This window comes from Hydrogenophaga sp. 2FB (assembly GCF_005503365.1).
Taxonomy (GTDB): domain Bacteria; phylum Pseudomonadota; class Gammaproteobacteria; order Burkholderiales; family Burkholderiaceae_C; genus Hydrogenophaga.
This window is the reverse complement of record NZ_SCML01000051.1, coordinates 1-46,687: the sequence shown is the minus strand read 5'-3', so window position 1 is coordinate 46,687 and position 46,687 is coordinate 1. Positions and strand designations below refer to the sequence as shown.

The following is a 46,687-nucleotide window of genomic DNA, read 5'->3' as shown; positions in this document are numbered from 1 at the left end:
GAGCGGGGTGGAGAACCTGCAGCCTGCCGGCCGCGGGATTCAGCCGGATGCGGTCACCGCTGCGCAGCGCCATCACCGGGTCTTGATCAAGGCGGTCCATGAACGGGATGCCCGCGAGCACCGCGCCCTGCACCACCACCGGGTTGGCGCGGCGGCACACCAGGCCGAGCGGGGCGAGCCCGCGCTCGAACAGGTCCAGCAAGGCCCAGGAGGTGGCGATGCCACCCTTGGGTGTGGTGAACACATAGATTTTTCCGGCGAGGGATTCGCCGTGGTGGTCGTGGTCCGGCCGCGAGAACGTGCCGTTCACGCGGTCCAGGTCGTAGCGCGCGTTGAAGCCGTGCGTGGAGACGATGGCAATGCCTTCCACCACAGGGCCGAAGCCCATGGGGCCTTGCAGCAGCAAGCTCATGGCAGCCTCCCGCGAACCGCGGCCTCGACACACGCCTCGACGCTGGCCAGGCCCACGTCGTAGCCGGCGCCACCGAGGATGTTCATGAGCTTGGCCGAGGGTGTCAGCAGCGTCTTCGCGCCCAGCGTCTGGCGCACCAGCACCGGCGCCATGACATAGAAGCAGGTGCCCGTGATCAGCTCGCCGCCGGCGTCCTGCAGTTGTTTCAGAAAGCCCAGGCGCGTCAGCTCGGACTCCACCTGCGCGTTCACCGTCATGATCAGGCGCGTGCCTTGCGCCACGCGTTGGCCATCGAGCAGCCGCACGACTTGCACGGCCTCTTGCAACGAGAGTTGCGGGGCGCTGAAGACGACCAGATCCACTTGGGAGAAGTCGGCGCGCGAGCCCACCCGCAGATCCGACCGCGTGACGCGGCGGACCTCGGCGGGCACTTGGCCGCCGCAGGCTTCGTCGAGCGTGGAGGCCTCGGGGGTCGCGCCAACCACATGGAACATGGCCACCGAACCAAAACTCGCGACGGCCGCGGCGAAATGCTTCAGGTCGTCGATGCTGGCCGTGCTGCCTTCGGCGACGATGGCCGGCACGGTCCAGTAGTCGGCGATCTCCGACCCCACCAGGGCGCCGAGCGCGGACCAGTCCGCCGTGCCCACCAGTGGGGTGTCGACCTCGAACACACGCGTCGCGATGCGGTGCTCGGGCAGATGAAAACCGTATTCGGGCACCACGCCTGTCAGCGCGGCCGCGATGGAGGCCGGACCCGCCTCGTAGTTGGAGCGCGCGCCGACGACACCATTGGCGAAGGTCACGGCACCCGTGTCGCCCCAGGCCACATGCTGGCGAAAGCGCGGCGGTGAGACGGTCTGGTAGTTGATGCAGGTCGACGTGTCCATGCAGCCCATGGCGCGCAGGGCGGTGTGCAGGCGCGACTCGGCGTCGACCTGGCTGCGGGGCACGCCGTAGGCACACGAACGCTGAAAGTCGACGCTGCATGCGGCCGTCACCGTGGGCACCCGCACGAACGCACCGCCGTGGACCAGCGACTCGACGACGCGCAAGCCGGCCTCGCCCATGGTGCCGATCTCGGCGCCCACCTGTGCCGATGCCACCGGCACAAAACGGGCCGCGCCGAACAGCTCGCCCACCTGGATCTGCTGCTCGATCGCCCAGCGCAGCGGCTCGCCGAGCGCGCCTTGGCGCATGGCCTGCTGTTCGTCGTTGAGTAGCATGGCCATGGTGCTCAGTCCATGCCTTCTGCTGTTTTTTGCAAGCGGTCCAGCAGCGATTCCAGCATGCGCATTTCCGAAGCAGAGAAAGCCGATTCCAGTTTCTGCTGCCGTTGGCGCGAGACACCCGAACCCTTCAGGTGCAATGCCCTCCCGCTGTCGCTCAACGCCAACTGGAACTGCCGCTTGTCTTGTGGGTCCGGGGTCTTGATGACGAGGCCGTCCTTCTCCAGCTGGGCGAGCGTGCGGCTGATCCAGCCCTTGTCGATGTCGAGCGTGCGCACCAACGCATTGAAGGAAATGTGCGGGCGGCTGCCGATGATGGAAACAACGCGCCACTCCGCCACCGAGATGCCGGCTTCGCGGGGCAGCGACCGGTTGGCCGATCGGCTGAGCGTGCTCGCGAGCAGGATCACGCGGTACGTCAGGTTTTTGGTGACGTCAACGCCCTTGGTGTTGTCCTGCAGGGGTGGCATTACGCGTTTCCTTTCCGGCTCAGAGGGCCGTCCAGCCAGACCAGGTCCGCGCGCGCGGAATGCCCGGCGAGGTCGAATGCTTGTCGGGCGCGTGTGACGGCGGCGGGCGAGATTTCCGCGAACAGGATGCCCTCGGCGTCCGGCGGCAACGGTTGGCACAGGGGATCGCCCGTGGGACTGAAGATCTGCGCATGGCCGCCGCCGACCTGCAAGCGGGCGGCTTGTGCCGGTGTCTCGCACACAAGATCGCGCATCTGCTGCGTGACCGGCGCGCAAGGCGCGAGCACATAACAACCGCCTTCGACCGCGTAGGTGCGGCTGATCGCGAGGAAGGTCTCTGGACTGGACATGTTGGGTATCCCCGCGAGCGAGAAGCTCGGCCATGCGGCCACGTGGATCGTCTCGCCTTGCAGGTGCATGGCGTGCTTGAGCAAGGGGTGCCGGTGTTCGGCACACGCCAGCGCACCCACGCGGCCGAGGTCCGTGTCCACCACCGGCAGGTCGTGCTCGCCGCCTTCGGCGAACACCCGTTGTTCGAGCGGGCCCGGCTTGACCTTGCGCCGTTTCAGCAGTGTGACGCCGCGCGGGTCCACCAGCCATTGCGCGATGTAGAGCTGGTCCCCCTCGTGCTCGGCCATGCCCACCACGACGTGGATGCGGTGCGCGGCTGCGGCCTGCGCGATGGTGCGCGCGGCGGGGCTGTCGTGGGTGAACGCCTGCGCCAGGTAGCGCTGTACCAGTGCCGGCCGTGGCTGGTCGTCCAGCCAGATCCACCACGGATAACCCGGCAACCACACCTCGGGAAAAGCGAGCAGGCGCGCCCCGTCTTGGGCGGCTTGCGCAATCAGGGCCACGGCCTTGTCCACGGACGCGGCGAGGTCCAGGTATTGCGGCGCTGCCTGCACGACGCCGACGGTGTAGCGTTGCTCGTTCATAGGGGTTATTTGTTGTCTTGGCAACGATAGTAGAGACAAGTCAACTTCGATGCCATCGATTCCTTTTCTGTTGCATATCGATGTCATGCATGAAATCGGCGCGCAGGCCGTGCACAGCCGCCTGTCGCGCTGTCACCTGATTTTTCATACAGCCCTGACTGCAGCAGGGTTTTCAAGCATCACTTTCAGAGCCTGTTGTAAGTGCTTGCTTTTACTGCACTTTTATTGGGCATTTGGCTTCTAAATGTTTCCTAAGTGGTTGATTTCATTACATAAATCTGCACTCAGGCAAGTTGCGAGCAGTGGTTTTCCTGATACAGTGGAAAAAAGTGCAATTAAGTGGTGAAAAGTGTCTTTTAAGGATTGACCGCAGTGTTCCAGGGCGCGTCTTCTCTCAGTCTCGATGCAAAGGGTCGGCTCTCCATGCCGACCCGGCACCGTGACGCCCTGGGCGCGGCACTCACGATCACCAAACACCCGCACGGTTGCCTGATGGTATTTCCCCGCAGTGCGTGGGAGCAATTCCGTGAACGCATCGTCAACCTGCCGATGTCCGCCCAGTGGTGGAAGCGCATTTTTCTGGGCAACGCGATGGACGTGGACATGGACGGCTCGGGCCGCGTGCTGGTCTCGCCCGAGTTGCGCGCGGGCGCCGGCATCAGCAAGGACGTCGTGCTGCTCGGCATGGGCGCCCACTTCGAACTGTGGGACGCGCAGGTGTATGCCGCGCAGGAAGCCGAGGCCATGAAGGCCGACATGCCCGATGTCTTCAAGGACTTTTCTTTCTAAGGCCGATGGTGCAAGGCGCATGGACCCATCAAACCGTCCTGTTGAACGAGGCTGTGCAGGCCTTGGACATCAACCCGGACGGGCACTACGTCGACGCCACCTTCGGGCGCGGCGGGCATTCGCGCCGGATCCTCGAGCAGCTGTCCCTCAAGGGGCGGCTGACCGTCTTCGACAAAGACCCGCTGGCGGTGCAGTCTGCGCAGGAACTGGCGGCCCTCGACGGCCGCTTGTCCATTCGGCACGAGGGCTTCAGCCACCTGGGAGAACTGGGGGCCGCGAGCGCGGATGGGCTGCTGATGGATCTGGGCGTGAGCTCCCCGCAGATCGACGACCCCGAACGGGGTTTTTCTTTTCGCAACGACGGTCCCCTGGACATGCGCATGGACACCACGCGCGGCCAGAGCGTGGCGCAATGGCTGGAGACGGCCGAAGTCTCAACCCTGGCGGAGGTCATTCGTGACTATGGCGAAGAACGGTTTGCTCAATCGATTGCAAAGGCGATTGATCGTCGCCGACAGGAACGGGGCCATTTTCGAACCACCGCCGAGCTGGCCGAAGTCGTGGCTGGCGCGGTCAAAACCCGCGAGCCGGGCAAGGACCCTGCAACGCGCACATTTCAGGCTTTTCGGATTTTCATCAACGCCGAGCTTGAAGAGCTGCAACAAGCGCTAGAGGCCAGTCTGAACGTGTTGCGCCCGGGAGGAAAACTGGTGGTGATCAGCTTCCATTCGCTCGAAGACCGCATGGTCAAACAGTTCATGGCGCGCCACTCGCGCGCCGTGGTGGACCGCCGCGTGCCGTTTGCCGAGCCGACACCCATGGCCCTGGTGGGCATGAAGCGTGTGATGCCCTCGGACGAAGAAGTGAGGGGCAACCCGCGCTCGCGCAGCGCCGTCATGCGCGTGGCCGAGCGCACGGAGGCGCCGGCATGATCCGTCTCAACCTCGTGCTGTTGCTGGCCGTGATCGCGAGCGCGTTCTACCTCGTGCACACGCAATACGAGTCGCGCCGCCTCTACACCGCGCTGGACCGCTCGCAGGCGCAGTCGCGCAAGCTCGAGTCCGAACACGAACAACTGCAGGTGCAAAAGCGCGCGCAGGCCACGCCGGCGCGCGTGCAGCAACTCGCCGCGCGCCAATTGCAGATGCGACCGGTCACGCCGGGCATCACGCAGTACGTCACCGTGTTCGAGCCGAAGCCGGCCACCCCCACCGAGACGGAGCGCTGAACATGGCACGCAGCAGCCGCAGCATCAACTACTCCGCCAGCCCCTTGCTCGCCAGCCGCACCCCGGTGTGGCGCAGCAAGTTCATCGTGGCCGCGCTCGCCGTGGCGTTCGCCGGCCTGGCGGGCCGCGCTGCCTACGTGCAGGTGTTCGGCAACGACTTCTTCCAGCGCCAGGGCGAGGTGCGGTTCGCGCGCACGCTGGAGCTGCCGGCCAACCGCGGCCGCGTGCTCGACCGCAACGGCCTCATCCTCGCCTCCAGCGTGGTGGCGCAAAGCATCTGGGCCATTCCCGAGGACGTGGACCGCTCGGACCCCAAGCTGCGCCAGCTCGCCAAGCTGCTCGAGATGCCGCTGGCCGACCTGCGCAAGCGCCTGGGCGACGACGACAAGACCTTCGTGTGGGTCAAGCGCCAGGTGGACGAGCCGGTGGCCAAGGAGATCGCCGCGCTTGGCATCAAGGGCATTTACCAGCGCCGCGAATACAAGCGCCAATACCCCGAAGGCGAGGCCGCCGCGCACGTGGTGGGCTTCACCAACGTGGAAGACATCGGCCAGGAGGGTGTGGAGCTCGCGTTCAACCAGAAGCTCGCCGGCAAGTCCGGTTCGCGCCGCGTGATAAAGGACCGCCTGGGCCGCGTGGTCGAAGACGTGCGCGACGTCGTGCCGCCGGTGGATGGTCCCGACATTCAGTTGTCGATCGACAGCAAGGTGCAGTACTTCGCGTACCAGAAGCTCAAGGACGCGGTGATGCAGCACAAGGCGCGTGCGGGCAGCGTGATCGTGGTCGACACCGTCACGGGCGAAGTGCTCGCGCTGGCCAACTACCCGAGCTACAACCCGAACCGGCGCGTGAACCTCACCGGCGAGCAGCTGCGCAACCGCGTGCTCACCGACAGCTTCGAACCCGGCTCGACCATGAAGCCCTTCATCGTCACCCTGGCGCTGGACAAGGGGCTGGTCACGCCCAGCACGCCGATCCACACCGCGCCGGGTCGCATCACGATCAGTGGCTCGACCATCAGCGATTCGCACGCCTACGACGTGCTCACCGTGTCGCAGGTGATCCAGAAGTCGAGCAACGTGGGCACGGTCAAGATGGCCATGCAGATGAGCCCGCGCGAGATGTGGGAAATCTACGCACAGGCTGGCTTCGGCCAGAAGCCGCAGGTGCCGTTCCCGGGCGCCGTCACGGGCCGCTTGCGCCCGTACAAGACCTGGCGCCCGATCGAGCAGGCCACCATGAGCTACGGCTACGGCCTGTCGGCCTCGCTGTTCCAGATCTCGCAGGCCTACACCATCTTCGCCCACGATGGCGAGCTGATCCCGCTGACGCTGCAGAAGACCGACGAGCCCGCGCAGGGCGTGCGTGTGTTCAGCGCGAAGAACACCATTGCCGTGCGCCAGATGCTCGGCCTGGCCGCTGGCCCGGGCGGCACCGGCTCGCGCGCGCAGACCATGGGCTATTCCGTGGGCGGCAAGAGCGGCACCGCGCACAAGCAGGAAGGCAAGGGCTACGCCAGCAACAAGTACCGCAGCTGGTTCGTGGGCCTGGCGCCGCTGGAGTCCCCGCGCATCGTGGTCGCGGTGATGATCGACGAGCCCAGCAACGGCCAGTACTTCGGTGGCCTGGTCGCCGCGCCCGTGTTCAGCGAAACCGTGCAGCAGACGCTGCGCATTCTGGGCGTGCAGCCCGACATCAATGTGAAGCCTCAGATCGTCACCGAAGTGGTGGAGGAATCCTTCTGATGCGAGTCATGGACACGCCCCAAGCCGTGGCCGACTGGCTGCGCGAGCGCGCGGTCGGCGAGCTGCACTGCGACAGCCGCCGCGTGCGAGCGGGCGACGGTTTCGTGGCCTGGCCAGGGGCGGCCACCGACGGGCGCCGCTTCGTGGCCAGCGCACTGGACGCCGGCGCCGTCGCGGCGCTGGTGGAGCGCGAAGGCGTGGAGCCCTATGCGTTCGACGACGAGCGCGTGGTCGCGGTGCCAGGCCTGAAGAACGCGGCCGGCGCGATCGCCAGTGCCTTCCACGGCGCGCCGAGCGCCGAACTCGACATGGTGGCCATCACCGGCACCAACGGCAAGACCTCCACCGCGTGGTGGATCGCGCAACTGCTCTCCGTGTGCCAGAAGCCCTGCGCGGTGGTCGGCACGCTGGGCATGGGCCGCCCGCCCGTGCCTGGCAGCGAAAGCCTGGCGCTGGTGCCCACGGGCCTCACCACGCCCGACCCGGTGATGCTGCAGACCGAACTGCGCCGCTTCGTGGACGCCGGCTTGAAGGCCTGCGCCATCGAAGCCTCGTCGATCGGCCTGGTCGAAGGCCGGCTCAACGCCACGCAGTTGCGCGTGGCGGTGTTCACCAATTTCACGCAGGACCACCTCGACTTCCACGGCAGCATGGAAGCCTATTGGGCCGCGAAGGCCGCGCTGTTCGACTGGCCGGGCCTGGCGAGCGCGGTGGTCAACATCGACGACGTGCGCGGCGTCGGCCTGGCCGCCACGCTGGCCGCGCGCGGGCTCGGCCTGTGGACCGTGGGCATCGATTCGGCCAAGGCGCGCCTGTTCGCGCAGGACCTCGTCTTCACCGACAGCGGCATGGCTTTCCAGGTGGGCGAGCGCGACGCGCAGGGTCGCGTGGTCGGCAGCCATGCGCTGAGCCTGCCGATGGTGGGCCGCTACAACGTGTCCAACCTGCTCTGCGTGCTGGCCTCGGCGCGCGCGCTTGGCGTGCCGCTGGCCGACGCGGTCACGGCCTGCGCCGCGCTCACACCGGTGCCCGGTCGCATGGAACATGCCGCTGCGGGCACGCCCGGCCAGCCGCTGGTGCTGGTGGATTACGCGCACACCTCCGACGCACTCGAAAAAGCCCTGCAGGCCCTGCAACCGCTGGCGCACAAGCGCGGCGGTGCGCTCTGGGTCGTGGTGGGGTGCGGCGGCGACCGCGATGCCCGCAAGCGCCCGATGATGGCCGCCGCCGCCGAGCGCGAAGCGAATCGCACGGTGTTCACCAGCGACAACCCGCGCAGCGAAGACCCGATGCTGATCCTGCGCCAGATGCTGGCCGGCCTGACCTCACCCGACGCGGCCGTGGTCGAACCCGACCGCGCGCGCGCCATTGCCCTGGCCGTGTCCCGCGCCAATGCGCGCGACGTGGTGCTGATCGCCGGCAAAGGCCACGAGGACTACCAGGATGCGCTGGGGGTGAAGAAACCGTTCTCCGATCTGCAGCAGGCGCGTCAGGCGCTCGCACGGCGCAACGGCAATGGAGTGGGCGCATGAAGACCCTCGGCCAACTCCTGTCGCAACTGCCCGGCGCCCGCTTGGTGGGCCAGCCCGACCTGCCTTTCACCCGCGTGCACACCGACACCCGCAGCCTGCAGCCGGGCGACCTGTTCGTCGCGCTCAAGGGCGAGCGCTTCGATGCGCACGACTTCCTGCCGCAGGCGCAAGGGCAGGGCGCGCTCGCCGCCATCGCCCACCACGGCCTGGCCGGCGCCGGCCTGCCGGGCGTGGAAGTGCCCGACACGCGCCGCGCGCTGGGCGAGCTCTCGCGGTTGTGGCGCAGCCAGTTCGACCTGCCGCTGATTGCTGTCACCGGCAGCAACGGCAAGACCACGGTCACGCAGATGGTCGCGTCCATCCTGCGCGCTGCCGCCGGCGAGGCTGCGCACGCCACGCAAGGCAACTTCAACAACGACATCGGCGTGCCGCTCACGCTGCTGCGCCTGAACGCCACGCACCGGCTCTCGGTGGTCGAGCTGGGCATGAACCACCCGGGCGAAATCGCCGAGCTCGCCGCGCTGGCCCTGCCCACCGTGGCGCTGGTGAACAACGCCCAGCGCGAGCACCTCGAATTCATGGCCACTGTCGAAGCCGTGGCGCGCGAGAACGGTGCGGTCATCCGGGCCCTGGGCGCGAACGGCACGGCCGTGTTCCCGTCCGACGACACCTACACGCCGCTGTGGCGCGAATTCGCCGGCGCACGCCGCGTGCTGACCTTCAGCGACAGCGACGCAGGCGCCGACGTGAAGGCCGTCAAGACCGACTGGGTCGACGGCGCCTGGGTGCTCGGCTTCACCTCGCCCGCGGGCGACGCCACCGTGCACCTGCACATCGCCGGGCGCCACAACGTGCGCAACGCGTTGGCCGCCACCGCATGCGTGCTCGCCGCCGGTGTGCCGCTGGAAGCGGTCGTGCGCGGCCTCAATGCGTTCGAGCCGGTCGGCGGCCGCTCGCGCGCCCTGGCCCTGCGCGTCGAGGAGCGCAAGCTCACGCTGATCGACGACACCTACAACGCCAATCCCGATTCCGTGCGCGCGGCCATCGACGTGCTCGCCGAACTGCCCGCGCCGCGCCTGCTGGTGCTGGGCGACATGGGCGAAGTCGGCGAGCAGGGCCTGGCCTTCCACGAAGAAGTGCTGCGCCACGCGCTGGCGCGCGGCATCGAAGCGGTGCACGTGAGCGGCGACTGGATGCGCCAGGCCAGCGCACCGCTCCCGAAGGTCGTGCACTGGGCCGAGGTGCCCGCGCTCGCCGGTGCCGTCTGCGCCCTGGTGCGCGACGACCGACCCATCTTCAAAAGCGTGCTCGTCAAGGGCTCGCGTTTCATGCGCATGGAGCGCGTGGTGCAGGCCTTGCAGGCGCTGGACCCCGCGCACGCCGCCCCCCACAAGAAGGACAACGCCCATGCTGCTTAGCCTGGCCCTCTGGCTGCAAGGCCTCTCACCCGATTTTGGCTTCCTGCGGGTGTTCCAGTACCTCACCTTCCGTGCGGTGATGGCGGCCATGACCGCGCTGCTCGTGGGTCTGGTCGCGGGGCCGTATTTCATCCGCCGCCTGGGCGCGCTCAAGATCGGCCAGCCGATCCGCGAGTACGCCATGCAGACCCACCTGAGCAAGGGCGGCACGCCCACCATGGGCGGCGTGTTGATCCTGTTCGCGATCGCGCTGTCCACGCTGCTGTGGTTCGACCTGTCCAACCGCTTCGTCTGGATCGTGCTGCTGGTCACGCTGGGTTGTGGCGCGATCGGTTGGGTGGACGACTGGCGCAAGGTCGTCAAGAAGGACCCCGAGGGCATGCGCTCGCGCGAGAAGTACTTCTGGCAATCGGTGATCGGCCTTGTCGCCGCGTTCTACCTGGTGTTTGCCGTGTCCGGCACGAGCAACGAGCGCGTGTTCGAGTTGTTCGTGGCCTGGGTCCGCTCGGGCTTCACGCTCGACATGCCGCCGCAGGCCGGCCTGCTCGTGCCCTTCTTCAAGGAAATCAGCTACCCGCTGGGCGTGGCCGGCTTCGTGGTCATGACCTACCTCGTCATCGTGGGCGCCAGCAACGCGGTCAACCTCACCGACGGCCTGGACGGTCTGGCGATCATGCCGGTGGTCATGGTGGGCTCGGCGTTGGGCGTGTTCGCCTATGTCACCGGCAACGTGGTGTTCGCGAAGTACCTGCTGCTGCCGCACATCCCTGGCGCGGGCGAGCTGATGATCTTCTGCGCCGCCATGGCCGGCGCGGGCCTGGCCTTCTTGTGGTTCAACACCCACCCGGCGCAGGTCTTCATGGGCGACGTGGGCGCGCTCGCGCTCGGCGGCGCGCTGGGCACCATCGCCGTCATCGTGCGCCAGGAAATCGTGCTCGCCATCATGGGCGGCATCTTCGTGGTCGAGGCGCTCTCGGTCATGTTGCAGGTGGGCTGGTTCAAGTACACCAAGCGCCGCTACGGCACGGGCCGACGCCTGTTCCAGATGGCGCCGCTGCACCACCACTTCGAGAAAAAAGGCTGGAAGGAGACGCAGGTCGTCGTGCGCTTCTGGATCATCACCATGCTGTTGTGCCTCGTGGGGCTGTCCACGCTCAAGCTCAGATGAACGACCAGTCCGTCCTCATCCTCGGCCTGGGCGCCTCCGGCCTGGCCATGGCGCGCTGGTGCGTGCGCCAGGGTGCGCGCGTGACCGTGGCCGACACGCGCGAGGCGCCGCCGCAGTGGGCGGTGCTGCGCGCCGAATGCCCCGACGCCTTGTTCGTGGCCGGGCCGTTCGACGGTGCATTGATGGCGCGTGCCGAGTGGAACCTGATCGCGCGCAGCCCGGGCCTCGCGCCCGAGCTGCTGCAAGGCGTGTTCGCCTGGGCGCAGGAACACGGCGTGGCCGTGGTCGGTGAACTGGACCTGTTCGCCCGTGCCTTGCGCGAACTCGCGCAGCGCGAGCGCCTGCTGTACCGCCCGAAGGTGCTGGCCATCACGGGCACCAACGGCAAGACCACCGTGACCTCGCTCACCGGCCTGTTGTTGCAGCGCGCCGGTGTGAACGTGGCCGTCGCCGGCAACATCGGCCCGAACCTGCTCGACGTGTTGTCCGCGGCCCTGGACCACGAAGCCGTGGCGCAAAAGGCCGACGACGAACGCGCCGCCGCCGAAGCGCAGGAGAAGGCCGAGGCCGAGCAGGCGGAGGCTGCGGCCCAAGCCGCGGTTGTCGCGGTCGCAGAGGCCCAGGCGGAGGCCGAAGCCGAAGCCGAAGCCGAAGCCGAAGCGGCACCCGAGCCTGATGCACAAGCCAGCTTGCTCGACGAGGACGCCGAAGACAGCGCAGCCGCCGTGGACGCGGCCGACGAAGCCGCACCCGCCCCGAGCGAAGACGACGAAGGCGCGACCCAGCTCGTGCCTCCACCCGTGGCGCCACCGCAACCGGCACACCTGCCAACAGCGTGGGTGCTCGAACTCTCCAGCTTCCAGCTCGACCGCACCCTGGGTGGCGACTGGAACGCCGTGCCCACGGCCGCGACCGTGCTCAACCTCTCCGAAGACCACCTCGACTGGCACGGCGGCATGGCCGCCTACGCGCAGGCCAAGGCCGCGGTGTTCGGCGCGCAGGCGCTCATGCTGCTCAACCGCGACGATCCGCAGGTCATGGCGATGAAGCCCGGCCTGGTCACGGTGAAGGTGGGCAACCGCAACCGCCAGCAAAGCGCACGTCCCTGGGCCACGTTCGGCCTGGACGCGCCCACGCGGGCGGGCGACTGGGGCATCGAATCCGTCAACGGCATGACCTGGCTGGTGCGCGCCGTCGCGCTGGACGAAACGCGCAAACGCGGCCGTGGCGTGGAGGAAGACGAAGAGGTCTACTTCCAGCGCCTCATGCCGGTGGAAGCGTTGCGCATCCGGGGCCGGCACAACGCGGCCAACGCCCTGGCCGCCCTGGCACTCGCCAGTTCCACCGGCGCCGCGCTGGGCCCCATGCTGCATGGCCTGCGCGAGTACCGCGGTGAGCCGCACCGCGTCGAACTGGTGGGCATCGTCGACGAGGTCGAGTACTTCGACGACAGCAAAGGCACCAACGTCGGCGCAACGCTCGCGGCGGTGAATGGCCTCGGCGTCGATCGCCGCTTGGTCGTGATCCTGGGTGGTGATGGCAAGGGCCAGGACTTTTCGCCGCTGGCCGATCCCCTGGCGCGTTTCGCGCGTGCCGTGGTCACCATCGGCCGCGATGCGGGCCGCATCCGTGAAGCTGTGTCCAGCGCACTGGGGCAGGCGTCCGTGCCACTGCTGGACGCGGCCACCTTGCCCGACGCCGTCGCGCTGGCCTCGCAGCAGGCGCACGCGGGCGACGCGGTGTTGATGTCGCCCGCCTGCGCGAGCCTGGACATGTTCGACAACTACGAACACCGCGCCCGCGTCTTCGTGGCGGCCGTGAACGAACTGGCGGCCGAACAGGGCAACGGCCTGGAGGGAAGTCTGTGAAAAAGACCGCCGCCGCCCAGCGCAACAGTGCACCCTGGGGCCAGCGCCTGCGCGCGGCCCTGGTCGGCATGTTGCCGCGCTGGCCGGGCCGCGATCTGGCGGGCGCGCTCGCCAGCGGCTCCTCGCGCGACGACCTGCCGGTGCGCCTGTCCAACCGCACCTACGCCGGCACGCGCAACGTCGCCGTGCGCGAACTGGGCTTCGACCAGCCGCTGCTGTGGGTCGTGGTGGCCTTGCTCGCCTGGGGCCTGGTGATGGTGTATTCGGCCTCGATCGCCTTGCCCGACAACCCGCGCTTTGGCAACTACGCGCAGATCCACTTCGTGCTGCGCCACGGCATCTCGATGGTGATCGGCGTGATCGCCGCGATGGTGGCGTTCCAGTTCCCGATGAAGTCCTGGGAAAAGCTCGCGCCCTGGATGTTTGCGGTGGCGCTGGTGCTGCTCGCGCTGGTGCTGCTGCCCTTCATTGGCAAGGGCGTGAATGGTGCGCGGCGCTGGATCTCGCTGGGCATCATGAACTTCCAGCCCTCCGAACTCGCCAAGCTGGCGGTGCTGCTGTACGCGGCCAGCTACATGGTGCGCAAGATGGAGGTGAAGGAGCGCTTCTTCCAGGCCGTGGCCCCGATGGCGGTGGCGGTGGGCGTGGTGGGCATGTTGCTGCTGGCCGAGCCCGACATGGGCGCGTTCATGGTGATCGTGGTGATCGCCATGGGCATCCTGTTCCTGGGCGGCGTGAACGCGCGCATGTTCTTCCTGATGGCGCTGGTCGTGGTGGGCGCGTTCGCGCTGATGGTCATGACCAGCGAGTTCCGCCGCCAGCGCGTGTTCGCCTACCTCGACCCCTGGAGCGTCGAGCATGCGCTGGGCAAGGGCTACCAGCTCTCGCACTCGCTGATCGCCTTCGGGCGTGGCGAGATCTTCGGTGTGGGCCTGGGTGGCAGTGTGGAGAAGCTGCACTGGCTGCCCGAAGCGCACACCGACTTCCTGCTCGCTGTCATCGGTGAGGAGTTCGGCCTGCTTGGCGTGGTGGTGCTGATCGCCCTGTTCCTGTGGCTCACGCGCCGCATCATGCACATCGGTCGCCAGGCGATCGCGCTCGACCAGGTGTTCTCGGGCCTGGTCGCGCAAGGTGTCGGTTTGTGGATGGGTTTCCAGGCCTTCATCAACATCGGCGTGAACCTGGGGGCGTTGCCCACCAAGGGCTTGACGCTGCCGCTGATGAGCTACGGCGGCTCGGCGATTCTGCTGAACCTCGTGGCGCTGGCCATCGTGCTCAGGGTGGATTACGAGAACCGCCAGATGATGAAGGGCGGCCGGTCATGACCGCTCCCTGCGCCCTCATCATGGCCGGCGGCACCGGTGGCCACATCTTCCCCGGCCTGGCCGTGGCCGAAGCCCTGCGCGAGCGCGGCTGGCGCGTGCACTGGCTGGGCGCGCCCGGCAGCATGGAAAGCCGGCTCGTGCCACCGCGTGGCTTCGCGCTGGAGACCATCGACTTCGGCGGCGTGCGCGGCAAGGGCCTCATCACGCTCGCGCTGCTGCCGCTGCGCCTGCTGCGCGCCTTCTGGCAGGCGCTGCAGGTGGTGCGCCGCGTCAAGCCCGACGTGGTCGTGGGCCTGGGCGGCTACATCAGCTTCCCGGGCGGGATGATGGGCGTGCTCGCCGGCAAACCCCTGGTGCTGCACGAGCAGAACTCGGTCGCCGGCATGGCCAACCGCGTGCTGGCGGGCGTGGCCGACCGCGTGTTCACCGCCTTCCCCAACGTGTTCAAGAAAGCCGAGTGGGTGGGCAACCCGTTGCGCACGCCGTTCCTGAACCAGCCCGCGCCGGCCGAGCGTTTCGCCGGCCGCGGCGGCCCGTTGCGCCTGCTGGTGGTGGGCGGCAGCCTGGGCGCCAAGGCCCTCAACGACGTGGTGCCCCAAGCGATCTCCCTGCTGCCCAAGCTGCAGCAACCCCACGTCACGCACCAGAGCGGCGAGAAACAGATCGACGCGCTGCGCGCCAACTACATCGCGGCGGGCGTGCAGGCCGAACTCACGCCCTTCATCGACGACACCGCGCAGGCCTTTGCCGACGCCGACCTCATCGTTTGCCGCAGCGGCGCGAGCACCGTCACCGAAATCGCCGCCGTCGGCGCGGCCGCGCTGTTCGTGCCGTTCCCATCGGCGGTGGACGACCACCAGACCACCAACGCGCGCTTCCTCGTTGATGCGGGCGCCGCGTGGCTGACACCCCAGACCGAACTCACCCCCCAGCGACTGGCGCAAACCCTGCAGACCGTGCAGCGCGAGCAGTTGCTGGACATGGCCCGGAAGGCCAAGACCATGCAGAAAACAGAAGCGGTGGCGGCCGTCGTGGCCGCCTGCGAGCAACTCGCGAAAGTCCCGACGCCATGAAGCACGCCATTCGACACATCCATTTCGTGGGCATTGGCGGCGCCGGCATGAGCGGTATCGCCGAGGTGTTGCTCAACCAGGGCTACCGCATCACCGGCAGCGACCTGGGCGAGAGCACGGCCACGCGCCGGCTCGTCGCCATGGGCGCCGAGGTGTTCGTGGGCCACGACGCCGCGAACATCGAGGGGGCCGACGCCATCGTCACCTCCACCGCCGTGAAGGACGACAACCCCGAGGTGGTGGCCGCCCACGCCAAACTGATCCCGGTGGTGCCGCGCGCGGTGATGCTGGCCGAGTTGATGCGCATGAAGAAGGGCGTGGCCATCGCCGGCACGCACGGCAAGACCACCACCACCAGCCTGGTGGCGAGCGTGCTGGCCGCCGCCGAACTCGACCCGACCTTCGTCATCGGTGGCCGCCTCAACAGCGCGGGCGCCAACGCGCAGCTGGGCACGGGCGAGTACATCGTGGTCGAGGCCGACGAGTCCGACGCCTCGTTCCTCAACCTGCTGCCGGTGCTCTCCGTCGTGACCAACATCGACGCCGACCACATGGACACCTACGGCCACGACTTCGGCAAGCTCAAGTCGGCCTTCGTGGACTTCCTGCACAAGATGCCCTTCTACGGCGCGGCCGTGGTGTGCGTGGACGACGCCGCCATCCGCGAAATCCTGCCGCAGATCGCACGCCCCATCACCAGCTACGGTTTCGCCGAAGACGCGCAGGTGCGGGCCATCAACGTGCGCTCGGTCGGCACGCAGATGCACTTCACCGTGCAGCGCCGCAACGGCGTGGAACTGCCCGACCTGGACGTGGTGCTCAACCTGCCCGGCAACCACAACGTGCTCAACGCGCTGGCCGCCATCGGCATCGCGGTAGAGCTGGGCGTGCCCGACGCCGCCGTGCAGCAAGCCCTGGCGGAGTTCAAGGGCGTGGGCCGGCGTTTCCAGTCGTATGGCGAAGCCCGCACGTCGGATGGCAGCGGCAGCTTCACCGTGGTCGACGATTACGGCCACCACCCGGTGGAAATGGCCGCCACGCTGTCTGCCGCGCGCGGCGCGTTCCCGGGCCGCCGCCTGGTGCTGGCGTTCCAGCCGCACCGCTACACCCGCACGCGCGACTGCTTCGAGGATTTCGTGAAAGTGATCGGCCAGGCCGACGCGGTGCTGCTGGCGGAGGTGTACGCCGCCGGCGAAGCGCCCATCGTCGCGGCCGACGGCCGTTCGCTGGCGCGCGCGCTGCGCGTGGCCGGCAAGCTCGAGCCGGTGTTCGTCGACGACATCGCCGCCATGCCGCAGGCCGTGCTCGACAACGCGCGCGACGGCGACGTGGTGCTCTGCATGGGCGCGGGCACGGTGGGTGCGGTGGCTGGCCGGGTTATTGAGCTGGCGCAAGGAGCGGCAGCATGAACGCAATGGAGAGAAAGACGGTGGATCCAAAGTCGCTCGGCAAGGTGGCCGTGCTCATGGGTGGGCGTTCGGCCGAACGCGAGGTCTCGCTCATGTCGGGCAATGGCGTGCTGGCCGCGCTGAAATCCAAGGGCGTGGACGCCCATGCGTTCGATCCGGCCGAGCGCAGCATGGACGAGCTCCAGCGCGAAGGTTTCCAGCGCTGCTTCATCGCGCTGCACGGCCGCTTCGGTGAAGACGGCACGGTGCAAGGCGCGCTGGAGCTGATGGGCATTCCCTACACCGGCCCCGGCGTGATGGCCTCCAGCGTGGCCATGGACAAGCTCATGACCAAGCGCATCTGGATCGCCGAAGGCCTGGACACGCCGGCCTGGCGCCAGGTGCGCAGCGTCGAAGAGACCGTGGCCGCGTTCAAGGCACTGGGCTCGCCCATGATCATCAAGCCCGTGCGCGAAGGCTCCACCATCGGCCTCACCAAGGTGATCAGCGAAGACCAGTGCGCCGCGGCCTACGAACTCGCCGCGGGGCAGGACCCGCTGGTGATGTGCGAGCAGTTCATCGCGGGCGATGAAGTCACCTGCCCGGTGCTCGGCACCGGTGCGGATGCGAAGGCGCTGCCGGTGATCCGCATCGTCGCCCCCGAAGGCAACTACGACTACCAGAACAAGTACTTCACCGACGACACGAAGTACATCGTGCCCTGCGGCCTGCCCGAAGGCGAAGAGGAAGCAATCCAGGCGCTGGTGCTCAAGGCCTACCTCACGCTGGACTGCCGTGGCTGGTCGCGCGCCGACGTGATGATCGACGCGAAGACGCGCAAGCCCTGGCTGCTGGAAATCAACACTTCGCCCGGCATGACCGGCCACTCGCTGGTGCCGATGTCGGCCAAGGCGGCGGGCCTGTCGTACGAAGACCTGTGCGTCGCGCTGCTGGCCAGCGCGGCGCTGGACAACGCCGCCTGAGCACCCGGAACACCCCCATGCCCAGCACCGAACTGCCCCTGGACGTCAAGCTCATGACCGTGGTCACCCACGTGCTCGTGGCCGTGTTCGCGGTGCTGAGTCTGGGCCTGTTCACCACCTGGCTGGTGCGCCACCCGATCTGGTCGGTGAAGGCGATCGCGGTGCATGGCGACGTGGCGCACCAGAGCGCCGTGACCTTCCGCGCGCAGTTGTCGTCGCAGATGAAGACGCGCCTGACCGGCAGCTTCCTCACGGTCGACCTGCAGCAGGTGCGCCAGCTGTTCGAGTCCGTGCCCTGGGTGCGCAAGGCCGTGGTGCAGCGCGAATTCCCCAACCGCCTGCGCGTGACGCTGGAAGAACACGAGGCCGTGGCCTGGTGGGGCCAGTCGGGTTCGGGCCAGCTGGTCAACAAGCTGGGCGAGGTGTTCGACGCCAGCCCGGACGATGGCGACGGTCTGCCGGAGCTGGCGGGTCCGGCGGAAAAGTCGGTCGAGGTGTGGTCGCTCTACCAGTTGCTCGGCGGCGAATTCGCTCGGCTCGACCTGGGCCTGGAGCGGCTCGAACTCACCGAGCGCGGCACCTGGCGCGCCCAGCTCGACAGCGGTGCCCGCGTGGAGCTGGGCCGCGGCACACCCGACGAATTGCTGGAACGCACGCGCCGCTTCACCGGCACGTTGTCCCAACTCACCGAACGTTATGCAGGCGCGGTGCAGTCCGTGGACCTGCGCTACCCCAATGGTTACGCGCTGCGCTTGCGCGGCGTGACCACCGTCATCGACACGCCACCCGGCGCACCACAACCCCGTAGGTAAGCAAGAAACACATCATGGCCAAGGAATACAAGGATTTGGTGGTGGGACTCGACATCGGCACCGCCAAGATCATGGTGGTGGTCGCCGAGGTCCAGCCCAACGGCGAACTCAAGCTCGCGGGCCTGGGCGTGTCGGCCAGCCATGGCTTGAAACGTGGCGTGGTGGTCAACATCGACGCGACGGTGCAGAGCATCCAGCAGGCCTTGAAAGAAGCCGAGCTGATGGCCGACTGCCGCATCGCGCGCGTGTACACCGGCATCACCGGCAGCCACATCCGCGGCATCAACTCCAGCGGCATGGTGGCCATCAAGGACCGCGAGGTCACCGCCGCGGACGTGGCGCGCGTGATCGAAACGGCCAAGGCGATCAACATCTCGACCGACCAGCGCCTGCTGCTGGTGGAGCCGCAGGAATTCGTGATCGACGGTCAGGAAGTGAAGGAGCCGATCGGCATGAGCGGCATCCGCCTGGAGGCCAAGGTGCACATCGTCACCGGGGCGCAGAGCGCGGCGGAAAACATCATCAAGTGCGTGCGCCGCTGCGGCCTGGAAGTGGACCAGCTGATGTTGAACCCGCTGGCGTCGAGCCAGGCGATCCTGACCGACGACGAGAAGGAACTGGGCGTGGCGCTGGTCGACATTGGCGCGGGCACGACCGATGTGGCGATCTTCTCGGGTGGCGCGATCCGCCACACGGCGGTGATCCCGATCGCGGGCGACCTCATCACCAGCGACATCGCCATGGCTCTGCGCACGCCGACGAAGGACGCCGAAGACATCAAGGTGGAGAGCGGCTGCGCCAAGCAACTGCTGGCCGACCCGGACACGCAGGTGGAAGTGCCCGGCCTGGGTGATCGCGGCCCGCGCATGTTGAGCCGACAGGCGTTGGCCGGCGTGATCGAGCCGCGTGTGGAAGAAATCTTTTCGCTGGTGCAGCAGGTGCTGCGCGATTCGGGCCACGAGGAAATGTTGTCCTCGGGCATCGTGCTCACCGGCGGCAGCGCGGTGATGCCCGGCATGGTTGAACTCGGCGAGGACATTTTCCTGAAGCCGGTGCGCCGTGGCGTGCCGAACTACGACAGCGCCCTGTCCGACATGGTCGCGCAGACGCGCGCGGCCACGGTGATGGGTTTGTTGGAAGAAGCGCGCCTCGCGCGTGTCCGAGGGCACAAGGTGGCGCAGAAAGCGGGCTCGATGCAAGGCGCGGTCGAGCGTGTGAAGAACTGGTTTTTGGGGACATTCTGATATGGACACCACCACGCTTGCCCCGAACGTTCAGCGCATGTTCCCGTCGCCGCGAACGCGCCCCAGAGCCGGTTGTGCCGAGTGCACCGGACCGCCTGGCTGAAAGCCCGATCCCACAAGAATTCCAAGCGTTTTATTGAATTACCCGGGCCTTTCAGAGGCCACACAAGGAGCACCAAATGAGCATCGAAATGATTGAAGTCGAAGAATTCAACCTCGGCACCCAGATCAAGGTCATCGGCGTGGGCGGCGGCGGCGGCAACGCGGTCGAGCACATGATTTCGCGCAGCGTGCAAGGCGTCGAGTTCATCTGTGCCAACACCGACGCGCAGTCGCTGCAGCGCAGCGCCGCGCACAAGACCATCCAGCTCGGCACCAGCGGCCTGGGCGCGGGCAGCAAGCCCGAGAAGGGCCGTGACGCGGCCGAAGTCGCCGTGGACGACATCCGCGAAGCCATTGCGGGCGCGCACATGCTGTTCATCACCGCCGGCATGGGCGGTGGCACCGGCACCGGCGCGGCCCCCGTGATCGCCCGCGTGGCGAAGGAAATGGGCATCCTCACCGTCGGCGTGGTCACCAAGCCGTTCGACTGGGAAGGCGGCCGCCGCATGACCAACGCCGACAACGGCCTGGCCGAGCTCGAAGCCAACGTGGACTCGCTGATCGTGGTGCTTAACGAGAAGTTGCTCGAAGTGCTGGGCGACGAAGTCACGCAGGACGAGGCTTTTGCCCACGCCAACGACGTGCTCAAGAACGCCGTGGGCGGCATCGCCGAAATCATCAACGAGTACGGCAACGTGAACGTCGACTTCGAAGACGTGCGCACCGTGATGGGTGAGCCCGGCAAGGCCATGATGGGCACGGCGGTCGCTGCCGGCCCGGACCGCGCGCGCATCGCCGCCGAGCAGGCCGTGGCCTGCCCGCTGCTCGAAGGCATCGACCTCTCGGGCGCCAAGGGCGTGCTGGTGCTCGTCACCGCGGCGAAGGGTTCGCTCAAGCTGTCCGAGTCGAAGTTGGCGATGAACACCATCCGCGCCTACGCTTCACCCGAAGCGCACGTGATCTACGGCGCTGCGTACGACGACGCTCTGGGCGACGAAATGCGCGTGACCGTGGTGGCCACCGGCCTGTCGCGCCAGGGCGTGCGCCGCACCGCGCCTCCGCTGCAGGTGCTGCGCACCGGCACCGACAACGTGCCGTTCAACGTGCCCACTGTGAACGCCGCTGTCGGTGGCCCGGGCGCAAGCCAGCCGGACTACAACTCCATGGCCGTGCCCAGCGTGTGGCGCACCAACCGCACCCAGGCGGCGGCCAAGGTGGATGCGTTGGCTTCGGGTGGCATGGACGATTTCGAGATTCCTGCTTTCTTGCGCAAACAAGCTGACTGACGTTTTGTCGGGTTTTGTGCCTGGCGTGTTTCGTGCCTGCACCTCGCGGGCTCGCGGACGCCGGGCGCTCTGCTCCGCGGGTGTCCCCCGACGGCTGGTGCCGTCTCCTCCTTTACCCCGCTGCGCAGAACGCCCGACGCCCGCGAGCCGAGACACGTTGGTAAACCCACGGTTCTTGTACCTCGCAGGTCAGCGGTGATCGGGGTGTCCGGCGCAGCGGGGTAAAGGAGGAGGGGCGGCGAAGCCGACCCGGGGGACACCCGCGGAGCCGGGCACCCCGGTCGCCGCTGACCGTTGCAGCCGGAGGAAAAAACCTCTCTATCAAGGTCATCGCCTTTCCTAACCATGTTCTGGCACCGCGAAAACTACAATTCAGGGATGCTTGCTCAACGCACCCTCAAATCCCTGACCAAGGCGGTCGGCGTCGGCCTGCACAGCGGTCAGCGGGTGGAGTTGACGCTGCGCCCCGCCGCGCCGGACACGGGCATCGTGTTCCGTCGCGTGGATTTGCCTGCGCCGGTGGAGATCCCCGTGAATGCGATGGCCGTGTCCGACACGCGCCTGGCCTCCACCATCTCCAACGGTGGCGTGAAGGTGCACACCATCGAGCACCTGATGAGCGCCTGCGCGGGCCTGGGGCTGGACAACCTGTATGTGGACATCACGGCCGAAGAAGTGCCGATCCTCGATGGCTCGTCGGCGTCTTTCGTTTACCTGTTGCAGAGCGCCGGCATCGTGATGCAGAACGCACCCAAGCGCTTCATCCGCGTCACCAAGCCGGTGGAGGTGCGCGAAGGCGAGGGGCGAGGCCTCAAGTGGGCGCGGCTCGATCCGTTCCATGGCTACAAGCTCGCGTTCGAAATCGAGTTCGACCACCCGGCCGTGAACTCCAGCGGCCAGCGCGTGGAGTTTGACTTTGGCAGCGGCCAGTACGCGCGCGAAATCGCGCGTGCCCGCACCTTCGGCTTCACGCGCGACGTGGAAATGATGCGCTCCAATGGCCTGGCCATGGGCGGCGGGCTGGACAACGCCATCGTGATGGACGACGTCAAGGTGCTCAACGCCGACGGCCTGCGCTACCAGGACGAATTCGTCAAACACAAGATCCTCGACGCCATGGGCGACCTGTACATCGTGGGCAAGCCCCTGCTGGCCGCCTACAGCGCCTTCCGCAGTGGCCACGCGATGAACAACCTGCTGCTGCGCGCCCTGCTGGAGCGGCCCGACGCCTACGAGGTGGTGAGTTTCGAACACGAGCGCGAAGCCCCCAGCGGTTTCGCGCAACTCGCGCCGGCCTGGTAAGCGATCCCTCGTCGCCCATGCTGTTGTTCCGCTGGACCGTCATGCTGCTGCTGCTCGCAGCCGGCGTTTGCTTCGCGTTCTACATCGGCACCAGCCAGCCGCGCTACCGCGTCTGGGGCATCGTGATCCTGAAATGGACGGTGATCGCCGCCCTCGGCTTCTTTGGTGTGCTGGTGCTGGAACGCCTGGTCTAGGACCTGTCCTAGGACCACCAACGCTCGTCGGACACCGGGCGCACAAAGGCGCTGAACAGCTGCACCTCAGGGGTGTTGATCAGACCGATCTTCATCTCCACAGCCATCTCCCTGCCGTTCCTGTCCATCACCGTGCGCTGCATCTGCTGGTCGGTGAACGGCGCCTTTCCCGTGATCAGGAAGCCCGCCAACGCCTGCACGAAGGCGGTCTGGAAGCGCTCGGGCACGACGATGTCGACCAGCGATTCGCCCAGCACCTCGGCGCGCTGCCAGCCAAACAGCTTCTCCGCCGCGTCGTTCCAGTCCGTGATGCGGCCTTCGAAATCCATGCCCACGAAAGCCTCCTGCGCGGTGTCGATCACGGCCTGCACGCGCGCTTCATTGGTGTGCATGTCGTGCAAGGCCTCGCGCAGTTCGGCGGTGCGCTCGCTCACGCGCCGCTCCATCGCCGCGTGGCTGTGGCGCAACTCGGACTCGTTGTTCTGCAAGCTCTTCACGACCGAATTGAAGGCATTGCCCAGCAGGGCCACTTCGCGGTAGGCCCCGGCGGTGGGCGCTTTCACCGCGTAACCGGCCTCGATGCCGCGCGCCACGTCCGTCAGGTCCAGCAAGGGCCGCGTGATCAGGCGCGCCAGCAGCCAGCCCAACAGCGAGAACAGCACCGCCGCCACCAGGCCGCCGAGCAGCATGCGCTCGTGAAGCTGGTCCACCGGTGCGTAGGCGCCGGCCAGCGTCTGCCGCACCAGCACCCGCCATTTCAGGCCGGGGTAGGCGTCGAAGCCGTTGTCGCGGCTGTAGCCCACCAGGTAGGTTTGCCCATCGGGCCAGACTTCCTTCGAGTAGCCGGATTCACCGCGGGCAGCGGCTTGCAGGCTGGGCAGTTGCAGCCTTGTGCCCTGCACACCGGGGGGGCCGAGCAAGACCGTGTCGTTGGTGGAGACGATCAGCATCTCCACGTTGCGGTGGCGGCTCACGGGCGCGAAGATCGCGGCCTGGATGTCGCTGGCCCAGTTCCATGACAGCTGCACGCTGAGCACACCGGTGATCTGGTCCGTGGCATCGGTCAGCGGAAAGGCAATGTCGACGAAGCGCTGTGGTTCGCGGCCCTGCGTGCCGAGCAACTGCGCGAGCCGCATGGCGTCGTGCACATCGCCCACGGCCTGGTCGGCGATGGCGTTGCGAAACCAGGGGCGCGCCGATACATCCACCCCTTCGAACATGCCGCGCGTGGCGGTGCGCACCACGCCAGTGGCATCGGTGACACCGATCCACGCATAGTGCGGATAACTTTTTTGCACGGACTCGATGGTCTTCCGTGTGGCATTGGGGTCGCTGTTGCCGTTGCCGCTGAGCCGCTCGGCGATCAGGCGCACCTCGCGGTAGCGCTCGAACATGGCGCGGTCCAGGCGGCCGGTCGTCTGTTGCGCCAGTTCGGCCAGGTTGGCGCCAATGCCATCGCGCACCTGGTTGCTGGCCGCGCGATCGCTGAACAGCGTGAGGCTCACGGTGAGCAGCAAGGACAGCGCGGTGAAGGCCACGGCCAGCCAGGCGCCGAGGCTGAGCTGGCGGACGTTGTGGGATCCCGGCATGTTCATCAGTACACCCGGCCGGCTTTGTAGCTGCCGTGCGTGCGGGCTTGCTGCGCCGACACCTTGCTGATCGCCAGCAGCGTGCGGCTGACCTGCGCGTGCGTGATGGCCAGGCCCAGCGCGTCGGCCGCATCCTTGCCGGGCAGCCCGGGCAACTGCAGCAGGCGCTTGACCATTTCCTGCATCTGCGGCTTGGCGGCCTTGCCGTAGCCCACCACGGCCTTCTTCAACTGCAGCGCGGTGTACTCGGCCACCGGCAGGTGGTTGGCCACCAGCGCGGTCAGGCAGGCGCCGCGCGCCTGGCCGAGCAGCAGCGTGGCCTGGGGGTTGACGTTGACGAACACGATCTCGCAGGCCGACACCTCGGGCTGGTAACGCGCCACCACTTCGGTGATGCCGTCAAACAGGATCTTGAGCCGCGCGGGCAGCAGCGCGCCGTTCTTGGGGCTGGTCTGGATGGTGCCGCTGGCCACGTAATGCATGGCCGCACCATCGGTGTCGATCACGCCAAAACCTGTGCACTGCAGGCCAGGGTCGATGCCGAGAATTCTCATGAGGACACTTTACAGGTCGAAGGTCCAGCGCACCGAGTGGAAGAACACGGGCGCGGCAAAACACAGGGCGTCCACGCGGTCGAGCAGGCCACTGGTGCCGGTGACCGAGCGGCCCGCCAAGCCCCAGTGCGTCACGCCGCGGTCGCGCTTGATGGCCTTCATGACGAGGTGGCCGAAGCTGCCCGCCGCGCAGGCCACCAGCGCCATGGCCAGCGCGGGCAGCGGCTTGAAGGGCGTGAAGCCCGCGAGCAGTGCGCCCAGCACGCCACCCGCGGCCAGGCCCAGCACCCAGCTGCGCCAGTGAAAGCTGTCGCTGATGGCCGGCGCCACCGGACGGCGCAGGCCGCGCGCGGCCACGTGTTGCACCAGCATGCAGGTCTGCACCACCAGCACCAGGAAGAACACCAGGAAGGCGGTCTTGCCGGCAAAACCCTTGAAGTGGAGCAGCAGCAGCGCGGGCACATGGCTCATGCCATACACGCAGACCATGATGCCCCACTGCAGCTTGGCGTTGCGTTCGAGGAAACGTTGCGGGTCGTTGCCCAGCGCGCTGACCACGGGAATGGCAAGGAACACGTAGACCGGGATGAAAACGGTGAAGAGGTTGAAGAGTTCCATCCACACCAGCGCGTACTGCAGCGGCAACACCACGAAGAAGGCGAGCACCAGGCTGCGGTGGTCGCTGCGGCGCGTGGGGGAGAGGCTGATGAACTCGCGCAGGATGAAGAACGACACCACACCGAACAGCACCAGGGCCGCGTGGTCGCCGGCAGCCCAGCCGACCCAGAACACCAGCATCATGATCCAGGAGCTGCGCAGCAAGGCCTGGTTGTCCTGCATGTGCAGAGCGCGGACGTCCGAGGCGTCGTCGTCGGGGTCGCTTCCATCGGTTGCGCGGCGTTCGCGCAGCGACAGCACCACGTTCACGCCGCTGGCGATCAGCAGCAGGCCGAACAGCACGACGAACACCAGGCTGACCTGTTGGTCGGGGGTGAGGTTGCGAAGAAAAGAGCCCATGCTTCAGACCTCGCGCAGCGCCATCACGGCTTCGCGCGCCCGTTTCAGAAAATCGGCGCGCGGTTCGTCCGCACCGAGCTTGAGGGGCTCGCCAAAGGTGACCGAGCACAACACGGGTACCGGCACCACCTCGCCTTTGGGAATGACGCGTTGCACGTTGTGGATCCAGGCCGGCACGAGCACCACGTCGGGAAAACGTTGCGCCAGGTTGTACAGGCCCGACTTGAATGGCTGCGGGTCTTCCTCGTGGCCGCGCGTGCCTTCGGGAAACAGGATCAGCGAGTCGCCGCTCTCCAGCGCCTGGGCCAGCGGCGCGAGCGGGTCTTCGTCGCCCTTGCGTTCGCGCTCCACGTACACGGCGTTGAACACGTCGGTGGTGATCCAGCGCTTGAAACGGGACGCGGTCCAGTAGTCCCTGGCCGCGATCGGGCGTGTGATGCTGCGCAGCTCCAGCGGCAGCGCGGCCCACATCAGCACCAGGTCGGCGTGGCTCTGGTGGTTGGCGAAGTAGATGCGCTGCTCGGCCTTGGGCGGGCAGCCGTGCCAGCGCGCCTGCGCGCCGGTGAGCAGGCGTACCAGGCCCAGCAGGAACAAGCTCATGGCCTTGGCGCGAAGGTTCATGGGAGTTGTACACCGCCCATGCGGGCGACGATGGTGCCGGTGCGGCGGGCCAGGTACGCAGAGCCCTGGCGGGTTTCGAAGAACTTCGGCGATGGCAGCATCACCGCCAGGCGCGCCGCTTCGTAGGCGCTGAGTTTGCTGGCCGGTTTGTTGAAGTAGCGCTGCGCGGCGGCCTCGGCGCCGAAGATGCCTTCGCCCCACTCGACGCTGTTGAGGTAGATCTCCAGGATGCGGCGCTTGTCCAGCAGCAGCTCCAGCGCCACCGTGAGCACCAGTTCCTGGCCCTTGCGCAGAAACTGGCGCTCGCCCGAGAGCAGCAGATTTTTCGCGAGCTGCTGGGTGATGGTGGAGCCGCCGACGATCTTGGGTTCGCGCGCGGGCCGGTTGGGCTGGCTGGCGGCGCGTTTCTCGGCGAGTTGCTGGCGGCGCTCGTTTTTCTGCCACGCGCCTTCGATCGCGCCCCAGTCCACGCCGCCGTGGTCGTTGAAGCCCGCGTCCTCCGACGCGATCACCGCGCGCTTGAGGTGCGGGCTGATCTGCGCACCGTCCACCCACTGGTGGGACCAGCGCCAGTTCTTGTCCCCCGCCAGGCTCGCACCGGCGATGCGCCAGGCTTCGGAGCGCATGAACGTGGTGCTGACCGGATCGATCGCGACCATGACCGCGATGCGCACGATGAAGAACAGCTGCAGAGCGATCCCGGCCAGGATCAACCACAACAACCAGCGCCCGAGTGACTTCATGTCAGGTCATTGCCCGGACAGTTGCGTCTGCAGAATTTCGTCGCGCGTGAAACGAAAACGCGAGACCACGACGATCTGGTCGGCCTGGCGGCGCATGGCATCGCTGAACTTGCCGAAGGACAGGCTGCGCACGATGGCCTGGGCGCGGCGGTCGAGCAGGTTGATGCCCGAGGGTTGCACGACTTCGGTGTCCAGCACCACGCCGGTGTGGTTCACCGTGATGGTCATCGTGAGCTCGCCGTACAGTTTGCGACCCGCCGCTTCGGGGAAGTTGCTGGTGCCGCGGTCTTCGATCTTGCGGCGCAGCTCGTCGTAGTAGATGGCGTAGACCGCTTCGCGCGTGGCCGGGCTGATGTAGCGCTTTTTCGGCCGCGCGTTTTCTTCGTTGATGCGCTTCTCGATCTCGGCCAGGATCTTCACCAGCGCCCGGCGCTTTTGCTCGCGCTCGGCCTGCTCGGGGGTCGGGTTGAGCGACTCCGGGTCGGGTGGTGGCATCTTCGCGAGTTCGCGGCGCACCTGGGCCAGCAAACGGTTCTGCTGCTCGCGCAGCATTTCGATCGTGCGCTGGTCTTCCTCGTGGGCGTCGCCCACGCGCGCCACGATGTGGGGGGGCAGCGGCGAGGTGGCGCGGCCGTGTTCCCGGTCGCCGCCGCCGGCCAGCGAGGCTTGCGCGATTGCGGTGGCCTTGTCGGGCCGCTCGTCGCTGCGGGCGTTCACGAGGATCACTTCCAGCGGCGTGTCCTGGAATACGCGGTTGAAACGCTCGGGGTCCACGAAGCGCACGGTAAGGATCGCCGCGTGCACGGCGATCGACACGCCCAGCGCGAGTTGCAGCGTGCTCAGCTTCTTGAAAAAGGACAGGGCAGACGACATCAGGCGGGCATTATCCGTGCTGGTTGTCGCCTGTGCCTCAAGCCCCTGCCGGGCCGGGCGTTTGGACGGGCTGGGCGGTGGCGGCTTCCACCTCGGCGTCGTCGACGTTGATGGCCAGCGCGACCGGCGTGGCGAGTTCTTCTTCCTCGCCGCCGTCTTCTTCCTCGGCCACGTCATCGGCCGGCAGGTCCAGCCGCTCGATCACGGTGCCGTGCACGTCCAGCGTCATGTCGTCGATCTCGCCCAGCTTCACGCGCACGTGCGCGCCGCGTGGCAGGCCATCGGCGCCCATCACGGGCAGCACCAGCGGCAGGGTGTCGGCGCGCACCAGGTTGTCCTTGACCAAGGTCGCGGTGAGTTCGGTGATGTTCTGCTGGCGCAGGTACTGCAGCGTCCAGTAGCGCTCCATGCCGTTCTGGAAGCCGTTGTACGCGGTGTAGGCGGCGTCGAACGCGCTGATGACGGCGAACAGGTTGGCGTCCTTGGGCTTGAACGGCGCGGCGAGCGCGGCGGTCTTGCCGTGGCGCGCGCAGGCAATGATCTGCCACTGGTTGACCAGGTCCACATAGCGGCGCAGGGGCGAGGTGCTCCAGGCATAGCTCTTCACACCAATGCCCGCGTGGGGCTGGGCCTTGGTGCCCATGCGCACTTTCACGCCGGGCTGCAGGCTGGCCTGGCTGCGGTAGATGCCGGGCACACCGCAGTCGGCGAGCCAGTTGCCCCAGGTGCTGTTGGCCAGGATCATGGCCTCCGACACCATCAGGTCCAGCGGCGCGCCGCGCCGGCGTGTGCCGATCTGCACGCGCTCGTCGCCGGTGGGCTCGTCGCCCGCCACGCCTTCGAGGCGGAAGGTGTAGTCGGGGCGGTTGAAGTTCTCGGGCTTGCCGCGCACCACCTCGCGTTGCGCCTTGAGGTGCCGCGCCAGGCGCCACAGAAAGGCCAGCGAGGGTTGCAGTTGGGCGATCTCGGGCTGGACGTCGGCGGTGGGTGCGGCGCCTTCGAGCCAGGCCTCGGTGATCACCGCATCGAGCTGGTCGTGGCGCAGGTTGATCGCGATCGGCACGCGCTCCAGCGCGGTGCGGCTGGCGGTGATGGCCAGCGTGGCTTCGTCGAAGGTGACGTAGAGCGACACGGCCGGGCAGTCGCGCCCTTCCAGCAGCGTGTAGGCCTGTACCACGTCGTCGGGCAACATGGTGATCTTGTGGCCCGGCATGTAGACCGTGGACAGACGCTGGCGCGCCACCTGGTCGACCGCGCCGTCGGGCAACACCGCCAGACCCGGCGCGGCGATATGAATGCCCAGCGTGACGCTGCCTTGGCCCAGGCCCTGCAGCGAGAGCGCGTCGTCGATTTCGGTGGTGGCCGAGTCGTCGATGGAAAAGGCCTGCACGTTGGCCAGGGGCAACTCGTCGGCGATGGCGGGCGCCTGCAACGGCGGGAAGCCCGTTCCCTTGGGGAACTGGTCGAACAGGAAACGCTGCCAGTGGAACTGGTAGGCGCTGCGGATCGCGCCGGCGTTCTGCAGCAGCGCCAGCGGTGCGGTGTGGCTGTTGCGCGCGGCCTCCACCACGGCCTTGTACTCCGGGGCGTTTTTGTCGGGCTTGAACAGAATTTTGTAAAGCTGCTGGCGCACCGGCTCGGGGCAGGTGCCCGCGGCGAGTTCGGCGGCCCAGGCTTCGATTTGCGCCTGCACCTGTTTCTTCTTCTCGATCGCGGCCAGGGCTTGCGCCAGGATCTCGGGCGGCGCTTTCTTGTAACGGCCTTTGCCGGCGCGGCGGAAGTAGTGCGGCGCGCCCTGCAGGCACACCAGCGCGGCCACCTGTTCGGTGGTGCCGGCCTTGTCGCTGAAATACTCGTGCGCCAGATCGGCGAAACCGAACTCGTCCTCGGGGGCGAATTCGTAGGCCAGTTCCAGCTCCATCGCCTCGGCCATGGCGGTGGCCGCGGGCATCAGTTGGCTGGGGGCGGGTTTCTCGAAGCGCAAGAGCGCGTTGGCGGCCTTGACCTTGACGCGCTTGCCCGAGTCGAGCTCGACTTGCAGAGAACTTTCGGCCTCGGACAGGAGGCGGCCGGTCAACAATTTGCCGGCTTCGTCAAACAGAATATGCATGGGCCGGATTGTCCCATGGGGCGCGGACAGCACCGCGGCGGTCAAAGCCCCAGAAATCGGAAGACGTCGTCGATGTGCGCGTCGAAATCGCTGATGGCGTGGTCGCTGCCGTCGAGCAGGCGCGTCGTGCCACCGGCGCAGAAGGCTTGCATCTCGCGCCAGTCCAGCACCTCGTCACCTTTGGACACAATCGCGAATTGTTTTTCGGGCGTGGCAGGGTGCAAGGGCGCCAGGCGGGCCATGTCCGCCTCCTGTGCCCGCAGTTCGTCCACAAAGACCGGCTCGAAGACAAAACGTTCCTGCGGATCGTGCCACGCGGTCTGCTCGCCGATGTAACTGGCCAGGCCGCGCGCGGGGAACGGGGCGGGGTTGAGCAGGACCGCTCGGCAGCCGGTCTGCAGCGACAGCCAGCGCGCATAAAACCCACCCAGCGAAGAACCCACCACCGCCATGGTGTCGCGCGGCCAGCTCTGAATGCCGCGGGTCACCAGGTCCATGGCCTCGCGCGGCGAGGGCGGCAACTGCGGGCACCACCAGACCACACCAGGGTGTTGCGTGCGCATGCGCTCGGCGACCTTCTGCGCCTTCATCGATTGCGGCGACGAGCGAAAACCGTGCAGGTACAGGAGATGGGTGGTGGCGATGGTGGACATGGGCGAAGGATAATCCGGCCCCATGGCCGCCACTTTCGACAAACCCACCCCGCTGCAGCGCATCGCCCCGATCTTCCAGGGCTTTGACGGGTGGTTGCTGTTTGCCATTCTGCTGATGGCGGGCGCGGGCCTGATCACCATGTACTCGGTGGGGTTCGACCATGGCACGCGCTTCTCCGCCCACAGCCGCAACATGATGCTGGCGGTGGGCCTGATGTTCCTCGTGTCGCAGGTGCCGCCGCAGCGCCTGATGTCGCTGGCGCTGCCCCTGTACGCGGTCGGCGTGATGCTGCTGCTGGGCGTGGAGTTCTTCGGCATCATGCGCAAGGGATCGCAGCGCTGGCTTGACGTGGGCGTCACCGTGATCCAGCCCAGCGAACTCATGAAGATCGCCATGCCGCTCATGCTGTCGTGGTGGTTCCACCGGCGCGAAGGCCAGCTCAAGCCACTGGATTTCGTGGTGGCCGGGTTCCTGCTGGTGATTCCGGTGGCGTTGATCATCAAGCAGCCCGATCTGGGCACCTCGCTGCTGGTGCTGTCGTCGGGTCTTTTCGTGATCTTCTTTGCCGGCCTCAGCTGGAAGCTCATCCTGCCACCGCTGGTGATTGGCGCGGTGGCGGTGGTCACCCTGATCGCACTGGAGTCGCAGATGTGCGCGCCCGGGGTGGACTGGAAAATCCTGCACGAGTACCAGCGCCAGCGCGTGTGCACCTTGCTCGACCCGTCCAAGGACCCGCTGGGCAAGGGCTTTCACATCATCCAGGGCATGATCGCCATCGGCTCGGGCGGCGTGTGGGGCAAGGGCTTCATGCAGGGCACGCAGACGCATCTGGAGTTCATTCCCGAGCGCACCACCGACTTCATCTACGCCGCGTTCTCCGAGGAATTCGGCCTGGTGGGCGTGCTGTGCCTCATGGGTGGTTTCATCTTCCTGATCGTGCGCGGCCTGTTGATCGCGGTCGAGGCGCCGACGCAGTTCGCGCGCCTGCTGGCCGGCGCGGTCACGCTCAACGTGTTCGTCTACGCCTTCGTCAACATGGGCATGGTCAGTGGCATCCTGCCGGTGGTGGGCGTGCCCTTGCCGTTCGTGAGCTACGGCGGCACCGCCATGGTGACGCTGGGGGTGGGCCTGGGCATTCTGATGTCGGTGGCCAAGTCCAAGCGCCTCATGCAGTCCTAGAGACCCTGAGGGTGGCGTGCGGGGCCAGGGTTCTTACAATGCCTTGATGATTTCACGCGAACCCACCCTGGCCCGTCTGGCCACCGCCCAAAGCCTGTTGCTCGAACCCTTCGGCCTGAGTCCGACCCACTTGCAGCGTGCGCTCGGCGAGATCATGTCGCACGGCGTGGACGATGCCGACCTGTATTTCCAGACCACGCGCAGCGAGGGCTGGAGCCTGGAAGAGGGCATCGTCAAGACCGGCAGCTTCAGCATCGACCAGGGCGTGGGCGTGCGCGCGGTCAGCGGCGAAAAAACCGCGTTTGCCTATTCCGATGACCTGTCCTGGGAGTCCCTGATCGACGCCGCGCACACCGTGCGCTCGATCTCGGCACAAGGTCAGGGCCGCAAGGTGCGCGTGCCGGCGGTGAAAGTGTCGAAATCGCGCTCGCTGTACCCGGGCGTGGACCCGATCGCCACGCTCGACAGCACCGCCAAGGTGGCGCTGCTGGAAAAAGTGGAGCGCCTGGCCAAGGCCAAGGACCCGCGCGTGAAGCAGGTCATGGCCGGTCTGGCCGCCGAACACGATGTGGTGCTGGTGGCGCGCGCCGACGGCACGCTGGCGGCCGACGTGCGCCCGCTGATCCGCCTGTCGGTCACCGTGATCGCCGAACAGTCGGGCCGGCGCGAAGCCGGTTCGTCGGGCGGTGGTGGCCGCTTCGGCCTGGCCTACTTTGACGATGACATGGTGCAGTCCTACGTGGACGAGGCCGTGTCCTACGCCCTGACCAACCTCGAAGCCCGACCCGCACCCGCCGGTGAGATGGTGGTGGTGCTGGGCGCGGGCTGGCCCGGCATCCTGCTGCACGAAGCGGTGGGCCACGGCCTGGAAGGCGACTTCAACCGCAAGGGTTCGAGCGCGTTCGCCGGTCGCATCGGCCAGCGCGTGGCCGCCAAGGGCGTGACCGTGCTGGACGACGGCACCATTGCCGACCGCCGTGGCTCGCTCAACATCGACGACGAAGGCCACACTTCGCAGAAGAACGTGCTGATCGAAGACGGCATCCTGCGCGGCTACATCCAGGATTCGATGAACGCACGCCTGATGGGTGTGAAGGCCACGGGCAACGGCCGGCGCGAGAGCTACGCCCACGTGCCCATGCCGCGCATGACCAACACCTACATGCTCGGCGGCGACAAGGCGCCCGAAGAGATCGTGGCCAGCATCAAGAAGGGCCTGTACGCCACCAACTTCGGCGGTGGCCAGGTCGACATCACCAGCGGCAAGTTCGTGTTCTCCGCCAGCCAGGCCTACTGGGTCGAGAACGGCCAGATCCAGTACCCCGTGAAGGGCGCGACGCTGGTGGGCAACGGCCCTGACGCTCTGACCCGCGTGAGCATGATCGGCAACGACATGAAGCTCGACAGCGGCGTGGGCACCTGCGGCAAGGAAGGCCAGAGCGTGCCGGTGGGCGTGGGCCAGCCCACACTGCGCATCGACGGCCTGACCGTCGGTGGAACCGCTTGAAGTTGCCTGTGCTACATTCCGATCCCATGTCTTCGCGCTTCGCCTTTTTTGCCTTTTATTTTTGGTTCTCAGTCCCCGGCGGACGAGAGGCGAGGCTGTAAGCGCATCACCGAATCTCGACAAAACCGCCGGAGCCTCAAGCCCGGCGGTTTTTTTTCGCCCCTTCACTTTTCCCCGACTCAACCCCACTCAGGAGCCTCGTGATGACCGCAAAAAATGTCCCCGCCAGCAGCGACGCCTGGCATGCCCGTCCTGTCGACAAAACCAGCCGGACCGACGACGAACGCATCAAGGACATCACCGTGTTGCCCCCTCCTGAACACCTGATCCGCTTCTTCCCCATTGGCGGCACGCCGGTGGAAGCGCTGATCACCCAGACCCGCCAGCGCATTCACAACATCCTGCACGGGCAGGACGACCGGTTGCTGGTCGTGATCGGGCCGTGCTCGATCCACGACCCGGCCGCGGCAGTCGACTACGCGCGCCGCCTCAAGCCCTTGCGCGAGAAGTACGCCGACACGCTGGAGATCGTGATGCGCGTGTACTTCGAGAAGCCGCGCACCACGGTGGGCTGGAAGGGGCTGATCAACGACCCCTACCTCGACGAGAGCTTCCGCATCGACGAGGGTCTGCGCATCGCGCGCCAGTTGCTGATCGAGATCAACCGCCTCGGCCTGCCCGCGGGCAGCGAGTTCCTCGACGTGATCTCGCCGCAATACATCGGCGACCTCATCGCCTGGGGCGCGATCGGCGCGCGCACCACCGAGAGCCAGGTGCACCGCGAACTGGCCTCCGGTTTGTCGGCCCCGATCGGCTTCAAGAACGGCACCGATGGCAACATCAAGATCGCGACCGATGCGATCCAGGCCGCTTCGCGTGGCCACCACTTCCTGTCGGTGCACAAGAACGGGCAGGTCGCGATCGTGCAGACCAACGGCAACAAGGACTGCCACGTGATCCTGCGCGGTGGCAAGGCGCCCAACTACGACGCGGCGAGCGTGGCCGCGTCGGTGAAGGAACTCGAAGCGGCCAAGCTGGCGCCGCGCCTGATGGTGGATTGCAGCCACGCCAACAGCAGCAAACAGCATGAGAAACAGCTCGACGTGGCGCGCGACATCGCGGGGCAGATCGTCGGCGGCTCGCGCAGCGTCTTCGGCGTGATGATCGAGAGCCACATCGAAGCCGGCGCGCAGAAGTTCACACCGGGCAAGGACAACGTGGATGCACTCAAGTACGGCCAGAGCATCACCGATGCCTGCCTGGGCTGGGACGACTCGTTGCAGGCGCTGGAAGTGCTGTCGCAAGCGGTGAAGACCGCCCGCTGCTGAACAGGGTCAAGGGCTTTCAGGGCTGGATCGCGCGCGGCGCGCGGTCCACAATGGGGCGAACGACCGATCAGGAGAAACGCACATGCGCAGCCACGTTTCCGTGAGTTGGGGCGACCCCGCCACTTACCGCTTCGACCTGGAGGAGGTGCAGCCCATGCCGCACGACCAGGCCCGCCACTGGCTCGATGAGCAGTTCACGGCGCTGGGTTGCGAGCCGATCCGCCCGACCGGCAAGGTGCTGACGGCCGACAAGATCCTGCGCGTGGCGGAGGCCGCAGGCGAAGGCCACTTTCAGGACGCGGCGCACCGCGAATGGGCCATGGCCTTTGCGCGCGCCGCGAGCGCGGCGCTGGCCAAGCCGGTGGTGTCGGTCGACGTGCCGAACCACTCGCTGAACTACTAGGGCGCCAGGGCCTTGAGCAGGCGGTCATGCACACCGCCAAAGCCGCCATTGCTCATGCAGACGATGTGGTCGCCGGCTTGCGCCGCTGCCGTCACCTGCGCCACGACTTCGTCGATGTTGCGTCCCACCTGTGCCCGCGCGCCCATGGGCGTCAGCGCTTCGGCGGCGTCCCAGTCGAGCCCGCCGCTGTGGCAGAACGCGAGGTCCGCGGCTTCCAGGCTCCAGGGCAACTGCGACTTCATCGTGCCCAGCTTCATGGTGTTGCTGCGCGGCTCGAACACCGCCAGGATGCGCCCGCGTGGGCTGCCGAGCTTGCGCGCCAGGCCGTCGAGCGTGGTGCGGATGGCGGTGGGGTGGTGCGCGAAATCGTCGTAGACGGTGATCGCTCCGCCTTTGCGCTCGACCGTGCCGCGCACCTCCATGCGGCGGCGCACATTCTCGAACGTGCCCAGTGCCCGCGCGGCATCGGCGGGCGACACGCCCACGTGTTCGGCGGCGGCGATCGCCGCCAACCCGTTGAGTTGGTTGTGCACGCCGGTGAGCGCCCACTCCACGCGGCCGACGATGTTGCCTTGGTGCAGCACGTCAAAAGCGTGCGGCTCGCCGCGCGCGGTGAAGTCGCTTACTGCGGCGCCGAAGCTGCGCAGCTCGCTCCACAAACCTTTGTGCAGCACGCGCTCCAGGCTGTCTTCCAGCCCGTTAACGACCACGCGCCCGTTGCCGGGCACGGTGCGAATCAGGTGGTGGAACTGCCGCTCGATTGCCGTCAGGTCGTCGAAGATGTCGGCGTGGTCGAACTCGAGGTTGTTCAGGATCGCGGTGCGCGGCCGGTAGTGCACGAACTTGCTGCGCTTGTCGAAGAACGCCGTGTCGTACTCGTCCGCTTCGATGGTGAACAGGTTGCCCGCGCCCAAACGCGCCGATACGCCGAAGTTCAAGGGCACACCGCCGATGAGGAAGCCGGGATTCAACCCGTTGGCTTCCAGGATCCAGGTCAACATGCCGGTGGTGGTGGTCTTGCCGTGGGTGCCGGCGACGGCCAGCACATGGCGGCCTTGCAGCACGTGTTCGGCCAGCCACTGCGGGCCGCTGGTGTAGGGCGCGCCGCTGTCCATGATGGCTTCCATCAGCGGAAACTTCGGCGTGCCATCGGCGGCGCGTGCGCGGCTGACCACGTTGCCGATCACGAACATGTCCGGCTTCAAGGTCAGTTGGTCGGCGCCGAAACCTTCGATGAGATCGATGCCGAGCGCGCGCAACTGGTCGCTCATGGGGGGGTAAACGCCGGCATCGCAGCCGGTCACGCGGTGGCCGGCTTCGCGGGCGAGGGCGGCCAGACCGCCCATGAAAGTGCCGCAGATGCCCAGGATGTGAATGTGCATGCGGCGATTCTAGGTGGGCCGCCAGGCCCACCGCTTCAGTCGATCTTGATCTTGTTGCGCGTGATGATGTCGCGGTACACGGCGGTGTCGCTGGCGATGCGCGCCTTCAGGCTCTTGGCGCTCGGGTCGTCGACGCGCCATCCCTGAACGAGCAGCTTCTGCTGCATGTCGCGCGAGAGCAGGATCTTGCTCAATTCGCTGCTCAGCCGCGCCTGGTGGGCCGCGGGCATGGTGGCCGGCGCCATCACCGCGTTCCAGACCTCGATGTTGAGCCCCTTCACGCCGATGTCTTCCATCGCCGGCAGCGTGGGCGCCAGCGGCGTGCGCTTGGCCGAGGTTACGGCAATCGCGTCGAGCTTGCCGGCCTGCACCAGCGGCGAGACGGTGGAGGCGGGCAGCAGCGTCATCTGGATGTGGCCGCCCACGATGCCGTTGAGGATGGCCGGGCCGCCATTGAAGGGCACGTGCAGCGGGTTGATGCCGAGCGCCTGCTTGAGCAGTTCCATGCCGAGATGGCCGCCCGAACCTGCACCGACCGATCCATAGGTCTGCTTGTCGCCGTCGGCGCGCAGTTGGGCGATGGTCTGTGCGGGCGTGTGCTCGGTGGGGGATTTGGCCGTCACCCAGACCAGGGGTGCCGCGCCGATGAGCGCGATGGGCGCGAAGTCGGTGCTGGGGTCGTAGGGCAGCTTGGCGTACAGGAACTTGGAGCTGGTGAGCGGACCATTGCCGATCACACCGATGGTGTGGCCGTCGGTGGCCTTGGCGATCATGTCGGCGCCGATGTTGCTGCTCGCACCCGGGCGGTTTTCCACCACCACGGGTTGTCCCAATGCGCGCGAGAGCGGCTCGGCCAGCAGCCGCGCCTGCACGTCGGGCGACGAGCCTGCGGGATAGCCCACGACCATGCGGATGGGCCTGCTGGGCCACGCGTCGTCGGCCCATGTGGAAGTGGAAAAACCGGTCGCCGCGAAGGCGAGGGCGGTGGCGGCCAGTGCGAACCGGCGTCGGTTGGTGAAACTCATGTTGTCATCCTCTGGTGTAGTGATGGAAAAGGGTGGTGTGGGGCGGCAGGCGCTCGGAGCGTGGCGCGAGCGGCGAGGGGTTGCGCACGGTGGATTGCAATTCAAAGTGCTGCGGCATTCCCCTGCCGGTCGCCAGGGGCGCGAGAAAGGTGTTCAGCGCGGCGCACACCGTTTCAAGGTCCGACGCATCGAAGTGCTGGAGCATGGCGGTGTGCTCGGCGCCTTCGCCGCCCACACCGTCCGATGCGTGGTTGGGCTTCCAGTAGGCCTCCGTCGGTGGCGCCCAGCCCCATTCCGCGTGAACCAGGCGGCCATGCAGCACCTGTTCGGCCAGCCAGCCGTTGAGGCGTGCGGGCAGATCGTTGGCGTTCGAGCGCCAGCGCAGCGTGGCCAGATGCGGCGCACGGCTGAGGCCGTGAACGCCCGCTTGCAGGCACGGCAGGCGGTAGAAGTCACTCAGCGTGGCGCGCATGCGCGCCGACCACGGCGTGGGGTTCGTGAAGACGTCGCGGTACAGCGGTGAGTCGAGCGCGTCCAGCGAGGCCAGCCGGTAGAGGGTGAAGTAGCTGCGCGCCGGGTCGGTGGAGCGGTAGCGCTCGGCTTCCAGAAAACCGGGCAAGGCGGTGCGCTCGGGCACGTGCTCGAAGGTGTGCCAGTGCTCGTATTCGGCGCGTGCGTCTTCGCTGGAGACGCCATTCCACAGCGCCAGGAAGGCGGCTTGGTCCACGTTCACGCCAAGGTCTCCGCAGCGGCGTCGGGCACCACCATGACCTTGGTGGCGGTCTTGTTGTTGGCCAGCGCAAAACCCTCGAGTGCGCGCGACAAGGGCACCGTGTGCGTGACCATGTGCGCCAGCAAGGCCTGGTTGTGTTCCATGAACGCGACCACCTTGGGCCAGGCTGCCTCGGGCGCGCGGTAGGAGCCACGGATTTCGTGGTGTTTGCGGACCAGGGCTGCCAGGTCGATGGCCACGGGGGCCGAGTGGATGCCGGTGATCACGAGCACGCCGCGGGGTTTCAACACTTGCAGGGCCAGCTGAATGACGGCGGAGACACCGGTGGCTTCGATCACCGCGTCGAACGGGCGGGGGCTGGCGGCTTTCGCCAACGCCTCGGCCATGGGCGTCTCGGCGAAATCGAGCAGCTGGTCGAACCCCAGCGTTCTCAGGATCTGCAGGCGCGGTGCATCGCCGTGACCCGCCACGACGACCTCTGCCGCACCGGCCTCGCGCGCAAACAAGGCAATGCCCTGGCCGATGTTGCCCGGGCCCAGCACCAGCACGCGGTCACCCGGCTGAACGCCAGCCGCGCGCACCGCTTCCCAGCTCACCGACAGCGGCTCGGCGAGCGCCGCGATCCTGGCGTCCACCCCGTCGGGAATCGGGATGCAGTTGCGCGCTGGCACCCGCACGAAGTCGGCGAACGCGCCATCGCGCGAGACGCCAATGCCCTTGCGCGTGACGCAATCGTCGGGTCGGCCCGCGGTGCATGCGGCACACACACCGCACACCACAGAAGGCCTGACGGTGACGAGTTGACCCAGCTCCAGGCCTTGCACCGCGCCACCCAGCGCCGATACCACGCCGCTGAATTCGTGGCCGATGGTCACGGGCAGGGCGGCGGTCATGAAGTGGTAGCTCGGCGTCCACTTGTTGATGTGCAGGTCGGTGCCGCACACGCCGGTGGCCTTGACTTGCACCAGCACCTCATCGGCGCCCGGGACGGGCAGCGGCGCGTCGTGCAGTTCAAGACCGCTGTCGGGACGAACTTTTCTCAGGGATTTCATGGAATGGATGGATGGCGTGTGGGGTGCGAATGCCCGCAGTCTGGTTTCTGGCTTGATATACGTCAAATACTCATTTAGTCTCGCACCCATATTTACTGAGTATGCTCATCCCATGGAGCTCCGACACCTGCGCTATTTCGTGACCGTGGCCGAACTGGGCAGCATCAGCCGCGCGGCGGCGAAGCTGCACATCGCCCAGCCGCCCTTGTCGGCGCAAATCCGGCAACTGGAAGAAGAGGTGGGTGCGCAGTTGCTGATCCGGTTTGCGCGCGGCGTGCGGCTGACGCCCGCGGGGAGTTCGTTTCTGGAAGACGCCCGGGCCATCCTGGCGCGGGCGGAACAGGCCACGCTGCGGGCGCGCGAGTTTCAGTCCGGCAAACGCAGCACCTTGCGGGTCGGCTTGATGCCTTCGGCCACGCAGTCCTTGCTGCCTGGATTGATCCGGCGCTTCGACGCCTCCAACATGACCGTGCGCCTCGAAGGCCGGGAGCTGGTGCCGTCGGCCCGGCAACTGCAGGCCTTGCGCAATGCCGAGCTGGATTTCGGCTTCATCCGGCCCGGCAGCGGCGTGGGCCAGGGCGAATGGGTCTGCGCCATCGACGACCCTTACTGCGTGGCCGTGCCCGAGCGCCATCCGCTGGCCAGGTCCCGCAAGCCGCTGTCGGTGAGCGCCCTGGAGCCCGAGCCACTCGTGGCCTTCTCCCGCTATGCCGAGAGCGACTTCTTCGACCAGACCGCGTCCCTGTGCGAAGCCGCCGGGTTCAAGCCCGACGTGCGGCACACGGCCACCCAGTTCATGAGCGTGCTGGCGATGGTGAGCAGTGGACTCGGTGTGGCCATCGTGCCCGCATCCTGCGCGATCCTCGCGCCCAAGGGCGTGGTGATGCGACTGCTCACCGACGTCGACCGCCAGAGCCAGCTGGTCCTCATTGCCAACAAGGCCTTGTTGCAGGACGCATGGGGGCAATCGGTGCTGCAGATCGCCGAAGAGGAGTTGCGGGCGCTCGAGACGTTGGTGCGCACCAACTCGCGCCGTTGAGGGGCACCACACACTTGTGGGTATGGGCGTGGCGGGTCATGGGCCGCTCCTTCAGCGGGCACAATCCACCGCATGGACCCGAGCCAAAACGAGATCACCCAGGAGATTGCCGCGGTCGCCGCCCGTCTGGTGGTCGACGAGGGCCTGGAATACGCCGCCGCCAAGCGCCGCGCCGTCAAACAACTGGGCCTGCCCGCCCGCACCCCTTTGCCCGACAACACTGTGCTCGACGCCGCCGTGCGCGAGGACATCGCGGTGTTCTGCCCCGACACCCAGGCCACCGAGCTGCTGGCCCTGCGCGAACTGGCGCTGGTCTGGATGGACCGGCTGCAGGCCTTTCGCCCGCACGTGGGCGGCGCGGTCTGGCATGGCATTGCCACCCGGCACAGCGATATCTATATGCAACTCTTTTGTGACGACCCCAAGGCGCCCGAATGGACGCTGCTTGACCACCGCGTGGAATACCACCCCGGCACCGTGAACGGCTGGCGCGGCGAACCCGTGGAAGCACTGACGCTGCGCGTGCGCTGCGAGGCCCTGGCGCAGTGGGTGCTGGTGCATTTGATGGTCCACGACCACGACGACCTGCGCGGCGCGCTGAAGCCCGACCCGCAAGGCCGCAAGCCCCGCGGCGATGCGGCGGCGCTGCGCCGGTTGATGGCGGGTGAGGTGTCGGCATGAAGCTGCAACGCAGAACCCTCTGGATGGCCGGCATGGCGGTGGTGGCCGGTGGCGCCGGGGCCTTGTTTTCGGCGCGGCGTTTGCAGTTGCAGCCGGTGATGAGCGAGGCCGAAGCCGCGTTCTGGACCGGCACTTTCGATGGCCCGAATGGCGAAGCCGTGCGCATGGCCGACTTCCGGGGTCGGCCGCTGCTGGTGAATTTCTGGGCCACGTGGTGTCCGCCGTGCGTGGAAGAGCTGCCCATGCTCAACGCGTTCCACCAGGCCCACAAAGACCGGGGCTGGCAGGTGCTGGGCCTGGCGGTGGACCAACCCAGCGCGGTGCGCCGCTTCATGGAGAAGCTGCCGCTGAACTTCCCGGTGGGCATGGCGGGCCTTGCGGGCACGGAGCTCAGCCGCAGTCTGGGCAACCCGACCGGCGCGCTGCCGTACAGCGTGGTGTTCGGTGGCGATGGTGCCTTGCGGCACCGAAAGATCGGCAAGGTGTCCGAGGACGATCTGGCGCAGTGGGCCTTGTTGGGATAACGTCGGCATCGCCTTCCGTCAATCCACCGGAAAACGCAGACAAAAAGGGGTAAATTCCCCCTTCTTTCAAAAACTTGCCAACGTCCGTCTTGCCACGGACTGCTGCCTGGCACCGCTCCAGGCGGCTCGGCGACGGGCGCGATCGTGTACACTGCGGCACCCCGGCGGGTTGATGCCACTACATTTCGATGAAGTTGGATGCTTTTAGATCAACTTGACCGATTTTCGTTGGAGAAATCATGGATCTAAGAAAACTAAAGACACTGATCGACCTCGTGTCCGAGTCGAACGTGTCCGAACTCGAAATCACCGAAGCCGAGGGCAAGGTGCGCATTGTGAAGAGCGCGCCCGTGGTGGCTGCCGCCCCCGTGACCTACAGCATGACGCCGGCACAGATGGTGCCCCAGGCCGCTGCGCCGACGGCGGAAGCGGCCCCACCCCCAGCGGTGGCCGCAGCGCCTGCCGCGCCGGCGGGCCACACGGTGAAGTCGCCCATGGTCGGCACCTTCTACCGCGCATCCAGCCCGGGTGCCAAGGCCTTTGTCGAGGTGGGTGACACCATCAAGGAAGGCGAGACCATCTGCATCGTCGAGGCGATGAAGATCCTCAACGAAATCGAGGCCGACAAGTCGGGCACCGTGACCCAGATTCTGGTCGAGAACGGCCAGGCGGTGGAATACGGCCAGCCCATGTTCGTGATCGAATAAAAAAGAAGGCCCCGAGCCCATGTTCAAGAAAATCCTGATTGCCAACCGGGGGGAGATCGCGCTGCGTGTTCAGCGCGCCTGCCGGGAAATGGGCATCAAGGCGGTGATGGTGTATTCCGAGGCCGACCGCGACGCCAAGTACGTGCGTCTGGCCGACGAAGCGGTTTGCATCGGCCCGGCATCGAGCACGCACAGCTACCTCAACATGCCGGCCATCATCTCGGCCGCCGAGGTGACCGACGCCGAGGCCATCCACCCTGGCTATGGCTTCCTGTCGGAAAACGCCGACTTCGCCGAGCGCGTCGAAAAGAGCGGCTTCACCTTCATCGGCCCCACACCGGATTCGATCCGAATGATGGGCGACAAGGTCTCGGCCAAGCAGGCCATGATCCGCGCGGGCGTGCCCTGCGTGCCGGGCTCCGAAGGCGCGTTGCCCGATGACCCGGTGGTGATCAAGCGCACCGCCAAGGCCGTGGGCTACCCCGTGATCATCAAGGCCGCTGGCGGCGGCGGCGGGCGCGGCATGCGCGTGGTGCACACCGAAGCGGCCCTGCTGCACGCGGTGCAGACCACCAAGGCAGAAGCCGGCGCGGCCTTCGGCAATCCCGAGGTCTACATGGAGAAGTTTCTCCAGAACCCGCGCCACATCGAGATCCAGATCCTGGCCGACCAGCACCGCAACGCGGTGTACCTGGGCGAGCGCGACTGCTCCATGCAGCGCCGCCACCAGAAGGTGATCGAAGAAGCCCCGGCGCCGGGCATTCCGCGCCGCCTGATCGAGAAGATCGGTGAACGTTGCGCGGCCGCCTGCAAGAAGATCGGCTACCGTGGCGCAGGCACCTTCGAGTTCCTGTTCGAAAACGGCGAGTTCTATTTCATCGAAATGAACACCCGCGTGCAGGTGGAGCACCCGGTGACGGAGGCGATCACCGGCATCGACATCGTGCGCACCCAGATCGCGGTGGCCGCAGGCGAAAAGCTCCCGTTCACGCAGCGCCAGATCCAGTTGCGCGGGCATGCGATCGAGTGCCGCGTCAACGCCGAAGACGCCTACAAGTTCACCCCATCACCCGGCCGCGTCACGACCTGGCACATGCCGGGTGGGCCCGGTGTGCGGGTCGACTCGCACGTCTACGCCAACTACTTCGTGCCGCCCAACTACGACTCGATGATCGGCAAGATCATCGTGCACGGCGACACGCGCGAACAGGCCTTGGCGCGCATGCGCACGGCGCTGGCGGAGACGGTGATCGAAGGCATCAAGACCAACGTGCCGCTGCACCGCGAGCTGATGGTGGACGCGAGCTTCGTCGCCGGTGGCACCAACATCCACTACCTGGAAGAGTGGCTGTCTCAACGTGAACGCTGAAGCCTCCTTGCTGACCCAGCCACCGGCTGGGTCTCTTTTTGAGCTGGTGCTGCTGGTGCCCGAGGCCGCGGTGGACGACGTTGGCGACGCGCTGGTGGCCCTCGATGCGCTCAGCGTGTCGGTGGAAGACGCCGACGCCATGACCGACGCCGAGACGGCGCTGTTCGGCGAGCCCGGCATGCCGCCGCCCAAGGAAGGTTGGCAGCGCTCGCGCGTCGTGGCGCTGTTTCCTTCCGACGAGGCCGCGCGCGAAGCGGCACATCTGCTCTCGGCGCAGGACTTCTTCGCCGGTTGCGTGGTGCAGGGCGTGCGCGCCGTGCCCGACCAGGACTGGGTGCGCCTGACGCAATCGCAGTTCGAACCGGTCGAGATCACACCGAGTTTCTGGATCGTGCCGACCTGGCACGAACCGCCCGGGGCCGCGCAGCAGGTGATCCGACTGGATCCCGGCCTGGCTTTCGGCACCGGCACGCATCCGACCACCCGCATGTGCTTGCGCTGGACCGCGCAGCACGGTCCGGTCGGGCCGCGCGTGCTCGACTACGGTTGCGGCTCCGGCATCCTCGCCATTGGCGCGGCCAAGTTCGGTGCGCGCGAGATCATCGCGGTGGACATCGACCCGGCGGCGGTGGAGTCGACCCGGCTCAATGCCGAAGCCAACCACGCCACGCTGTCGGCCGGCCTGCCCGATCTGGCGCGCGGCGAGCACGACCTGGTGCTCGCCAACATCCTGGCCACGCCGCTGAAAGTGCTCGCGCCGCTGCTCTGCGCGCACGTGCGCTCGGGCGGCCAACTGGTGCTCGCCGGCATTCTGGCGCGCCAGGCCGAAGAGTTGAAAGAAGCCTACGCGCCGTGGGTGGCGTTGCAGGTCAGCGACGAAGAAGACGGCTGGATCCTGATGACCGCCGTCAAGGCCTGAGGTCTCGCGCAGCGCCCGCGATAATCGGCGCATGAGTTTCACCACCCGTTGCCCTGCCTGCGGAACGATGTTCAAGGTCGTTGCCGACCAATTGAAAATCTCCGAGGGCTGGGTGCGTTGTGGTCATTGCGCGGACGTGTTCGATGCCACGCTGTACCTGCAGCCCTGGACCGCGCCCGACGCCGAGAACGACACGCCCGAGGACATGGCCGAGGCCGTGCCCGAACCAATGCCCCCGCTGGCATCGCCACCCGACGCGCAGGATGTGGTTCTGGCTGCCTTGCCGGATGACGCGACCGCTGCGGTTGAGGTTGAGGTTGAAGACGTGCCCGAGCGCCAAAGCCTCGAAGACGAGCGGACGCTGGAAACGCTGCCGCCTCCGCAGAACCTGAAAGACGCGGAGCCTGACGAGGTCGAGTCGGATTTTCACGGCGAGCTGGAGCGCTTTGCCGCCGGGCTGGGCCGCTTGAGCACGGCCCACAGCGCGAACATCAGTGCCAGCTCGAGCGTTGAAGCGGCGCCAGCCGCCAGCCCCACGGCCGCCATCCCCGAAGCACCCGCGCCCCGCGAGCTGGATCACGAGGTGGAAGACGCGGCGAACAGCGAACAGGACGAGTCCGTCGCCGAACCGGGCTTTGTGCGGCAGGCACGCCGACGGGCGTTCTGGCGCACGCCGAGCGTGCGGATCGCGCTCTCGCTGGTGGCGTTGGTGCTGGCCGCGTTGCTGGCTGGGCAATGGGCGGTGCAGGAGCGCGATCGCCTGGCAGCCTCGCGGCCCGAATTGCAGCCTCTGTTGCAACAGGCCTGCGCGCACCTGGGCTGCACCCTGGCGCCCGTGCGCCGCATCGATGCGATCGTCATCGACAGCACCTCGCTGGTGAACCGGCTCGGCAACTTCTACTCGTTCGACCTCGTGCTCAAGAACACCGCGTCCATCGCATTGGCGGTGCCCGCGCTCGAACTCAGCATCACCGACATCGGTGGCGGCGTGATGTCGCGCCGCGTCTTCCTGCCTGCCGAGTGGCCCGATGCGCCGGCCGTGTTGCCCGCGCTCGGGTCGGTCACGTTGAATTTTCGACTGTCCCTGGCGGTGAACGAAGCGACGCCCATGGCGGGCTACCATGCCCTGGTTTTTTATCCCTGACGACGGAAACTTTTCATGCCCATTCTTGTTTGTGGTTCGCTCGCCTTCGACACCATCATGACCTTCGAGGGTCGCTTTGCCGAGCAGATACTGCCCAGTCAACTGCACATCCTCAACGTGTCGTTTCTCGTGCCCGGCTTGCGCCGCGAGTACGGTGGCTGCGCCGGCAACATCGCCTACGGTCTGCGCCAACTCGGCGCGCAAGCGGTGCCGCTGGCCATGCTCGGCAACGACGATGGCCAGGAGTACCTCGATCGCATGCGCGCGCTCGGCGTGGACGTCAGCCACGTGTCGACCACCACCGAGAGCTACACCGCGCAGGCCATGATCATGACCGACCGCGACAACAACCAGATCACCGCGTTCCACCCGGGCGCGATGTCGATGGCGCACGACAACCCGGTGCCCCAGCGCAAGGACATTGCCGTGGCCATCATCTCGCCGGATGGCCGCGACGCCATGCTCACGCACGCGCGCCAGTTGCACGATGCCGGTGTGCCCTTCGTGTTCGATCCGGGCCAGGGTTTGCCCATGTTCAACGGCGAGGAACTGCGCCAGTTCATCGCGCTGGCCAGTTGGGTCACGCTCAACGACTACGAAGCCCAGATGTTGTGCGAACGCACCGGCCTCACGCTGGACGAGATCGCCGCGCAGGTGCGTGGCCTCATCGTCACGCTGGGCGCGCAAGGCTGTGACGTGTGGGACGGACCCGCAAAGAAGGAGCACGTCGCCGGCGTGGCTGCCACCGAAGTGGTGGACCCGACGGGCTGTGGAGACGCCTTCCGCGCCGCGCTGCTGCACGGCCTGGAGCAAGGCTGGCCGCTGCGCCGTTGTGCCGAACTGGGCAACCGCATCGGTGCGGTGAAGATCGCCAGCCGTGGTGGCCAGAACTACACGATGACGCTCTGAAATAAAAAAGGTTCATCGGAGATTTCCGGGGACTGAAGATCGTCGCCCTCCTATGCTGAAGTCTGCAATGACAGGCCGTTGGGAGGTGGCATGCTGGATCGCAAGACACTGCAGGCACTGGG

The 46,687-nt window shown here is 67.1% G+C and carries 45 protein-coding genes; 29 read left to right on the top strand and 16 right to left on the bottom strand.

Annotated elements, in window-relative coordinates; genetic code table 11:
- From FFS09_RS23910 to FFS09_RS23895, 4 genes are all read right to left on the bottom strand, one after another.
- On the bottom strand, positions 1-412 hold a 412-nt coding region (locus tag FFS09_RS23910; protein WP_137921447.1), incomplete at its 3' end, for an aconitase X swivel domain-containing protein.
- Positions 409-1,644, bottom strand: a complete 1,236-nt coding sequence (locus FFS09_RS23905) for an aconitase X catalytic domain-containing protein (RefSeq protein WP_137921446.1) — start codon at positions 1,642-1,644, stop codon at positions 409-411. The genes FFS09_RS23905 and FFS09_RS23910, both read right to left, overlap by 4 nt.
- Positions 1,645-1,649: 5 nt before the next feature.
- Complete coding sequence (locus FFS09_RS23900) at positions 1,650-2,111, bottom strand: MarR family winged helix-turn-helix transcriptional regulator (RefSeq protein WP_137921445.1); 462 nt, start codon at positions 2,109-2,111, stop codon at positions 1,650-1,652.
- A complete protein-coding gene (locus tag FFS09_RS23895) occupies positions 2,111-3,046 on the bottom strand; it encodes a carbon-nitrogen hydrolase family protein (protein WP_171020159.1) in 936 nt (311 codons plus the stop codon). Before FFS09_RS23895 ends, FFS09_RS23900 begins: the two co-directional genes overlap by 1 nt.
- Before the next feature lie 372 nt (positions 3,047-3,418).
- Between FFS09_RS23895 and mraZ the strand changes: the two genes are divergently transcribed.
- From mraZ to FFS09_RS30710, 17 genes are all read left to right on the top strand, one after another.
- Positions 3,419-3,835 carry a division/cell wall cluster transcriptional repressor MraZ gene (gene mraZ, locus FFS09_RS23890; RefSeq protein ID WP_137921450.1) on the top strand — a complete coding sequence of 139 codons (417 nt, stop codon included), beginning with the start codon at positions 3,419-3,421 and terminating at the stop codon, positions 3,833-3,835.
- A 5-nt stretch (positions 3,836-3,840) separates the two neighbouring features.
- Entirely contained in the window at positions 3,841-4,767 is a 927-nt protein-coding gene (gene rsmH / locus FFS09_RS23885) for a 16S rRNA (cytosine(1402)-N(4))-methyltransferase RsmH (RefSeq protein ID WP_137921443.1), read from the top strand.
- Entirely contained in the window at positions 4,764-5,063 is a 300-nt protein-coding gene (gene ftsL, locus FFS09_RS23880; protein ID WP_137921442.1) for a cell division protein FtsL, read from the top strand. The genes rsmH and ftsL overlap by 4 nt, the downstream gene beginning before the upstream one ends.
- A gap of 2 nt (positions 5,064-5,065) precedes the next feature.
- Positions 5,066-6,808 (top strand): peptidoglycan D,D-transpeptidase FtsI family protein, encoded by a 1,743-nt coding sequence (locus FFS09_RS23875; protein WP_137921441.1) that lies wholly within the window; start codon positions 5,066-5,068, stop codon positions 6,806-6,808.
- Positions 6,808-8,340 carry a UDP-N-acetylmuramoyl-L-alanyl-D-glutamate--2,6-diaminopimelate ligase gene (locus FFS09_RS23870; protein WP_137921440.1) on the top strand — a complete coding sequence of 511 codons (1,533 nt, stop codon included), beginning with the start codon at positions 6,808-6,810 and terminating at the stop codon, positions 8,338-8,340. The genes FFS09_RS23875 and FFS09_RS23870 overlap by 1 nt, the downstream gene beginning before the upstream one ends.
- A complete protein-coding gene (locus FFS09_RS23865; RefSeq protein WP_137921439.1) occupies positions 8,337-9,758 on the top strand; it encodes a UDP-N-acetylmuramoyl-tripeptide--D-alanyl-D-alanine ligase in 1,422 nt (473 codons plus the stop codon). Before FFS09_RS23870 ends, FFS09_RS23865 begins: the two co-directional genes overlap by 4 nt.
- Positions 9,748-10,926, top strand: coding sequence for a phospho-N-acetylmuramoyl-pentapeptide-transferase (gene mraY / locus FFS09_RS23860; protein WP_137921438.1), 1,179 nt, complete (start codon positions 9,748-9,750; stop codon positions 10,924-10,926). Before FFS09_RS23865 ends, mraY begins: the two co-directional genes overlap by 11 nt.
- Positions 10,923-12,794, top strand: coding sequence for a UDP-N-acetylmuramoyl-L-alanine--D-glutamate ligase (gene murD / locus FFS09_RS23855; RefSeq protein WP_137921437.1), 1,872 nt, complete (start codon positions 10,923-10,925; stop codon positions 12,792-12,794). Before mraY ends, murD begins: the two co-directional genes overlap by 4 nt.
- Before the next feature lie 68 nt (positions 12,795-12,862).
- On the top strand, positions 12,863-14,119 hold the full coding sequence (ftsW, locus tag FFS09_RS23850; protein WP_137921449.1) for a putative lipid II flippase FtsW: 1,257 nt from the start codon (positions 12,863-12,865) through the stop codon (positions 14,117-14,119).
- A complete protein-coding gene (murG, locus tag FFS09_RS23845) occupies positions 14,116-15,192 on the top strand; it encodes an undecaprenyldiphospho-muramoylpentapeptide beta-N-acetylglucosaminyltransferase (RefSeq protein ID WP_137921436.1) in 1,077 nt (358 codons plus the stop codon). Before ftsW ends, murG begins: the two co-directional genes overlap by 4 nt.
- Positions 15,189-16,601 (top strand): UDP-N-acetylmuramate--L-alanine ligase, encoded by a 1,413-nt coding sequence (murC, locus tag FFS09_RS23840; protein ID WP_137921435.1) that lies wholly within the window; start codon positions 15,189-15,191, stop codon positions 16,599-16,601. Before murG ends, murC begins: the two co-directional genes overlap by 4 nt.
- A gap of 5 nt (positions 16,602-16,606) precedes the next feature.
- Positions 16,607-17,563: a D-alanine--D-alanine ligase gene (locus FFS09_RS23835; RefSeq protein ID WP_502703756.1), complete on the top strand. Its 957-nt coding sequence runs from the start codon at positions 16,607-16,609 to the stop codon at positions 17,561-17,563.
- Between the two features lie 17 nt (positions 17,564-17,580).
- Positions 17,581-18,375, top strand: coding sequence for a cell division protein FtsQ/DivIB (locus FFS09_RS23830; RefSeq protein ID WP_137921433.1), 795 nt, complete (start codon positions 17,581-17,583; stop codon positions 18,373-18,375).
- A gap of 14 nt (positions 18,376-18,389) precedes the next feature.
- Positions 18,390-19,619: a cell division protein FtsA gene (gene ftsA, locus FFS09_RS23825; protein WP_137921432.1), complete on the top strand. Its 1,230-nt coding sequence runs from the start codon at positions 18,390-18,392 to the stop codon at positions 19,617-19,619.
- Between the two features lie 179 nt (positions 19,620-19,798).
- Complete coding sequence (gene ftsZ, locus FFS09_RS23820) at positions 19,799-21,007, top strand: cell division protein FtsZ (protein ID WP_137921431.1); 1,209 nt, start codon at positions 19,799-19,801, stop codon at positions 21,005-21,007.
- A gap of 378 nt (positions 21,008-21,385) precedes the next feature.
- Positions 21,386-22,309: a UDP-3-O-acyl-N-acetylglucosamine deacetylase gene (lpxC, locus tag FFS09_RS23815; protein WP_137921430.1), complete on the top strand. Its 924-nt coding sequence runs from the start codon at positions 21,386-21,388 to the stop codon at positions 22,307-22,309.
- Positions 22,310-22,326: 17 nt separating this feature from the next.
- Positions 22,327-22,503, top strand: coding sequence for a hypothetical protein (locus tag FFS09_RS30710; protein ID WP_171020158.1), 177 nt, complete (start codon positions 22,327-22,329; stop codon positions 22,501-22,503).
- 8 nt (positions 22,504-22,511) lie between these two features.
- On the opposite strand, the gene FFS09_RS23810 is transcribed toward FFS09_RS30710, so the two are convergent.
- The 8 genes from FFS09_RS23810 to FFS09_RS23775 are packed head-to-tail and all read right to left on the bottom strand — an operon-like array spanning position 22,512 to position 30,663.
- Complete coding sequence (locus FFS09_RS23810; RefSeq protein WP_171020157.1) at positions 22,512-24,092, bottom strand: PAS domain S-box protein; 1,581 nt, start codon at positions 24,090-24,092, stop codon at positions 22,512-22,514.
- Between the two features lie 5 nt (positions 24,093-24,097).
- Entirely contained in the window at positions 24,098-24,646 is a 549-nt protein-coding gene (ruvC, locus tag FFS09_RS23805; RefSeq protein WP_137921428.1) for a crossover junction endodeoxyribonuclease RuvC, read from the bottom strand.
- A gap of 9 nt (positions 24,647-24,655) precedes the next feature.
- Complete coding sequence (locus tag FFS09_RS23800) at positions 24,656-25,663, bottom strand: phosphatidate cytidylyltransferase (RefSeq protein WP_137921427.1); 1,008 nt, start codon at positions 25,661-25,663, stop codon at positions 24,656-24,658.
- A 3-nt stretch (positions 25,664-25,666) separates the two neighbouring features.
- Positions 25,667-26,284, bottom strand: a complete 618-nt coding sequence (locus tag FFS09_RS23795; protein WP_137921426.1) for a lysophospholipid acyltransferase family protein — start codon at positions 26,282-26,284, stop codon at positions 25,667-25,669.
- Positions 26,281-27,027 carry a monofunctional biosynthetic peptidoglycan transglycosylase gene (mtgA, locus tag FFS09_RS23790; protein ID WP_137921425.1) on the bottom strand — a complete coding sequence of 249 codons (747 nt, stop codon included), beginning with the start codon at positions 27,025-27,027 and terminating at the stop codon, positions 26,281-26,283. The genes FFS09_RS23795 and mtgA overlap by 4 nt, the downstream gene beginning before the upstream one ends.
- Positions 27,028-27,033: 6 nt before the next feature.
- A complete protein-coding gene (locus tag FFS09_RS23785) occupies positions 27,034-27,900 on the bottom strand; it encodes an energy transducer TonB (protein ID WP_137921424.1) in 867 nt (288 codons plus the stop codon).
- Between the two features lie 37 nt (positions 27,901-27,937).
- The gene (locus FFS09_RS23780) at positions 27,938-30,010 is read right to left on the bottom strand and encodes a ribonuclease catalytic domain-containing protein (RefSeq protein ID WP_137921423.1); all 2,073 of its coding nucleotides are present in this window, start codon (positions 30,008-30,010) and stop codon (positions 27,938-27,940) included.
- Positions 30,011-30,051: 41 nt separating this feature from the next.
- Positions 30,052-30,663, bottom strand: a complete 612-nt coding sequence (locus FFS09_RS23775) for a YqiA/YcfP family alpha/beta fold hydrolase (RefSeq protein WP_137921422.1) — start codon at positions 30,661-30,663, stop codon at positions 30,052-30,054.
- Positions 30,664-30,685: 22 nt separating this feature from the next.
- On the opposite strand from FFS09_RS23775, the gene rodA reads away from it, so the two are divergent.
- The 4 genes from rodA (at position 30,686) to FFS09_RS23755 (ending at position 35,081) form a co-directional block, all read left to right on the top strand.
- Positions 30,686-31,843 carry a rod shape-determining protein RodA gene (gene rodA / locus FFS09_RS23770; RefSeq protein WP_137921421.1) on the top strand — a complete coding sequence of 386 codons (1,158 nt, stop codon included), beginning with the start codon at positions 30,686-30,688 and terminating at the stop codon, positions 31,841-31,843.
- A gap of 46 nt (positions 31,844-31,889) precedes the next feature.
- A complete protein-coding gene (tldD, locus tag FFS09_RS23765) occupies positions 31,890-33,350 on the top strand; it encodes a metalloprotease TldD (RefSeq protein ID WP_137921420.1) in 1,461 nt (486 codons plus the stop codon).
- 203 nt (positions 33,351-33,553) lie between these two features.
- On the top strand, positions 33,554-34,678 hold the full coding sequence (locus FFS09_RS23760; RefSeq protein ID WP_137921419.1) for a 3-deoxy-7-phosphoheptulonate synthase: 1,125 nt from the start codon (positions 33,554-33,556) through the stop codon (positions 34,676-34,678).
- Between the two features lie 82 nt (positions 34,679-34,760).
- Positions 34,761-35,081 carry a hypothetical protein gene (locus tag FFS09_RS23755; RefSeq protein WP_137921418.1) on the top strand — a complete coding sequence of 107 codons (321 nt, stop codon included), beginning with the start codon at positions 34,761-34,763 and terminating at the stop codon, positions 35,079-35,081.
- Here the strand turns inward: FFS09_RS23755 and mpl are convergent.
- Genes mpl through FFS09_RS23735 form a run of 4 tightly spaced genes read right to left on the bottom strand, consistent with a single transcriptional unit; the run spans position 35,078 to position 39,273 of the window.
- Positions 35,078-36,463, bottom strand: coding sequence for a UDP-N-acetylmuramate:L-alanyl-gamma-D-glutamyl-meso-diaminopimelate ligase (gene mpl / locus FFS09_RS23750; protein WP_137921417.1), 1,386 nt, complete (start codon positions 36,461-36,463; stop codon positions 35,078-35,080). The two genes, FFS09_RS23755 and mpl, sit on opposite strands and share 4 nt — an antisense overlap.
- Before the next feature lie 35 nt (positions 36,464-36,498).
- On the bottom strand, positions 36,499-37,488 hold the full coding sequence (locus tag FFS09_RS23745) for a Bug family tripartite tricarboxylate transporter substrate binding protein (protein ID WP_137921416.1): 990 nt from the start codon (positions 37,486-37,488) through the stop codon (positions 36,499-36,501).
- A 4-nt stretch (positions 37,489-37,492) separates the two neighbouring features.
- Entirely contained in the window at positions 37,493-38,221 is a 729-nt protein-coding gene (locus FFS09_RS23740) for a DUF4286 family protein (protein WP_137921415.1), read from the bottom strand.
- Positions 38,218-39,273, bottom strand: coding sequence for a zinc-dependent alcohol dehydrogenase (locus FFS09_RS23735; protein WP_137921414.1), 1,056 nt, complete (start codon positions 39,271-39,273; stop codon positions 38,218-38,220). The genes FFS09_RS23740 and FFS09_RS23735 overlap by 4 nt, the downstream gene beginning before the upstream one ends.
- Positions 39,274-39,385: 112 nt before the next feature.
- Here FFS09_RS23735 and FFS09_RS23730 point away from each other — a divergent pair, with 112 nt between their 5' ends.
- From FFS09_RS23730 to FFS09_RS23695, 8 genes are all read left to right on the top strand, one after another.
- Positions 39,386-40,312 carry a LysR substrate-binding domain-containing protein gene (locus FFS09_RS23730; RefSeq protein ID WP_137921413.1) on the top strand — a complete coding sequence of 309 codons (927 nt, stop codon included), beginning with the start codon at positions 39,386-39,388 and terminating at the stop codon, positions 40,310-40,312.
- 72 nt (positions 40,313-40,384) lie between these two features.
- Positions 40,385-40,993, top strand: coding sequence for a hypothetical protein (locus FFS09_RS23725; RefSeq protein ID WP_137921412.1), 609 nt, complete (start codon positions 40,385-40,387; stop codon positions 40,991-40,993).
- Positions 40,990-41,517 (top strand): TlpA family protein disulfide reductase, encoded by a 528-nt coding sequence (locus FFS09_RS23720; protein ID WP_137921411.1) that lies wholly within the window; start codon positions 40,990-40,992, stop codon positions 41,515-41,517. Before FFS09_RS23725 ends, FFS09_RS23720 begins: the two co-directional genes overlap by 4 nt.
- A gap of 239 nt (positions 41,518-41,756) precedes the next feature.
- Positions 41,757-42,224, top strand: coding sequence for an acetyl-CoA carboxylase biotin carboxyl carrier protein (gene accB, locus FFS09_RS23715; protein WP_137921410.1), 468 nt, complete (start codon positions 41,757-41,759; stop codon positions 42,222-42,224).
- Between the two features lie 19 nt (positions 42,225-42,243).
- Positions 42,244-43,593, top strand: coding sequence for an acetyl-CoA carboxylase biotin carboxylase subunit (gene accC, locus FFS09_RS23710; protein ID WP_137921409.1), 1,350 nt, complete (start codon positions 42,244-42,246; stop codon positions 43,591-43,593).
- The gene (gene prmA, locus FFS09_RS23705) at positions 43,583-44,512 is read left to right on the top strand and encodes a 50S ribosomal protein L11 methyltransferase (RefSeq protein WP_252374498.1); all 930 of its coding nucleotides are present in this window, start codon (positions 43,583-43,585) and stop codon (positions 44,510-44,512) included. The genes accC and prmA overlap by 11 nt, the downstream gene beginning before the upstream one ends.
- Before the next feature lie 31 nt (positions 44,513-44,543).
- The gene (locus tag FFS09_RS23700; RefSeq protein ID WP_137921408.1) at positions 44,544-45,656 is read left to right on the top strand and encodes a DUF3426 domain-containing protein; all 1,113 of its coding nucleotides are present in this window, start codon (positions 44,544-44,546) and stop codon (positions 45,654-45,656) included.
- A 15-nt stretch (positions 45,657-45,671) separates the two neighbouring features.
- Positions 45,672-46,565 carry a carbohydrate kinase family protein gene (locus FFS09_RS23695; RefSeq protein WP_137921407.1) on the top strand — a complete coding sequence of 298 codons (894 nt, stop codon included), beginning with the start codon at positions 45,672-45,674 and terminating at the stop codon, positions 46,563-46,565.
- Positions 46,566-46,687 lie beyond the last annotated feature (122 nt).

Excerpts from the sequence above, each read along its gene's own strand:
- FFS09_RS23905 (WP_137921446.1), bottom strand. The coding sequence starts at position 1,644 with ATGGCCATGCTACTCAACGACGAACAGCAGGCCATGCGCCAAGGCGCG.
- FFS09_RS23900 (WP_137921445.1), bottom strand. The coding sequence starts at position 2,111 with ATGCCACCCCTGCAGGACAACACCAAGGGCGTTGACGTCACCAAAAAC.
- FFS09_RS23895 (WP_171020159.1), bottom strand. The coding sequence starts at position 3,046 with ATGAACGAGCAACGCTACACCGTCGGCGTCGTGCAGGCAGCGCCGCAA.
- rsmH (WP_137921443.1), top strand. The coding sequence starts at position 3,841 with ATGGTGCAAGGCGCATGGACCCATCAAACCGTCCTGTTGAACGAGGCT.
- ftsL (WP_137921442.1), top strand. The coding sequence starts at position 4,764 with ATGATCCGTCTCAACCTCGTGCTGTTGCTGGCCGTGATCGCGAGCGCG.
- FFS09_RS23875 (WP_137921441.1), top strand. The coding sequence starts at position 5,066 with ATGGCACGCAGCAGCCGCAGCATCAACTACTCCGCCAGCCCCTTGCTC.
- FFS09_RS23870 (WP_137921440.1), top strand. The coding sequence starts at position 6,808 with ATGCGAGTCATGGACACGCCCCAAGCCGTGGCCGACTGGCTGCGCGAG.
- FFS09_RS23865 (WP_137921439.1), top strand. The coding sequence starts at position 8,337 with ATGAAGACCCTCGGCCAACTCCTGTCGCAACTGCCCGGCGCCCGCTTG.
- mraY (WP_137921438.1), top strand. The coding sequence starts at position 9,748 with ATGCTGCTTAGCCTGGCCCTCTGGCTGCAAGGCCTCTCACCCGATTTT.
- murD (WP_137921437.1), top strand. The coding sequence starts at position 10,923 with ATGAACGACCAGTCCGTCCTCATCCTCGGCCTGGGCGCCTCCGGCCTG.
- ftsW (WP_137921449.1), top strand. The coding sequence starts at position 12,863 with ATGTTGCCGCGCTGGCCGGGCCGCGATCTGGCGGGCGCGCTCGCCAGC.
- murG (WP_137921436.1), top strand. The coding sequence starts at position 14,116 with ATGACCGCTCCCTGCGCCCTCATCATGGCCGGCGGCACCGGTGGCCAC.
- murC (WP_137921435.1), top strand. The coding sequence starts at position 15,189 with ATGAAGCACGCCATTCGACACATCCATTTCGTGGGCATTGGCGGCGCC.
- FFS09_RS23835 (WP_502703756.1), top strand. The coding sequence starts at position 16,607 with ATGGAGAGAAAGACGGTGGATCCAAAGTCGCTCGGCAAGGTGGCCGTG.
- FFS09_RS23830 (WP_137921433.1), top strand. The coding sequence starts at position 17,581 with ATGCCCAGCACCGAACTGCCCCTGGACGTCAAGCTCATGACCGTGGTC.
- ftsA (WP_137921432.1), top strand. The coding sequence starts at position 18,390 with ATGGCCAAGGAATACAAGGATTTGGTGGTGGGACTCGACATCGGCACC.
- ftsZ (WP_137921431.1), top strand. The coding sequence starts at position 19,799 with ATGAGCATCGAAATGATTGAAGTCGAAGAATTCAACCTCGGCACCCAG.
- lpxC (WP_137921430.1), top strand. The coding sequence starts at position 21,386 with ATGCTTGCTCAACGCACCCTCAAATCCCTGACCAAGGCGGTCGGCGTC.
- FFS09_RS30710 (WP_171020158.1), top strand. The coding sequence starts at position 22,327 with ATGCTGTTGTTCCGCTGGACCGTCATGCTGCTGCTGCTCGCAGCCGGC.
- FFS09_RS23810 (WP_171020157.1), bottom strand. The coding sequence starts at position 24,092 with ATGCCGGGATCCCACAACGTCCGCCAGCTCAGCCTCGGCGCCTGGCTG.
- ruvC (WP_137921428.1), bottom strand. The coding sequence starts at position 24,646 with ATGAGAATTCTCGGCATCGACCCTGGCCTGCAGTGCACAGGTTTTGGC.
- FFS09_RS23800 (WP_137921427.1), bottom strand. The coding sequence starts at position 25,663 with ATGGGCTCTTTTCTTCGCAACCTCACCCCCGACCAACAGGTCAGCCTG.
- FFS09_RS23795 (WP_137921426.1), bottom strand. The coding sequence starts at position 26,284 with ATGAACCTTCGCGCCAAGGCCATGAGCTTGTTCCTGCTGGGCCTGGTA.
- mtgA (WP_137921425.1), bottom strand. The coding sequence starts at position 27,027 with ATGAAGTCACTCGGGCGCTGGTTGTTGTGGTTGATCCTGGCCGGGATC.
- FFS09_RS23785 (WP_137921424.1), bottom strand. The coding sequence starts at position 27,900 with ATGTCGTCTGCCCTGTCCTTTTTCAAGAAGCTGAGCACGCTGCAACTC.
- FFS09_RS23780 (WP_137921423.1), bottom strand. The coding sequence starts at position 30,010 with ATGCATATTCTGTTTGACGAAGCCGGCAAATTGTTGACCGGCCGCCTC.
- FFS09_RS23775 (WP_137921422.1), bottom strand. The coding sequence starts at position 30,663 with ATGTCCACCATCGCCACCACCCATCTCCTGTACCTGCACGGTTTTCGC.
- rodA (WP_137921421.1), top strand. The coding sequence starts at position 30,686 with ATGGCCGCCACTTTCGACAAACCCACCCCGCTGCAGCGCATCGCCCCG.
- tldD (WP_137921420.1), top strand. The coding sequence starts at position 31,890 with ATGATTTCACGCGAACCCACCCTGGCCCGTCTGGCCACCGCCCAAAGC.
- FFS09_RS23760 (WP_137921419.1), top strand. The coding sequence starts at position 33,554 with ATGACCGCAAAAAATGTCCCCGCCAGCAGCGACGCCTGGCATGCCCGT.
- FFS09_RS23755 (WP_137921418.1), top strand. The coding sequence starts at position 34,761 with ATGCGCAGCCACGTTTCCGTGAGTTGGGGCGACCCCGCCACTTACCGC.
- mpl (WP_137921417.1), bottom strand. The coding sequence starts at position 36,463 with ATGCACATTCACATCCTGGGCATCTGCGGCACTTTCATGGGCGGTCTG.
- FFS09_RS23745 (WP_137921416.1), bottom strand. The coding sequence starts at position 37,488 with ATGAGTTTCACCAACCGACGCCGGTTCGCACTGGCCGCCACCGCCCTC.
- FFS09_RS23735 (WP_137921414.1), bottom strand. The coding sequence starts at position 39,273 with ATGAAATCCCTGAGAAAAGTTCGTCCCGACAGCGGTCTTGAACTGCAC.
- FFS09_RS23730 (WP_137921413.1), top strand. The coding sequence starts at position 39,386 with ATGGAGCTCCGACACCTGCGCTATTTCGTGACCGTGGCCGAACTGGGC.
- FFS09_RS23725 (WP_137921412.1), top strand. The coding sequence starts at position 40,385 with ATGGACCCGAGCCAAAACGAGATCACCCAGGAGATTGCCGCGGTCGCC.
- FFS09_RS23720 (WP_137921411.1), top strand. The coding sequence starts at position 40,990 with ATGAAGCTGCAACGCAGAACCCTCTGGATGGCCGGCATGGCGGTGGTG.
- accB (WP_137921410.1), top strand. The coding sequence starts at position 41,757 with ATGGATCTAAGAAAACTAAAGACACTGATCGACCTCGTGTCCGAGTCG.
- accC (WP_137921409.1), top strand. The coding sequence starts at position 42,244 with ATGTTCAAGAAAATCCTGATTGCCAACCGGGGGGAGATCGCGCTGCGT.
- FFS09_RS23700 (WP_137921408.1), top strand. The coding sequence starts at position 44,544 with ATGAGTTTCACCACCCGTTGCCCTGCCTGCGGAACGATGTTCAAGGTC.
- FFS09_RS23695 (WP_137921407.1), top strand. The coding sequence starts at position 45,672 with ATGCCCATTCTTGTTTGTGGTTCGCTCGCCTTCGACACCATCATGACC.